Source organism: Methanohalophilus sp. RSK (assembly GCF_003722075.1).
Taxonomy (GTDB): domain Archaea; phylum Halobacteriota; class Methanosarcinia; order Methanosarcinales; family Methanosarcinaceae; genus Methanohalophilus.
On sequence record NZ_RDSK01000017.1, the window covers coordinates 57,672 to 100,349 of the forward strand.

The following is a 42,678-nucleotide window of genomic DNA, read 5'->3' on the forward strand; positions in this document are numbered from 1 at the left end:
AAAGAGACAAGACTCAAGCGACATACGAAAAAAGATTCTAAGCATTTCTTATTCAGACTGGAAAAAGCTAGGATTTTTAAAGGTACTTTGCACTATATGAAGAAAAATGCGAAAGCAGATAAGCCTTTTACGCTTAATGCTCATAACAAAGAACGTTTGGATAAGTGGGAAAAGCTTGTTGCAAATGAGTAATTATGGTGTCTTTTAGCTTTCTTTTTGTGCTGTTTTCTACATGAATTCAGGAGACAAATGCAACGACAGACTAATGACATAGGAGACAATTCCAGGAGACAGACACAACGGACAAAACGACTGACAAAAACAGAAATAACATTATATTAGATGTGTGGACTATAAAGTTAGTATCTATCACATGTTAAAATAATGGTAAACTCTCATTCTACAGTATTGTTTTTATAGGGTTTTGTTGATAAATCAATGGTACGGGAAGGTGTTGATGATACCTTTGTAAGTGACATTAAAGAAGAGGTTGAAATATTTACAGATATATTCGTACATGCAATTTTAAATCCCGCTAATAAGCAAACCGGTGATCAGTTTGAATCCAATAATTGAGGTCAGAGACCTCAGGAAAATATTCCATTCAAGGGGAAGGAAAATAATCGCAGTGGACGATGTAAGTTTCGATATAATGGAAGGGGAAATATTTGGTATGATAGGGCCAAACGGAGCCGGCAAGTCAACCATATTCTCCATGCTTACAACACTGGTAAAACCCACAAGTGGCAGCATAAAGGTTGCAGGTTTTGATGTATATAAACAAGATGGAAAAATAAGACCTGTCATAGGCATAGTTCCCCAGAAACTCAGTCTGTACCCTGATCTGACTGCAAAAGAAAACCTGGAGCTAATGGGCATGCTCTATGATGTACCTAAAAATCTCATGGAAGAACGAATAGAATATTACCTGAAACTTGTGGGTCTTTCAAGCCATGCAAATAGATATACAGGAGGATTCTCTGGTGGTATGAAACAACGCCTTTCGGTTATCTGCGCAGTATTACACGACCCACAGATCATATTCTGGGACGAACCCACGACCGGCCTTGACCCTCAGACTAGGCAATCAATATGGAAACTTGCAAAGAAGTTCAACAGTGAAGGAAAAACACTGGTCTTTACTACCCATTATATGGAAGAGGCAAACAATTTCTGTGACAGGGTTGCTATCATGAACCTGGGTAAACTTGTGGCCTTGGATGCACCGCAGAGTCTGAAAGAAAAGGCAGGGTCAGATAATCTGGAAGATGTATTTATTAGTCTTACAGGCGCTGAGGTGCGTGATTAAATGACAGTAAAGAATGAACTCAGGCATGCATGGATAATAACTGTAAAAGAGATAAGGCAGCTTTCAAGGAAGAAAGCACTTATGGTCCCTTTGTTCCTTTTTCCAATAATTATGATAATCTTTTTTGGTTATGGTATGGGCGGAACCGTAAAGAATGCACCTATTTTGATAGTTAATGATGATACAGGTACAGATTCAGCTTCCCTTATACAGGAAATAGGGGCTTACACATCCAGCTACAACGGAAATCCGATGTTTACAGTTACATACACTAGGGACATGTCGCAGGCAGAAGCTGAAAGTAAAATAGATGCCGGGATATACAAAGCCGTTTTGCTTATTCCGCATGACTATAGTGAACGACTGATTAAAAACGACGATGTGACGCTGACTCTTCTTACTGACGCATCGGACCCCACTACAAGTGGTATTATCATAAGTTTCATGCAGCAGCTTATGTCACGGCCAGGACCCGTTTCCCTTGATATTCCCAATATTTACGGAAATCTTGAGTATCTCGATTTCCTTACACCTGCCGTCATAGCTCTTACCATTTTCATGGGTTCTGTTGCAACTACAGGTTCTGCCATTGCAGGTGAAAAGGAAGATGGTACCATTGTTCGTATCCTTATGACTCCCGTAAGCAGGAGATCTGTAATTCTTGGAAAAACGATTTACCAGCTTATATTACAGCTAGCCAGAGCTGTTATCCTGATACTTGCAGCTTATTTCCTCGTGGGGTTTCATATGAATGGAAGCTGGCTCCTTGTTGCCCTGGTACTCACCATTTTCACACTGGGAGGTGTGGGTATGGGTATAGTCATGTCTACAAGGGTGGATGATATGGAGTCTTTTTTCCAGCTCAACCTGCTGTTCACCCTTCCATCTATGTTTATCACAGGAGTCTTTTTCCCCTTAAGTTCGATTCCTGACTGGATGCGCTACATCGCCTATTGTTTGCCTCTTACCTATGCAAACGATGCCATGCGAACAATAATGATAAAAGGTCAGGGACTAAGCGCTATATCAACTGATTTAATAATTCTAACTCTGTTTGCACTCATTACTTTCAGTTCAGGTGTTCACTTATTCAGGAGGGAAGCATAATATGAAAATGAAGAATGTAATGATATCCTCGATTCTATTGATCTTGATGTTCTCAGGTCTTGCAGGAGCCTATGACACGCCGGATAATTACAATTATCCCCAGAGTTTTGATCTTGGGATGAACTTCTACGATGTGTATGGCAGCCCGTATCTCAGCGCCACGATAATAGGAAGCAATGAATTTGACAGGGGTCAGACGGTGACCCTGAACATCGATCTTGTTAACAAAGGCAAACTTCTTGGCTTCAAAAGTGACAGGACTCCCAGGGACAGAGACGAGATTTTTGCCGCTCAGACAGAAATGAAGCTTGAAAGCAATGTGGTGGAAGCTACAGGAATTGTTGCTTCTCTTTCAACCGATCCGGACAGCCCCATCGAAATCAAATCCGTCAGCCAGCAGCTGGGTTCCATAAAGAGCGGACAGAATTCACTTTCACCGGCAAAATTCGATATAAAGATAGATAAGAATGCCAAAGCAGGTGAATACAATCTTTATCTGGATATTGCCTATGATTATCAGAAAAATGTGCAGGTAGAAGATGCCAATGTGACTGACCAGACCTACGATGTAAATCACTGGTATGGTACAATGGCTCAGAACCAGACTTTAAAGATCATCGTCAACAAGCAGGCAGATTTTGAAATTGTAAAGACAACAGGAAGCCTTTATCCTGGTGGAGAGGAAGTTATTGAAATAACAGTAATGAACACCGGTGAGGAAGAGGCAAGAGAAGTTAAGCTGATTGTCAATCCTTCGGATCCTTTAAGCACAACCGACGATATGGCGTATCTCTTCACAATGGATCCAGGCAGTACTGCGGTTGCAAAGATTAAAATCAAGGCAGATAGTGAAGCTGTAGCGAAGGACTATGGAATCGATACCACACTAAGATACGAAAATCTTGATGGGGATACAGAATATTCAGATGCCCTCCAGGCCAGGGTGGAAGTGAAAAAAGCAGGGCTTTTCCAGAGACTCTTCGGATGGCTCTGATTATTGGAGGGTAAGAAAATGAAGTTGCCTATAATTGAGATTGTCGGAAAAGCCCATATTCAAGAAAATTATAACATATCCATTAAATACAGTGCAACACAGCATAGCGTTTGACTTTCAGTCATTGCTTGAAATTTTCGATTTTACCACTTTTCCGACAGTCTCTTTTACAGGACCAGATTAAAATTGTTACCATTCCCTATTTTCTCGGGAGCTACTTTCAACCGAAAAGAATGGTATCGGCGACGGTTGTGCTACACACTGTTACCATTCCCTATTTTCTCGGGAGCTACTTTCAACCAATCATGCACAAACTGTATCATAATCTGTGCTGATTGAGTTGCCATTCCCTATTTTCTCGGGAGCTACTTTCAACATGAGTATGGCAGAATAAAACTAGAATCTGATCTAAAGGATCTGTTACCATTCCCTATTTTCTCGGGAGCTACTTTCAACGGTTTGATACCGAATGCGTCTTTTCTTCTATCAAGTAGTTACCATTCCCTATTTTCTCGGGAGCTACTTTCAACTGACAGATACAGAAATCAAAGAAAATAAAGAACCTGAACGTTACCATTCCCTATTTTCTCGGGAGCTACTTTCAACCCGATTTCAGCCAGATCTTTTCTCTCCAGTATTTACCGTTACCATTCCCTATTTTCTCGGGAGCTACTTTCAACAATTTAAGCCGGCAGACGGACGTGCATTGTTCCGCATGTTACCATTCCCTATTTTCTCGGGAGCTACTTTCAACATACGGTAATGGTCTCTGATAAGGATTTAGGCACTATGTTACCATTCCCTATTTTCTCGGGAGCTACTTTCAACAATAGACGCGATTATGCAATTGTGGTCAGCGCACAGGAGTTACCATTCCCTATTTTCTCGGGAGCTACTTTCAACGGGATTTCGTCGGCAGGCAGTCGACCAAAATTATTTGTGTTACCATTCCCTATTTTCTCGGGAGCTACTTTCAACAAAATATGCCAGAAATAATTGACTATAATACAGTTGTGAGTTACCATTCCCTATTTTCTCGGGAGCTACTTTCAACGGTACAATTTAGTACAGTGAAATACTATATAGATTCGTTACCATTCCCTATTTTCTCGGGAGCTACTTTCAACTGGTGCAGAAGATATGCAGCATTATAAACTGGTTGCAGTTACCATTCCCTATTTTCTCGGGAGCTACTTTCAACAAGATGAGTCTAATTAGAGGGCTCGAATCCAAAATTGGTTACCATTCCCTATTTTCTCGGGAGCTACTTTCAACGCAATCCTGAATACCGTTAGTCAAGAGGTACTGTTGGTTACCATTCCCTATTTTCTCGGGAGCTACTTTCAACATAATGCAGTTATCAAAAAAGATTGACACATTTGTTAAGTTACCATTCCCTATTTTCTCGGGAGCTACTTTCAACCTATCTGCCACGGTTTGCAGGGGGAAGGCTTTCTCTCTGTTACCATTCCCTATTTTCTCGGGAGCTACTTTCAACATCAGATCCATTTCAGGGGTTAGATCTTCGTAGTTGATAAGTTACCATTCCCTATTTTCTCGGGAGCTACTTTCAACCAATGAAACAGCAAATCAAACGTTTGAAGGAAAGTGGTTACCATTCCCTATTTTCTCGGGAGCTACTTTCAACAAGATACAGAAAGGGCTATCATTGAAATAGTATTTGCAATGTGTTACCATTCCCTATTTTCTCGGGAGCTACTTTCAACTGAAAGCAAAAAACGAGAAAAAAATCAATCATATAATAAGTTACCATTCCCTATTTTCTCGGGAGCTACTTTCAACAACTGGATGAAGGTTTTGAACTATCATTTATTTCTAATGTTACCATTCCCTATTTTCTCGGGAGCTACTTTCAACGGGAATTCCTGGCAATCAATGTATGAAATAATGAGGGTTACCATTCCCTATTTTCTCGGGAGCTACTTTCAACCTAATTATTTTAGTAGAAAATAAACTTTAAGAGGTTAGGTTACCATTCCCTATTTTCTCGGGAGCTACTTTCAACACACCAACTTGCAATGTGCTGTAGTATTTATCCTCTTGGAGTTACCATTCCCTATTTTCTCGGGAGCTACTTTCAACTGCAGGTATGGCCTTTGGTGGCAAGGCTGCACGAGCAGTTACCATTCCCTATTTTCTCGGGAGCTACTTTCAACAATTTGAACAGGAGCTGGAAAAAAACGGTTGTGCGGGTTACCATTCCCTATTTTCTCGGGAGCTACTTTCAACAATATTGGATACTGGATATTGGATATTGGATATTACGTTACCATTCCCTATTTTCTCGGGAGCTACTTTCAACTCATCCACACAAATGAGAATTGAACCAACAGAGGTAGTTACCATTCCCTATTTTCTCGGGAGCTACTTTCAACAGAAGTCACAACATCGTGGAACTCACCATGATGCTACTTCTAGCAAAGTTACCATTCCCTATTTTCTCGGGAGCTACTTTCAACTGTAATTGCTCTTGTAATTGCTGTAATTGCTCTTGTAATTGTGTTACCATTCCCTATTTTCTCGGGAGCTACTTTCAACAGATGGATCAATGAAAATGTGGGTGAACTGACCCAGAAACGTTACCATTCCCTATTTTCTCGGGAGCTACTTTCAACACCTGTATATGGGGAAGCGGTCGACAAGGAGTTCTTCATGTTACCATTCCCTATTTTCTCGGGAGCTACTTTCAACTGTGAACAGATTGAATATGGTGGAACTGAATGCCCATGTTGGTTACCATTCCCTATTTTCTCGGGAGCTACTTTCAACTCACGAATATCGCAATGTCAGGACCATCATCATCAATTAGTTACCATTCCCTATTTTCTCGGGAGCTACTTTCAACCATTGAAAAAGGCAGTGATTCGGTTTGGAAGTAATCAAAAGTTACCATTCCCTATTTTCTCGGGAGCTACTTTCAACTTTTGATGAATGTATAAATTTTCTTGCAGATATGTATCGTTACCATTCCCTATTTTCTCGGGAGCTACTTTCAACAGTGATCCACTCTCCTTCATAGAAGATCGTTGATTTGTTACCATTCCCTATTTTCTCGGGAGCTACTTTCAACATTTCTGCACAGTTCCGTTTACATCACTGTTTCTACCGGTTACCATTCCCTATTTTCTCGGGAGCTACTTTCAACAGGAAATACCCGCACAGAACATGCAGGCTGCATTCAATGTTACCATTCCCTATTTTCTCGGGAGCTACTTTCAACAACAAACAAACATCACCCCGAGCACGGTGATATAAATGTTACCATTCCCTATTTTCTCGGGAGCTACTTTCAACAACACGCAGACGTGACTATACAGACAAGGACGGAGTTTTAAAGTTACCATTCCCTATTTTCTCGGGAGCTACTTTCAACATTACTTACCATCCTCGGGGTGTTTCTGGAAAAAAGTTACCATTCCCTATTTTCTCGGGAGCTACTTTCAACACCTGAAAATGGATGCAGAAATACACGCTGATCCATACAGTTACCATTCCCTATTTTCTCGGGAGCTACTTTCAACAGGCTATAAGCGAGGGTCTCGGCGACGCCGTGCGGGGTTACCATTCCCTATTTTCTCGGGAGCTACTTTCAACACCTTAAAGCATTGAAGGCAACCTTTCACTAATCAGTTACCATTCCCTATTTTCTCGGGAGCTACTTTCAACTTACAGGTATGTGCGTTTCTCCTGTAATATTTACAGTTCTGTTACCATTCCCTATTTTCTCGGGAGCTACTTTCAACATCATCCTTGACAGCTGCTGCGGTCAATCCGGCAGAAGTTACCATTCCCTATTTTCTCGGGAGCTACTTTCAACAATAAAGCCGGGATACATGTCACTCTAAGTTCTAGGGTTACCATTCCCTATTTTCTCGGGAGCTACTTTCAACTTAATCTTATCCTTCTCAGTAACCTCGGGAATAAGTTACCATTCCCTATTTTCTCGGGAGCTACTTTCAACCCTATGTTTTTTTCCTTTAAATTACTTTTGGAGGCATTAGAACACTTCTTTTTGAGGGGGTGTTGTACAGACCTCAATTTGTCAGTACCCTTTAAAAAGGTCTGTACAATCGATAGCAGGAGATACCATAAAATGCAACACTGTTACAACAAGTAAAACACTATCTGTAGGCTTCATGATAAAAATATTGATGAATATTTAATGTCCTTTTGAGGTTAAATTGAACTTACCATTGGCTTAAAATGATAATTTGTGTGTACAGACCTCCTTTTGACCCAACCCTTTATAAAGGTCTGTACATCATAATGACAGATGTTTGATTTCCTGAGGCAATGGTTCTGATGTGATAACCTTATCCTGGCATTCCTTACATAAAGGAAATATTGTGATAGTATCTGATTCTGCTAAACTATTGCCAAAAAGTAGGGAGGACAATTCATTTATTTTATTCGAAGGAACTTCTCCTGCAAAAACACTATACTGAATCCTCATTAAACCATAATATTGAAGTATATCGGCAATCTGCAATCTTGTCCTGTCATTCTCAATATCATATGCCACAACAATATATTTTGAAGGCAGGAATAATCACCTCCTTCTGTACATGAAGGGTTCATACTCGTAACCCTCAACAATTGCCTTTTGATACTCGATGGCCTGCAGGTCAATAATGTCCTGGAAAGTCTTCTTTCCATCCCTGTAGATCGTCTCGCTTTCAAGTCGGGAAAAAATCATATTTGCAAAGATTTTCTTGAAACTATTGTCTATCCTGCAAAATCCATCTTCCTGTGAAAAATAATCAATATGCACCTGATTTCTACCAATCATGGTAAGTACAACTCTATCTACAACAGGTTGCCTGAATTCTTCAATCAGATCGTACACAAGTCCTTCCTGATCTCTGTAATTCGAATGAAGCACACCACGGTATGGGTTCAGTTTGGCTTTGTTAATGGATGCACGTATTTTTGAATACAAAATACCGTATCCATAACTTAACAACACATTTACAGGATCAGGGGAAGGATGTTTTATTCTGCGTTCGAATTCAAATCTAGCAGGAATAATCAGTTTCAGAGCCTCAAAATATGCATTTGCAGCACTGCCTTCATACCCCATCAGAGAATCTGTATGGGATACGTCATACATCTTATCTATGATATTTTCAATACTGGCAACAAACTCTCCCAATTCTATATTCCGACTGTTTTGTATCGTTTGCAGTATACTCTTTTTGTTAGTTGCTCCTGCCAGACATATATTTTTAGCAATATCGAGTTTATGAACAGAATCTATTGAAAGCTGTTTTTCCCATATGTCCATATACTGGCAGTATGCATGTGGAAACAGGTACCCGATTGGATTTCCAAAACTATCCATACAAGACAGGCTTACATTATTCTCGAAAAGCAATCTTATGGCACCAGTACTTATGGAATGCTCTCCTGAAAGTATCACATCCTCAAGTTTGGATGGGGTGAAAGATGCTTTTTCAGAATTCTCTCCCTCTTTCCATTCCACCACCAGTGAATTATTACGTTTTTTCAACTTTTTTCCATATCCAGATATATGGAGGGTAGATGGTGTCGAGGATTTCATATCAGATCAGCAGTTTGGGGATATCAGACTGTCTGGCTAATTGTTTGAAATCTTTTTTGCCAAGAGTACTGGCAATTATTTTTTCAGTCCCATTAACAAGTACATTGTAATCTTCCCTGATAATTGGATTTGTACCGTGTGCAAGCAAAGAGCGATTTCTTTTGTCTCTAAGGTTTTCTCCGTTCTCATCTGAACTATTCATACGACCATACATATGTGCAGATGGAACATTGATAACCTGCAATATTGTCATAATATCATTCAGTCCTGGAGGTGACCTTGGACTATCAAAATTAGAAATTTCTTTGAACCTGGCAAACAAATCCTCTTTCGTCATACCATGATCTGCTGCAAATTTTTCATAATCAATCTTGTTAATGTCGCAAAAGCCTTCTTTTTCTATTAAAAGAGCCGCACACATTTCAAGACAGCGATATAACCTGGCTGTTGCATCATCATACTTACCTTGAATCGCCCTGCGCTGGGCATTTTGAAAAAGATCAAACAAACGGAATTTATCCACGATATTGGCACCAGGTTTCCAGTGATTTTCTATCTCCTCAAGGAACTCAATGTTTTGTTTAAGGTCATCTTCACTGACAAGCCTGATTCCATATCTTTCACAATCTGCACAAATGGATTTTAACCTGCCTGAAAGATAGGATTCATCTTTTCTCTCCTTTGCACTGGGAGCAAAACTGCTATGCAAAAACCTATCCCAGTCACAGTACACCTGAATAAAATCCTGCAGTAAATCCAGTTTCTTACCCAGAGCAAGATCCTTGACTTTACTTCTTAATTGTTCACATACCTCTGCTGCAGCATCAAAATACCCATTATCGAAATTTGCTTTCAATATCTGCATATCCACATCCCCATAGTAGTCATAGGGATTCTCTATATCACAGATCTTACCCGTAAAAGGAACACTGATACCCATTTTTTCTTCGGCATGAAGATATATCATCGGTATTCTGAAAAAGAAGGCAAATGAACCCACTGCAGTACCCATAATCTTTCTTCCAGCGGTAGGATCAATTCTTACATTCTGCCGATTGCCGATTTGCGGAAGTACTTTATTCTTTAATACCTTATAATTATGTACAGCATCCAGATCATCAATCGTTACCTTTTCAAATTCAATATTCAACTTTTCAATATCTGGATCAGCCAAGATTTTGTCAGCCACGTGCTCTGAACCCTGGGTATGCAAAAGGATACTTTTATTGGGTTTAACAGAAATCAGGGATAAAATAATAGGAGCTTCACGCATCCCCACGGTACATATCAAAACGTCACAATTTCCTGTGTATTCTGGAAAATACTTCTTCTCATAAGGAAACATTTCCTTTGATATGGATACCAGCTGGGTCCTATCATCCGAATTTTCAAAATCCGAGATCCTGTCCAGTACATATTGGCAATCTGTACTGTCTTTTACCCTTTTTTCTATATCTCTTTGATTAACCATCATAAAGCACTTCCTTAAATCAAATAAGCAACTTGGAACTTTGTTCGAGAATGATCAGGTCCTTGAAAATAGAAGGATCATCTGTTTCAACAGAAATTCTGTAATCGTCCCAATCGTCCTCATTTTTGCCTGTCCATATTCCATATATGTCAATATGTTCCAGACGTATATGACCGAAAATTATTGCCATACAGTAAAGCAATTCAACAAGCTCTTCCCACTGACACTCGAAGTTAGTGTCATAATTGTATGGCTGTTTCATGTACACAGAACGTATCTTTTCCTCATGTGCCATTGCAGTAAAATCATTATCACCACTTATCAGAAGAAGGTCCACATTACGCTTATCTCTGAAATATTCATACGATTGAATGATATTATTATCCCCACGACCCTTCCCGTTGATCTCTTCACAATTTAGTTGGGTCATCAGATGTTTGTATTCTACTGCACCCAATCGGGCCATACGAGCAGTTTTAGGATGCTGGTTCAGAAAACGTGTAGCCTGTGGATGTAATGCACAGAGTTTGTCGATAGCTGATTTTTTATGTTTGTCATCCCATTGATTACGCAATTCTCTTTTAACAGTCTCACTCAGACAAAAACCAATGTTTGGAGAATTCGCCAAAGACAATTTGGCTAATACATTTTGAACTAAAAGGTTGCTTCTGTGACGTAAGGAATTTGTATCGTATCCAATAAAAAGAGGCTTGTCCCCCTTCAATAAGTTACGTTTGCCTTCATCCTGTAATTCTTGTTCAAGTATGGATTCATTTTCCGAATTTAACAGGGATGAGGCATACATACATATTTTAAAGTCATTATGATCAGGAATTTCCCGAGACAAGAAATTATCATTCCGATAGAGACGTAATGCATTACTTCTGCTTGTTCTGAAATCTTCTCTGGAAATAGCAGTTATTTCGCATTTTTCGCCAATCTTGATATCCAAAAGATTTCCCAGAGGAGGATAATCCACCTTCAATTGGCTGGAAGTTTCAGATAAAACATTAAGCAAACCAATCAAATATTGTTTTGGTATTATCATTCATCTTCCCCAACCGATGTATTATCATAGAATTCTTTCTTCATATCAATCAAGGCATGGCGATGTTTTGGAATTAAAGGATACGGAGAATTCTGATACCTGTTATCGGACAGATGCATGTAATATACATGATCCACCCCCATTTCCAGTCCAACTTCCATCGATATGGCTGACATATATTTTCGTCCAGGCGTGATATCCACAGCAACCTCATCATTTTCACCGATTTCAGAAAGAAGGGAACGATATTTGTTATGAATCATCTGAAAATCAGTTTCTACAATATTCTCGGTGGAGTATAGCGGGTCGATTACACCATATTTTTCAAGAAGTGTGGGAACCCAATTGCCAATAGTGTCCTTCCACTCTTCTTTAAGTTCCCTGTTTGTAAGGAACTTCACATGTTCGGGCACATAACTCTCTTCCCTGCAGGCCGCCCAGATTGTATTGATTACAGCAAATGGGCTCGATCCAATAAAAGCCAACCAGTATTTCATATTTATACCATTAATTCCAGGAACTTGTTTGCCTCAAATTTTTCTGGTAATACGGGATGAAATTTCACAACATTTCGTGAAGATTTTCCCGTTTTGTTTGGATCGGCAACACTTTTTCCAGTAATTGTACATTCTTTTTTCAGGATGTTGCTAATAAGTTCAACTTCGTGTCTTTCAATATTATCAAAAACCATCCAGAGTTTAAGTCTTGTATTTTTAGGAATTATATCATTAGAGGCAAATTGTTCTAGTGGAAATGCATCGGAGATTAAAATCCTTGAACGATGTTGGTTATTACCCACAGAGGCACCAAACAACTCGTCTATGGTATCTGCATCCTCTCCATTAGAAATCAATGTATGTCGAAGGAATCCCTTGATGGTTGAACCTGGTATTATTGGTACCCCTTGATTGGTTACGGTAGCCTCATCTGCCCCTGGCATCTGGAAATCCTTCGTTGTAACAATCTCATAAGGAACAATCACATTGCCTTCCAATTTATCGGTAGAATAAGCACGATAGTATACATCGAAATCTCTACTATCTGTATCCTCACCGTTATCTATATTTTTCAGGTACTTCTTTGCTGCATTACAGAACATAATAGGATCCATTTGTTCTGTCTTCACCTGGAACAAGGAATCATCATCATTGTCAACAATCTTTTTTGCAACCCTAACCCGATTTACATCTACAAACCCGTTTCCTCTAGATGTCCCTCCTCCAAGACAGCATCTCTTATGGTTAAATTCATTCAGGGCAAGTAATACAAAACCAACTTCCTGCTCGTTTGCATTATCAAGGTTAATAGTGACATCAAACGAATTGTTTGCTGTTATAACTTCTTCAAAACGAGTATGTATTCTTGGAACTTGGCCTTTGCCTTTCCTTTTGGTTTGCATCACGTATTCATGCTCTCTTTTGCTATAGATGGTTGCACAGTGTGGACGTTCTCCCAGAGCAAGGTTCTGATTTAGTTCATTAGAAAGATGTGCATCCTGTACCCTTATACTGGCACCTTCTGCCTGTGAACCAAATATTGAGCAGGGAATACAATCCTCTTTTCCACAAAGCAAATTGTTATCTCTTTTATTACTTACAGCAATGCAGGATTTGTTTTCATTGAAAGTACGTATTATTCTTTCAACCGTACTTCTCAATACACCTTTAAGACTGCTGCCTGGTATATACGGGTCAGGTTTTTTTGTCTGGGCATCATAGGATAACAGTACTGGACTCTGTGAGAGAGAATATGCGCCTGCATTTTGTCCACCACCGATACGCAGAGGAGTAACCAGTGTTAACCTGGCAGTTATTTGCCATCGATTTTGAAAGATGCTATAATCGGTCACTATCATCCCTCTTGACAGACATGCTTATCTTCCTTTACATATTTGGACCAGTCAGCAGCAGCATTTGATTTTAAATCCTGATATTCATCAGTTTGTGGAGAATATTCGCTTCCTTTATATTTGCCGTCAAGATAATCCTGTGCTGTAATCAGACTGAGTTTTTCGATTTCAATTTCCACTTCCCCAAATCCTCGGGATGCAGCATGGCCTATGTTTCCACTGCATGCATTGAAAAAATCGATCAGACCAAGTAATCCACCAAGTTTTGCATGGTCATAGAGATAACCATCCGATTCAATTCCTGTGTTTTCTATTGTTATTGTTCCCTTGAATATTGTACCCCTGGGAACTGCTTCTGTATCATATTTACCACCAGTGCGTGCTTTCCTTGTCTGGCGGTCAATGGCCACCCCGTCCCTGATTGATGTCTTTTTATGATCGGCAACTGCATCTTTAATGCGTATTGATGATGCCAGGTCTTTGCCTCCGAAAAGGTAGCAAACTGGACACTCATTACAGCCTCCACGCTGCTTATTATCGAATATGTCACATACCTTAATATCCAGTCCTTTTAGCAATCGCTCCACTTCGGTTCGCATTACACCTTTCAGACTGCTGCCTGGTATAATTGGATAACCTTCCGTATTTTTGATTACAGGATTATCAACCTCTGCAGGTTCAACAGCAGTGTGACCCCCGATATGTAAATCGGATTTCGTAGTGACCTTATACTGCAAAATTGCTCTGTCCACCAGTTTTCTGAACATAATTATCTTCCCCTGGGATTGTTTGATTTCCATTTCATAATTTTGTCAACGATTATGTCAACGTCTTTTTTTCTGTCAATAAGGCCAAGTTCGGCATTGACCATGGTGTGAACCCTCTCACGCACTTGCTGATCACTGGCAGAAATCCCGAATATATTACAAACCGCATCCATACTCCAGTTACTGTATCCTATAAGATAACGTATTCTTTCCCTGATTTTTTCAGGATCAGATTCTTCCCTTTGTATCTTTTGAACTTTGGAGAGCAACATTTGCAAATAGTCACTCAATTTAGCATCAGAACGTGGTAAAAAATAAGACGCACTTTTTGTGAAATGTAATATTGCAGATTGTGGGTCTTCAAACTCCCGCAGTGCTTCAGGAAGATTTTTCAGTTTGCCCCTGGAAGGAATTTCGTATTTATCTCCTTTTTTATTGGGAGATGGAATTTCCAGCATAAGTTCATACGAATCCAGAACTATACTCCCCAACTCATCTCTATTGAACTCAACAGTCATAATTATCTCCTCCTTTTATCCCTGGAATAACCTTTCCTTCTGTTATCATCTATGAATTGCTTTAAATTACCCGTAATCTTTTCTTTATTTACATATTCACAATCAAGCTCCAGAGCAATTTCATCTATAAATTTATCTCCAGCTTTCTTGTAAGAATATTCAAGAATTTTTATATTCCATAATACATATTGTAACAAACGCTGTATATATTCCACATCTCTTTCAGATATGACTTGAACCAAAAATTTCCCAAAGTCCTTATTTTTCTGGCGTTTTGCGCGGATTTCACCCTGAGCCTGGTACTCCTTCTTCCCCTGGGGAGGAGCAGGTGAATATTGATATATAATATTCTTGATATCGTTAATGTTGCCTGAGTTGCCAGCTGCTACGATTCTGCGAATCTGGTCGGTAGAATAGGCTTTAAGCTCTCTTCCAGCTTTCCACATGGCCATTGTTGCCAGTTCCCAGGCATATTGATTGATTTCGATCAAATTGCTGCTCATAGATGACCCTCCATGAAATACACGTCACCATATCCACTGTTGATCATCTCCCCGATTCCATAGACTTCCAGAGTTGCCATGACTTCTGGGTCACCTTCAACCACTGCACAGCTACCCATTCCAATACAGGGAATGATCTCGGAAACCTTGTTACCTTCTTTAATGGACCAGCCACGTGCAATACCTTCATTGAGTTTCTGTGAACCCTTATCTCCACTCACAATTTTGAAATTTCCCTGAGTGGCGCAAATGTCACAACTCTTAGAAACATATTGTTCGAAATTCTCATCAAAGCCTATAATGGAAGTTTCACCATCCCTGAGAATCATTGGAGAATTAGTAACCATCATTGCATTCTTGAATTGCAAGATATTACTGGCTTTTTCCTGAATCATATCAGATGCAGGAGTTGCATTGAAATTGGAAAATGTCACAGTTCCATATCCACGGGTACGGAAACCACCCAGTCCACCAAATATACCCGAGTTATTCAATGCTTCTTTCAAGCCATCGACATATTCATCTTCAACAATACACTGGAATTCGAATTCTGTACCCTCTACAATACTCTCTATGTTATAGGGAGCAATTTCATAATGTGGTCCAGGACTTGTATTACCATCTCGTGTAATCGGACATTTTGTAGAAATCTGTGTATTCACCGAGACGCTTTCAAGTTCCCCTTTTTCAAAAGAATCAGCAGTAATAAAGCCTCCATGTTTTTTCCCTTCATGCAAACATGGTCTGCCTTCCACTGTATTGGTACACTCTATTTTGTCAGGATCAATCATATGGCCACATTTTTTGCACCACTTAAATGATACAGGACAGGCTCGTGTGGACTTACCTTCATTTACCGGCAGAGCATTTTTGAAGAACACTCCAGTTTGACTCATATCCCCGTCTTCATTGATGCGAAGGGCATCGAATAGAGATTTGTTATTATTGTATAGATAATACCCCACCATTCCCCGTATTGTTCGGCCTGGAATATACTCAAGGGTTTTTGAAAAATTTCCAGTCTTTTTTCCTGTTCCAATATGCAGAGGTGCCAGGTTTTTCAGTGTTGCCGTTAAAACTTTCATTATAAATCTACCTCTGTGCAAAATTGCTCATATTTGATCTTTTCAATTCCAGCAACTTCAAAACTACCCAGTCCACGTGACCGTTCACCACCAAGACCATAATGACACATTGAATGCAGGGCAGCCCATAGCAATTTATTATCGTCATCACTTAAGTTTCGGATTATGAAATATCCTGAAAAAACAGTGCCTGAAGGTACTGCAATTGTTCGATATAATCCACCACCTGTATTAGAAAGCATATCTCTATCTATAGACACATGCATCCTTGCAGATGTACTCTTATTCCCTTCTGTATAGACAAAATCAGTTACTCGAATTTTACCTTCCGTGTACTTATTATCGTCATTGGGAGTGCCAAATATCCTGCAGACATCACAAGTTTCATCTGATAAATCACTACAGCTTCGAATTTTACGCTTATTTTTTTCAGATACTTCCTTTTGATCTGGGTCACCTGTAACCCAGCAATTGACATCTTTTAAAGTGCGTATTATCCGTTCTGCCTCGGTTCGCATAACCCCTTTGATATGAGTAGCGGGTATGTATGGCATATCTTCACTGTTTTTCAGATAGTCAATCGTTGACCCACTGGATTTTCCTGCTGTATGGAAATCACTGGTGGCTCTGAGTGATACTTTCCAAATATTCATTTTATTCCCCCTCCCCATGTAACAGATGAGGTATGATCATACGGGATGCCGAAAGCAGATTGTCATTACATAATGTATCGGCCATCCATTCACAATCATCAATATCTATGTCACTGCTTTTGCGCTGCACAGATGAATACATGTATTTTATCAGGTTCAAACGTTCATGTTCTGAATTACCACATGTAATCAGGTCTGAGATGAGGGTTCGAGATTTTTCCCGATAGAAAGCAATATCAAATATCCTGTTTAGCTGTTCAAGATCTTTGAGATCATTGCTTTGAGAATCATGAGGGAAAACAAATGATATTTGGTCCTTTCCAGGCATGGCAGAACTTACAGCTGTGACTGACATGGCACCTTTTGGTATTTTGATTATGTTGTAATCATCTGTGCTGGTGTTCTGCCTGAATTCTTTCTTGGCACTGGATTCCATCTCTCTTGCTGCATCCAGCAGAAAATAGATAGGAAAACTGTTATCCGCAATTGCAATTCCACAGGAAATGGTTACGGTAGGATTCTCAAATGTAGTGGTATCATAGAATTTTCTTTTAAACATGAACTCTTCAGATACATTTTCAATCAAATGACTTGCAAACTGGATTACAGCTTTTGCATTCATGAGAATAAGTACATCATCTCCACCTGCATAGAGTACATCAATTCCAAGATACTCAATACCCTCTTTTCGATGCTTTACCAGGTTGAGATTCTGTTCTTGATCAAGAAAAGTGGTTATTGAATCTTCCAGTATTTTGTCGAATTTGGTCTTGAAGGTGTGACTCTTATAGGTATATTCTGCAGGTGTGCTCGTCTGCTGGAATAATCTACCCATCATGTTACCGTCGATTACCAGTGCACCGATCGATTCACCAAGATGGGAAAGCTCTGTGGGTATGGAACAATCATGAGTATTCTTGATATATTTGTTGAAAAGACGATACTTCGCCAATTTGCCTTTTTCATCTTTCTCCTTGCATACATTACAAGAACCACCACTTGATGCTTCAGGTCTTTTGGCACAATACTGGCATGTCTTTTTTGTATTCTTTATGGGCTGTCTGGATCTTGTCTCATTCTTCCTGGTTTCAAGTTCATTCTGGGATTTTTCCAGAGTATCATTGAACTGCCCCGCAACGTTTGCAAGTTCTTCTTCAAAGGTAATTACCGCAGCCTGCAATCCATCGTTTGATATATCCTTTACTTTCTTTTCTATAGCCTCTTTTAATTCACATTCATAATCTTCAGTTGCTGGAATAAATGAGAGAAGATTGCCTCCTCCCCAGAAAAGAACTGCTTCAGGACATACTTTATGTGCAATTACTTCTTTTGCTGCTTCGAGAACTTTGTCTACAAAGTAACTTCCACCCCTCAACATATTGAGTTTATCTGCTTCACCTATGAACCCTTGAATGCCCATTACATCAAGAGAAAGAATACCGATGTTGCCCGATATAGGATATGGTTTCCCGAGATATTTTACAGGCCCTCCATAGCATACAGAATCATAGAACAGCTGCGCAGAGTTTGCTGTCGGGTCTTTGATTTCAACCTTGCAATCAATTGTGCTTCCATTACCCAGTACAGTAGTATGATTCTTTTCCAGAGATTTCAGATCCTTTGCATCACAGTTAATCTCATGCGGGAAAATTTTATCCTTGCTTTTAAGATGAAGATTTCCGTTTTCCAGATTACTGTCAATTTCATTGATCCTGTCTGCAGCCGAAGCCACTGTATCTGCTTTGCTGAGCAATCGTTCCAGTTTTGTGGATGTATCTCTTGAATGATGCTGTGCTGCAAGTTTTGGAATGATTTTATTCAATTCATACTTTTCAACAAGATTAGAACTGGTATTTTCAAGTATGTGTTCCAGAATTTCTCTTGTTTGAGTGGTATGATGATAATATGGTCCATACCTTACCTTTTTACTTGATGAGCGCGGTTTTCCAATATCATGTAACAGTGCAGCAATCCTTAAAAGAGAAACAAGATCCTTTTCTGCATAATCGGCCTGTATATCATATTCCTTCAGACATTTCTCCAAATATGACTTATCTTTTGCAATATTTTGAAACAAAATGCATGTTGCAACAGCCGATGTATTTTTCATGTGATGGAAAAGGGAACATATAGGAAAACGAGAATCAGAACTTATATTGTTGATGAATTCTGATTTTTCAAGTTTGTCATAGATACCGTCTGCAGCATCACTCAATTTTTTTGAATTATCCAGGATACCTATGATATCGTTAATGAAGACATCCAGTGATTTGTCACTCCGTTCAGGATAATCAATATCTTCCTTTATTTTTTTAGTGAACCAATCACTAACCCCAATATTCTGACTCAATTTGTATCCTCCTTATTTGTCACCATGAATCCTCCAAAGCCATAGGCAGTATGTTTTCCAATCTGCAAGGCTTCACCCATTCCCAGGATTGTGCCTATTTCAGATGGTAAAGCGGATGTGTCGTATTCCACCCAGCCTTCAACTCCGCTGAAAAACATTTTTTTGTTATTTATGTTTACATGGGAATATTCCACAGTATTTATATCAAAATCGACAATCTCGGCATCTGATTCAGTTATATCTTCACCGACATGGAATGGATAGTTGTTCGTATCGTGATATTTTGCAATACGATTGTAAGCACGAATGCTAGACCTGAGAATAGTGTTAAAGGACGGTATTATCTCCATGTCCTGATTGCTTGTGAGATGGAGGGGTGAAACAGTAGCTATTCTGACTGTATCCTTTGTATTAATCGGTTTGATATTCTGGTTGTAGGCTTTTATGAAATCGATTTTGTATTTTTGTCCACCAAAATGAGTATTCTTTTCATTCTTTTTGATAGAAGAGAGGATCTTAGGTGCAAATTTCTTTTTATCGCCATAGAGACGTATTATCCCCCTGATTTTCTGTTTATCTGCAAAAGCAAGAATTGAATATGGCCTGACACCTGTTTTTTCTTTGAACACCATAAAATACGGACACTTCTCTGTATCCTTGCAACCTTCACACTTTTTATTCGTGTCACATTTCATGCTATAGCCAAGCCAGCCTCTGAATACACTACCTATGAACTTCTTCTTGACATTTTGCTTAGTGGATATATCCACCTGTACAACCGTGGTTATCATGACATCCTAAATAATAAAAAGAGGAATCATATAAACTTATTGCATTAATTCTGTACAGGGAGTTATTTCTACATGAATTAATGCAATGAACGCAACTATATGACTTTAAATCATGAATACGTCATAGGTTTAATTCGATCAATGAACTATGTGTACAGACCTTTATAAGGGGTTGAGCAAAAAGAAGGTCTGTACACACAAATTATCATTTTAAGCCAATGGTAAGTTCAATTTAACCTCAAAAGGACATTAAATATTCATCAATATTTTTATTATGAAGCCTTCAGATAGTGTTTTACTTGTTGTAACAGTGTTACATTTTATGGTCTCTCCTGCTATCGATTGTACAGACCTTTTTAAAGGGTATTGACAAATTGAGGTCTGTACACTACCCCCTCAAAAAGAAGTGTTCTAATGCCTCCAAAAGTAATTTAAAGGAAAAAAACATAGGGTTGAAAGTAGCTCCCGAGAAAATAGGGAATGGTAACCTCAAATCAATATAGAATTTCTTGAGGGCATCTCTTGTTGAAAGTAGCTCCCGAGAAAATAGGGAATGGTAACATGATACACTTTTAACTGTTCGTCCGGTTGGACGTGTTGAAAGTAGCTCCCGAGAAAATAGGGAATGGTAACAAAATCCATCGCGTCATTTTGATCTGAAGTAAGATGTGTTGAAAGTAGCTCCCGAGAAAATAGGGAATGGTAACCTCGATATAGTCGTGGCTACTGTAACAGAATCCGATAGTTGAAAGTAGCTCCCGAGAAAATAGGGAATGGTAACGTATCTGCATGCACCGAATTGGCCTTCGAAGAACTCTTTTTGTTGAAAGTAGCTCCCGAGAAAATAGGGAATGGTAACAAACAATAGTTGGAAACTGTTGCATAAACAAATTTGGTTGAAAGTAGCTCCCGAGAAAATAGGGAATGGTAACCTTACGGTATTCTATATCTCCTGCCTCACGTTCTGTGTTAGAGTTGAAAGTAGCTCCCGAGAAAATAGGGAATGGTAACTCGTGATGCACCCAGTTTCTTCAATTCATTGAGTCTCTTGGGTTGAAAGTAGCTCCCGAGAAAATAGGGAATGGTAACGGTGATTGCTTCTATTTGGTACTTTGTTCTTATTGATGTTGAAAGTAGCTCCCGAGAAAATAGGGAATGGTAACACTGGAAAATCAACATTGGTCAGAAAACTGATTGGTGAGTTGAAAGTAGCTCCCGAGAAAATAGGGAATGGTAACTCGTGATGCACCCAGTTTCTTCAATTCATTGAGTCTCTTGGGTTGAAAGTAGCTCCCGAGAAAATAGGGAATGGTAACTAGATATGCCGTGTATTCAATTACATATTTCATTCTTGTGTGTTGAAAGTAGCTCCCGAGAAAATAGGGAATGGTAACCGATACCATGCGGGCCGAGGCCGAAAAACTGCAGAAGTTGAAAGTAGCTCCCGAGAAAATAGGGAATGGTAACCCCATGTGTCTGTTTCTCCACATAACTTACATGTAAAATCAGTTGAAAGTAGCTCCCGAGAAAATAGGGAATGGTAACACCTGCGTTAATTCCTGTTTCTTAGATTTAACCTGATCGAGTTGTTGAAAGTAGCTCCCGAGAAAATAGGGAATGGTAACCAATCATCATTTTGATAAACATCGAAATATATTCTATGTTGAAAGTAGCTCCCGAGAAAATAGGGAATGGTAACTCCTGACCAAGTACCATGTTTCCGTCAGTCATCCTGAAAGTTGAAAGTAGCTCCCGAGAAAATAGGGAATGGTAACTTGTTTCACCAGGTGGCTGGTATTTCGTTCCTGCAATGTGTTGAAAGTAGCTCCCGAGAAAATAGGGAATGGTAACCCTTGTCTACTGCTTCACCATAGATTGGTGAAAAATGTTGAAAGTAGCTCCCGAGAAAATAGGGAATGGTAACTTGTTTCACCAGGTGGCTGGTATTTCGTTCCTGCAATGTGTTGAAAGTAGCTCCCGAGAAAATAGGGAATGGTAACTTTTCAGCAGGCTGTTTGCATTGTATCCCCAGTTTGACAGTTTCTACTCTATCTTGAAGAGAATGGCTTCTCTTTCAACCCAAAATTTTCATTTTTTTGTCAGGAAAAGCTATTTGACAGTTCAAACAATTTCATGTGAAAAACTCCGATTTCATCGGTTTTCCTTTAAAATGGATGCAATTTTCAAGAAACTTGGCCTGAATTTACTCGCTGAACCCTTATGTTCATAAGAATAATGCTCATCTGTCAAATTCCATTAAGCTATTTTTGGATATTTTTTGCTTGAAAACAAAATGAAATTGATCTAAGAGGCTTATTTAGAAGATTCAACAATGCTGTCAAATTCTTTGTCCAAAAAATGGGCAAAAATCAGAAAAAACACAATCCAATGACTTATGTGATACTGTCAAATCAATGGGGCAAAAAATGGATAAAATTATAAAAACAAGCATGGAAGAAAGAAAAGATGCTAGCGAACGATTAGAAGAAAAAAGATAAACATAGAGATTAGAATAGAACCTAAAAAGAGAGACATTCAGTTGATTAAAAATAAAACTGTCAAAGTTGGGCTCAACGATAGAAAGATGGTGGAAATCTATTTTTCAGACTGATATGATAGGTTGAAAATAAGGAATATTTCCACAATAATAATTCAACATTCAACAATACCGCAGATAAAAGATGAATGTAATAAAATCAATTCTAAAAGGAGGGCTTTGTACTGCAAGCAAAAAGCCTCGGGCGGGATTCGAACCCGCGACCTCGTCCTTACCAAGGACGCACTACACCCCTAAGCCACCGAGGCACGCTTTTCTTGACTGCGACCCCTCAATAGGAGTGATCCCATAATAAGTTTTCGGTTTTCCGGATTCGGTTCAGAGCAGCCAGCGCCCATCTGCAGGGAAGCGTTCTTTGATCCACATGAGCGTGTCATTGTGGTGCACAATACGATAGGTCCTTGAGAGATATTCCCGACTGCCAAAAAGGGGATCATCGGATTCCATCTGTATGGTGTCAAAGTCCCTGCGGGTTTCCATGCCGTAATTACGCAGGATCTTACCAATCGGTATATCGGCACGCATCATGTCCCTGCGAACCTCTGCTGGCATACGGCCAATCGGAGAGAGGGAAACCGCATGAACATAAGGGACACCATCCGATACCAATCGCACGGTGCGATGATTCACTTCTTCACCCACATCCACATCCAAAAGCCCGGCCATCTCCTCATCGGCTTTTACAAGATGCTGATCCTCGGTAATCACCTCAACTTCGTGGCGTGTCATGATCTCCAGCAGGAAGGTGACAGAACCATCGGTGCCTGCACAGACACGCAGGCATGTGGGAATCTCAAAAGCCTTGAGATCCTTAAGAAAGTCGCGATTGACAAACACGTATGATCCTGTTATTTGGAAACTGCCTTCTTGGCGTTCTTAACTCTTTCCTTGGCAGTGTAACCAGTTGCCTTATAGAGAAAATCGCGGAATCTCTTGTTGGTATCAAGGATAACCTCATCAGAGACACCTTCGGCGTCAGAATTCGTGTCAACTGCAAGTTTTTTACCGTTCAGCCACACAGAAAGTTCCTTCATAACACCGTATGAAGTAACTAATTTATCTCCTTCTCTGGATATGTCGGAAGGGAAACATTCCTCAAGCGCTTCATAGATACGTTCAATATCAGGGGAATGATCACGTTTTAATTTGTATTCCTGCATGTCAATCGATTAATTACATACCGGCAGACATGGATAAATGTTTTGGTCTCAGAAATGAATTGAGTCTTAACCGTGTAAAAAACAAATATGTAAACTATAATCATTCATATATAAGAAAAATATTTAAATACCATAATACCGTAGTGCACCTAGTAATGAGCAAGGCTGAAAAGCAGCTTTCATATCGTACCACCACCATACCACCAATCTGCTTTTTTTACGATACCTTGCTCATTATCTGATTGTGAAAATTACTCCTTGCCAACTATCTTGCGCCCTTTTTCTCCCACAATTACTACACGGGGCACCTTTTCTACAACAATAGCGGCAAGGTTTTCCATATCCTCCCAGGCAGGCACAGGCGAGGTATATCCTGCAAAAGGAAGATCAAAGTCGGGATTGCTTAAGAATTGATAAAGAAGTACCTCAGAAGCTCCTTCCATAACAGGCAACATCCTCTTCACGGATTCTTCAGTAACATATCCGGGAATTACACGAACCCAGAGTCGCAACCACCTGGTTTTAGCAATATCTATCGATGTTTTGAGGTTTGCTAAATATTGTTCTACCCTTTTGGAGGAAATGCCTGTAAGTTCCTCAATTGCTGCCGTGTCTTCAAGTGGGGCCTTCAATTCCAGAACAAAACCTTTTACAAAAGGCAGAGATTGCTCCAGTACATCGGGTTTCATTCCATCCGACTTTAGAATAATCTCCATACCCATTGAATGCAACCGCTCAATCAACGGGATTAAATCCTTCTGGAGTGTGGGTTCGGCCCCTCCGATAAAAACCTTTTTTGCAGCTGAATTCTTAACAAAGTCAACAACTTCATCTATACTGTATTCCTCAAAGGGTTGCCTGATATGAATACAATAGGGACATTTCAGGTTACATCCAAAAAAGTCCAGACGTACCTGTTCCCCTTTTAATCCCATATTGATAAGTCGCATTTTATATTCCCACTCAAAACAATAAATGTTGAAGTATATCAAACTTTCTAAAATTGAATTGCACCTGTAAGCATGGACAAATTATAATACCAGAAAAACCAATTTAGCCCCAAGATATACGTTGCGGGTGAACTAATGGTAAAAAAACTGACCCTCGAAGACCTTAAACTGAGCAAGGAAAAAAAAGAAGATGAGATGGGAGCTGAAATCGAAGGCCTCTATGACCTCGTAATTCCCCCGGGTACTCCTTCATACCTGGTCTATGATCTTGTTGAAGAATTCGATCTTGAACCCCTTGAGAGAAAGATCGGTGTAAGCATTGTTGAATGTGATGAAAGAGAAGTTATAGTACTTAGGGGAGAACTTGAAGCCGTTCAGGCAGCAGAACAATACCTTTATGATGAATTAAAAGCCTACGTGGGATCCGAGTGAAATTACTCTTTGATCCCCGTTATTAAATCTTTACTGAAATCAAAAACATCTGCTGAATCTTTACCATCGGTTACTTTCACACAACAACTATCATCAATTTTCCCGATGACTGCAGCAGTAATACCCACTTCTTCGAATGCATTCAGGCATTCATCGACATTTTCCGGTTTTGCGGTAACAATGTAACCGGTTGCCGGATAAATCATCAGCCACTGGTCCAGGGCAACATCTGCAGGTTTGGGAATTTGCCCCAGATCCACCTCTGCACCCACCATACTTGTCTCACAAAGCATTCCGAGAGTACCTATGGTTCCCGGATTACTGATGTCCTTGCCGGCGGTGACAAGATGATTTTCGCCGATCTTTTGCATTATCATGAACCGGGAGCGAACGGTTCCAGAATCCTTGAAAGAAGTCGTATCCCAGCTGTAAGGGGAATTTTTGCCCACCCGGCCGTCCATATCATAGCCGACAATAACTGTATCACCCACACAGGCGGTGTCACTGCGGATGACACAATCCTTCTTTGCAATTCCTATAATGGACACTGCCAGTGAATTGTACGGTGTGTCAGGATGCAGATGACCACCGACCATAGGCACACCAAATTTTCTCATCCCATCTTTCATACCCTGCAACATACCATCGCATACATCCTTATGAGAAGAAGACATCACATTTACCATAGCAAGAGGCCGTGCTCCCATAGCAGATATATCGTTAATATTTACAACGACAGAAGTATAACCTGTCCACCAGGGACTTGCTTCTGTGATCCTGCCCCATATCCCATCAGCCGCAAACAGGATGACTTCATCGCCACCAATATCAATTATTGCAGCGTCATCACCCATATCAACAACAGTACCCCCATAACTTTCCCTCACGTCATCAAACATACGTGCAATGTCTGCGATAGGTGCCTTGCGGGATACACCCTCAAAATCGTGCAATTTTTGGGCAAGAGTATGTAGATCCAATTGAAAATCTCCAGATTTATTCTGACGCATCATCAGAAGTTTTCTTTTTGGCGGATTCAGCCTTTTTTAGAGCATCGGCTTTAACCATATTGCGACGCTGCTCACTCATTTGAGAAAGATCTTTACCCAGAAGACCATAAGCATCGGAGCGACACTGGCGACAGTGGCGCATTTGTTGAACATAGGGCTCACAGGAATCCTGTACAGCTTTGCGTTCCTGTGGAGTAGGAGCAGTCCAGTCAGCAAAATCAGCCTGACAGATAAGAGGCATAACATTCATGATATACACACCCATATCATTGAGTTTCTGTGCAATCTCGATAATATGATCCTCATTGATACCCGGAACAAGCACTGTGTTGATCTTGACAACCAGTCCTGCTTCCACGGCCTTGCGGATACCTTCAAGCTGGTTTTCAAGAAGAATGCTGGCTCCTTCGACACCCCGGTAGGTTTTACCATTATAGTTTACATGATCTACAATTTTCGCCCCTATTTCAGGGTCAATGGCATTCAAAGTAACAGTTAATGTGGAAACACCGGAATCCAGGACATCCTGTATCCTGGCAGGCAGAGCCAGACCATTGGTACTCAGGCAGAGAGTGATATCCGGGAAATGTTGTTTTATAAGTTTGAATGTCTCGAATGTTTCGTCATTAGCAAGCGGATCGCCCGGACCGGCGATACCCACGACTTTAATGAATGGATACTCTTTCAATACCTTTTGTGTTTTTTCAAGGGCCTGTTGTGGAGTTAAAACTTCACTTGTAACCCCGGGTCGACTTTCATTTACACAATCATATTTACGTTCACAGTATTTACATTTAATATTGCATTTTGGAGCCACCGACAGATGAATCCTTCCAAATTTATGTTGTGCATCCTTGTTATAACAGGGATGCTGGGCAATAAGCCTCTTTATCGAGTCCCGTTCTTCTGCCGGCAGACATTCCTCAGGATCCTTTCCGCTCTCTGTGGCCAAAATATTTCCTCCACTCTAGACAAATCTTATGTTGCTATTGAGTCACATCTAGATATAGGTTTTGGAATCCTGCTCACTCAATTCCACCTAACTGGCACCACTTACCGTGTCCTTCCCAGACCTTCACAGAGAGAGGGAAATCCAGCTGCTGAGATAAGCGGTTATAGATATGCTCACAGAGATTTTCCGAACTGGGATACTCCAGGATATCATTGAGCATGCAATGATCGTATTCTTTCAAAGTAGACCGGACAGTCTGTTTTACGTCATAAAAATCAATGACCATCCCCGATGGCTTTTTTTCTCCTTCAAGGACAACTTCCACCTTATAGGTATGACCATGAACTATACCACAACTTTCATGCCCGGGCAGATAGTGGGCACTGTCAATATATTCCTCTACTCCAAGTTTCATTTTTGTCATTATAGGCACCCCCACATTTTGTGAGTCTGTGGGATAATAAGAGTGTTTTTGATATTGAGTAACTTTTCCTGCAGGGAAAGTATTGTCTGTATATCTGTAGCCCTTGTGTGCTGTGTGACCGGCTGCAGTACTACACAGCTTATGTAATCGGATATCTGCTCTACAACATCCATCACATCAGCCGGCTTAGTTGAAGAAGTTACTACAATTTTACAGAAACAATCCCTGTGTTGATTGCTGCGAAGTGTGCGGAAACACCGGTATGTGTGTTCGATGTGTTCATCAAAGTTATTCCCTTCAAATTCTTCGGGTGATTTAACATCTCCGGCCACATAATCTACCGAGTCTTTCACAACCTTCGCTTTTTCCGGCAGGGTCATGTTAGTTTCAAGATAAACAGGAGCAGGCAGGTCCAGACCCCTTATGAATTCTGCATGCAAAAGAGGTTCCCCTCCTGTCAGGGATACCGAATGCAGATTATCAAATGACCTGATTTTTTCTTCAATGTCTGAAGCGCAAAGCAGGGGTGAGAGTTTCTCAAATTCACCGCTTCCAGGCACTTTTTCAAAAAGACAATGATCCGGTTCATCGAGAGGAGTATCGCAGTAGGAGCAATCCAGATTACACCCAACAAACCTGACAAAGGCCTGCCGCGCCCCTACATAAGGACCCTCTCCCTGTACCGCACAGAATATCTCGGATACCGGCTTCCTTTCCACTTAAACCACATCCAGGGGTCGGGATTTTCGAAGATCTCCTTCGATATCCTCCATCTCTTTAATGTATCTCCCTGTGATAGCTTCCAGCAATTGCCAGGCTTTTTCTGCAGCAATACCACATTCTTCCAGGTTACCATAAAAATCATGGGATATATTGATGCCAAAATGTATCTTCTGTGAGACCGCAGAGGTGCTTGCAATGGATACCGTCAGTTTTTTCCCATTGACAAAAAGATCATCCCCCTCCCTGTCAGTCATGATTCCCATAGAAAAAAGTGTTTCAGCAACAAGAGTTGTGAAAAGCCGCTGCCTGCTGTAGATCAATTTCAGGTCGGTGGAATCGAAGTGCTCAATGATAAAATGAAGCATGTCGGCAGATACAATGGATTCGTTTTGCCTCTTGTCCTCAAGGTCAATCATGTGTGCGATTTGCACATCACATTGTCCCCGGAATGCCACCACGGAATCGGCCTGTATGCCGAACATCTGGTAGGCCCAGAGAGAGGATATCTGGCTGCCGTCATAATCATAATTCCCATCCATTATATGCGCTTCAATTCCCATTATATATCCTCCACTGCCGGATCCTTGATGCCTGCTTCCCGGAAAGCCCGTGCCCGCCTGACACAGCTTTCACAAACTCCACAGGGTTTTTCTTCGCCCTGATAGCAGCTCCAGCTTAAAGCTAACGGAGCCTGCGCCCGAAATGCTTCCTTTACAATGGCCACCTTATCCATTTCAAGCACAGGAGATATAAGCCGTACTCCATTAAGAGTGGAGTAAGAAAAGGCCCGATTGATACTGTCTACAAATTCCGGGGAATTGTCCGGGAAAGTGGCGGCTTCCTCTGCATTGAAACCGGCAATAATATAGCCACAATCCATGGCTTCGGCAAAAGCGGCAGCAACGTTTGCCATTAATCCGTTCCTGTTAGGAACCCAGACGTTTGCTGCAGATTCAGAAGTCACGTCCTCGTTCCCGAGGTCTGCCTCGGACATATCCGGTACGTGTCCCTGACGGTTTACCAGGGATGTTGTAGTAATATCTTTCATCCAGTCCAATGAAATTACACGATGTGGGATGCCATAATGAGCACATATCTGCCGGGTACGCACAATCTCTGCATCCGCAGCAAGCTGCCCATAATCAAAAGTCAGGCCAAGCTGTACATCGTATTTTGCAGACGCTATCGCAAGGGATACGACAGAATCCAATCCACTGCTGATCAAACAAACCGCTTTCATTAATATACACCGGTATTCCTCCAGTACTCCCTGAGTATTATTTATAGATATCCCGTCGAAACTGGCAAATATAATATCTACAATATATTAATAAAAAGGTGAAATTTATGGCCGGTATTAAAGATAAAGAAACTCTGAAATCCCAGTTACAGAAAATGTACTGGATAGAAACAGAAATGGAACAACTTGTCATATGGGAGTCACGCATCGAACTCATGGGAGAAGATGTGGATGCCCTTGAAAGACTTGCAAATGATTCAGACAATCATGGCCTGCAACTCAAAAAATGGATGGAAAAAGCCAGTATCCCACTTCCAGATAAGATACCAAGAGGGCTTCCTCAGAAAGTATTTGATTTTGAGGATATGGACAGTCCCGAATTGTTCAAAGCCATAATGAAATATGAAATCCTTGCACGAGATGTTTACAAGAATATCACTGAGACCGACCCCTATGTAATTGAAGAATTGTTCCCTGATGAAAGTGACCAGGAGAATTTCCTCAAGGATATGGAACATATCTCTAAAGAGGAAGAAGGCCACAGGCAGATATGTGAAGAAAGGGTCGGCGGATTTAAGACCATAAGGGGCAAAAGGTGAGTGGTCACCTGCCATTCCAAACAATCAGAACAATTTTGCCTGCGAACCTACACCTTTATTTTTTGCTTTCTTGTAAACCAGATTGGCAGTCACAATGTCCTGTATTGCCAATCCCGTTGAATCGAAAACCGTGATCTGAGAAACTGATTCACGGCCCACATGCAGACCGGCAACTACCTGACCCAGCTGGGCGAAGATATCTTCCTGTCGGATGTGACCCTCAGAAAGGGGAACATTCACTTCCCCGGAATGGGTGGCCTGTGCAATATCGTCGACCACAACCCTTGCTTTCTGGAGGATAGCAGGTTCCAGCTCTTCCTTCCCCCTGGCGTCAGCCCCGATGGCATTGATGTGGATTCCCTCAGGCAACCATTGTGCTTTGATGATCGGTTTTCTTGAAGGAGTGGTAGTTACCAGAATATCCGCATCACATGCTTTCTGGATACTATCAACTACTGTTATGTCACAGCATGCAACTGATTCCATTCCTTCTTTGAAGTCCTCCGCTCTTGAAGTATCCAGATCAAATATACATACCTGTTCAAGCTCGAAAACGTTCGATAAAGCCTCTAGCTGTGTCCTGGCCTGGTTACCGGTTCCCACCATCCCCACTACACTGCTGTTTTCACGCGCAAGATAGCGGGCTGCAACACCTCCTGCTGCGCCAGTGCGTATATCCGTAAGATATGTACCATCCATAATAGCCAGGGGTGCACCGGAGGATGTGGAATTGAGTATAACCGTCGCCATCACAGTAGGCAAACCCACCTTGCGGTTTTCAGGATGGACATTTACGACCTTGACACCTGCAACATCCTCTTCCTCCAGAAAAGCGGGCATTGTGCGTAGATCCCCATTATGTTCGGTAAAATAAAGATAGGACTTAGGTGGCATCTGTACCTTATTCCTGCCATGCTGGGCAAAAGCCATTTCCACTGCCTCCAGAGCTGAAGGCATATCCAGCAGGGATTTCACATCATCCTGATCAAGCCAGAGTATTTCCAAAAAATCACCATTAAAGGGTGGTTGCCGACATGTATAAAACTTATCGGAAGAGATTTTCAGGTATGGAATCTATCGCAGGTAGCACATCAGTTGAAAAACTCAAAAATAAACTAAGAGAACCTGCAGCCGACATAAGGTACCTTCTCTACAGGGAATACAGGAGAAAAGGTGCAATCAGGTTTGTCAGTAACCATTACCGTCTGGCAGAAGAAGAAAGGCACATTCTCACAAGGCTTGTATTTGACCCGGAAACCGCAGTCAAGCGCAGCAATAAAAGGCTTGCATGCTCCCAACTTAAAGGATGTGATATCTTCATAGACGGCTACAATGTACTGATAACCATGGAAAGCGTGCTTCAGAATGAGACAGTATGGTTTGCAGATGATGGATTCCTGCGTGACACCCGGGGAATTTTCAAGAACCACACCAATACAGCTACAACCTATCAGGCTGTTGATGAGATGCTGACCACACTTTCGGCCCTGGCAGTAAATTCTGCAACAATCCTTCTTGACACTCAGATGAGCAACAGTGGCAAACTTGCACAATTCATCCGTAAGAGAGCGACTAAATGCCCTTTCAAAACAGCCGTCACGACATCAAAAAATGTGGATTTCGACCTCAAACAAGTCGGACCCAGGGGTGTAATAGCAACTGCTGACAGCGTAATAGTGGATGCTGTGGAAAGGGCGGCCGACCTAACCGCCTGCTGGATGGACCTGAAAGGTATTGTGGGAGAGAGTATAGGTAATGGAGAAAAATCAGACGTCAATCAAAGATATTGATCGGATGAACAGAATCTGCCAATGAAATTGATTATTGTGTCCCCATTCTGCATAAACATTCAGAGGCAACAGTTAGATACATAAAAGACATGGATCATACATTCTATTAATATAAAATATAATATAGGGAGTGAAATGGATGGCAGAAGAAATGAGTCCTGAGGAAATGGAACAAAAGAAAGAAATGGTAATGTCTATGTGCATATGTCCTAGCTGTCCCTCCTGGGTCGAATGCGGGGAAAGGGGCGGATATTGCTTCCCAACAATCGGCAAGAGCGACTGTATTAAAGATGAAAGTGGCTGTATCTGCGGAGGCTGTCCGGTAACAGAGGAAATGGGACTTACTAACGGCTATTACTGTACCAGGGGATCCGAGAAGGAACAACTTGGGAAGTAATCCTTCCATAATATCTTTTTTTTAAACATACATATTCCATGCAGTACGTCAGGGAAATATATTGTCTTGTGTCCCCATTGCGTCTGAATATCCCCGAAAATCCCTTCTGGAAAACAAAAGTACTATACCAAACTGTGATACAATGTCCAAATACCGATGTGAAATCTGTAATGTTTTTGAGTACGATGACGATAGAGGAAATTCACTTACGGATATCAAGCCGGATACAAAACCGGAGGATTTTCCTGATGACTGGGAATGTCCTATCTGTAAAGCGAATAAGACCCACTTAAAACCCGTAAAAGAGGAGAAGGCTGAGACCCATGTAGAGGAAGTTGTAACCTGTCCCTACTGTGGTACAAGAAGCAGGATGTCAATAACCACCCTCGATAAGGAGCTGGGCGGATATTTGGGGAAGTGGAGAAGGGAATCAGATGAACTGGAAAGCTATATGTCAGATATTCATCAGATATCAGTCACAGGCGAATCCATAATTGAACCCATGAGGACGAAAATGGATGTGGTTTCCTGGGAGGATGTACTTATAAAGGGGGCCCAACTTGCAAAATTTCCATTAAACCATGATGAAGCAGTGAATACTGGTACAACAATCGGTCCAAAAGCAAAACAGCCCCTTATGATAGATACACCTCTTTACATTACCCATATGTCATACGGAGCACTCTCCCGGGAGATTAAGATCTCCCTGGCAGCCGGAAGTGCTGCTGTGGGAACCGCCATGTGCTCGGGAGAAGGCGGAATCCTGCAGGATTCCTTTGAAAAAGCACACAAATACATATTCGAATACGTGCCCAACAGGTACAGTGTCACTGATGAGAACCTGCAAAAAGTAGATGCCATCGAGATAAAGATCGGCCAGTCAGTAAAACCCGGCATGGGAGGACAGTTGCCAGCCGAGAAAGTAACTCCTGAGATTGCAAAGGCAAGGGGATTTCCCGAAGGAGTGGATGTAATATCCCCATCCCGGTATGAGGATATAAAGAACAAAGATGACCTCAAGAACAAGGTTTCCTGGCTCAGGGAAAAATCCGGGGGAAAACCAATCGGCATCAAGATCGCAGCAGGCAATATTAAAGCAGATCTTGAGGTTGCAATCCATGCAGAACCTGATTTTATTACAATCGACGGGAGACCGGGAGCAACCGCTGCTGCAAAAAAGTTCGTCAAACAGGCAACCTCGATGCCTACGCTGTTCGCCCTGTACAGGGCCAGGAAATTTCTGGATGACAGGAACAAAAAGGGTATCTCACTGGTAATCACAGGTGGCCTGAGAGTTTCCTCTGATTTTGCAAAGGCCCTTGCAATGGGAGCCGATGCCATAGCAATAGGCACTGCAGCCCTGATGGCATGTGCATGCCAGCAATACCGTTTGTGTGATACAGGACAGTGTCCGGTGGGGGTTACCACCCAGGATCCGGAACTTCGAAAGAGGCTGAAGATCCAATATTCCGCCAAAAAACTGGAACATTTCCTGAGGGTTTCAACGGAGGAAATGAAGGATTTTGCCCGGCTGACAGGCAACGATGATGTCCATAAATTAAGCACAGAGGACCTGTGCACCACAAATACGGAAATTTCAGGAAATACTGATATAGAGCATGTCTGATCGAAGACATGTCCCTTTTTACTAATTTTTCTATTTGCTGGACAAAAACATAATTATCCGATTAGCATTACATTAAATCCAGATGAAAAACATAGGAATACTCATAACCGATCCTGAAGACTGGACCACAAAATCCCTAATCGAAACCGCATCTCACAACAATATTAACCCCATCCCGATTAACCTTGCCTATGCAGAAGTGACTATCGGGACAAACATAACCTACCACGCAGGGGACATAAACCTGCAGGATCTGGATGCCATCATTGTGAGGGATGTGGGAGGAGGCAATGGGGATGGAGTCATTTTCAGGTTTGATATTTTACGCCAGTTGGAATCCTATGGGATACCTGTTATTAACCCACCGGCATCAATCCAGAATGCTGCAAACAAATATCATGCTACATACCTTCTGGCAGAAGCAAATATACCGGTACCTCCCACAAAAGGTGTCCAGAGTATAGAAAGTGCCATGAATGCCCTGGAATCATTCGAAGACGCCATCATCAAGCCCGTATTCGGGTATAAAGGCATGGGAATATCCAGAATCAAGAACGCACAGCTAATCAATCCTGATGGAAATTTGGATGATACACCGGCAAGGGAATTTGTAAGCAGGATGATGAATGAAAGGAAAATGTTATACATCCAGAAATATATAGCAAATCCCGGCAGGGATATACGTGCCTTTGTTGTTGGTGATGAAGTGATCGGGGCCATCTACAGGAAAGCAGAAAAAGGATGGTTAAACAATCTCAGCCAGGGTGGAAATACTGAGAAATGTATGCTGGGAAAAGAACAGGAAGAACTTTGCGTCCGTGCATGTGAAAAAATAGGGGCCGAATATGCAGGAGTCGACCTGATCGAAGGAAAAGGCGGTGACATGGTGCTGGAAGTCAATGCAACTCCTTCCGGGGCAGGTATTTATAGAACATGGGGGATAAATCCGGCAGAGAAGATAATAGACCACCTTATGGAAAGACTCTGACCTGATTTCCTAAAGAGGACGTTAAAATGTTTACCTGCAAACAATGTATTGTGATCCGACAGGACCTGAAATTATCAAAGGGCAAACTTGCAGTACAGGTGGCCCATGCTGCAGTATCAGCATCTGAGAAGGCAGATTCCAGAATATATTCAAAATGGAAAGCCGAAGGACAGAAAAAAGTAGTACTTAAAGTACCTGCCGAAAGGGACCTTTATGAGTTGAGGGAAATCGCCCGGGCACAGAACCTTCCCACCGCCCTGATACAGGATGCCGGTCTGACCGAGATTAAGCCAGGCACTGTTACCGCTCTTGGCATCGGGCCCGCAACAAATGAAGACATAGAACGTATTACCGGTTCCCTGAAATTGCTTTAAAGGATGGTACAATGGGGAAAAAAGGGTTCATGTTACTGGTAGCCCTGATTGGCATACTGATCTATATCGGCGGCCAGAATCCGGAAATTCTGCAGGAAAGCATTCCCATCCCCGATGACAGGAGTATGGAAACTGCCTATGAACTCGATACACAAACCCTGACATACCCACAGGTACAGATTCTTGATCCCGAATATGACTATAAGCCCAGCCAAAGTAATATACTGTCCCCCGGATACAGCATATCAAGTGCTTACAGTTATGGAGAACCTTTCCGGAAAAATACCGGTATGCTCACAATGACCATAACAAATACGGGTAATAATGAAATTTACGTATATGGATACGGCATCCGGCCGGCAAGTGGAAGCGGCATATACGATTTTGAAAGCGGATACCTGATACCCCCGGAAGAACAAAAAGAACTTGGATATGCCTGTTTTGACGTACCCGACAAATCGACAATAAAACTAGAGCCTTTTGTAAAGATAATGGCAACTTCCGAATCCGGGAAATGGCACGATTACGGGATGCAGTATTTTGACGCAATTGAAATCGAAACCCAGGCTGCTGCTACAGAAGTAAATCCACAATATACGTACAACCCGGCCTATCTTTTCGATAAGATTAACTCCCTTGTCAATTCATCCGACCCACAGGTCAGAAGCAAAGCTGCAAAAGCAGCAAAAGAGTACCCCGGCAAATACAATATTTATCAGGTATGTGCCCTGTATGATAATTTGATAGAAGATGTGGATTATATCAGTGATCCCCGGGGATCGGATTACTGGGTTGATCCGGGTGAGACCCTAGAAATCGGGGCAGGGGATTGTGATGATTATGCCATCACAATGGCTTCCCTGGTAGAAGCAATCGGGGGCACATCCCGGATATATCTGACCGATACACACGCCTATGCGGCAGTTTACATAGGAACAAATGAAGATATCGATCGTATCTCAGGGGCCATAGAGCAATACTACGGATGTGTACCCGTATACTATGCAACCGACAAATACGGTTGCTGGTTACTTCTTGATCCGGCCGCAGACATGTATGCAGGGAGCCTGCCGGTGGAAACCGCTCCCACAGAAAATGGCTGGACATACACCAGACAGACAAATGTAACAGTAATAGATATTGCCGCAAGATGAGGATTATCCATGCAAGTGCCTGATATAGAAAAACAAACCGGTATCGACCTTTATGTAACTGAAACAGAGGGTATCGGCGGAAAGTTGAAACAAATTAGTGAAGATTTTGTTGTTGAGGAAGTCACGGGTAGGGAGGAAGGAGAGGAAGGAAAATACCTGATCCTCGAACTTACGAAAAAAAACTGGGAAACCCACCACCTGATAAGAGATATGTCCCGAATTCTGGGAATAAGTTCCAAAAGGTTTGGTTTTGCAGGGACCAAGGACAAGAGAGCACTTACCACCCAGCGTATAAGTATATACGACCTTGAGGCAGAAGATATTGAAAGGATAAAACTCAGGGATGTGGATCTGAAAGTTCTGGGTCGTTCCAACAAAGATGTAGGTTTGGGAGACCTTGTGGGGAATAAATTCAAAATAATTGTCCGGGATATCGATCTGCCCCAGCAGGAACTTGATAACAGACTCATGAATATCACTTCCACAATAAATAACCTTGGTGGAGTCCCCAACTTTTTTGGGATTCAGAGATTTGGCTCCCGTCGTCCCATCACCCACCTTGTGGGCGAATCAATAGTCAGGGGAGATATTGAAAAAGCTGCAATCGATTATATCGGTTTGAGTTTTCCAGACGAACACGAAAAAACAAGGCTTGTGCGTGACCGTTTCTATAAGGAGCGCAACTATATCGAAAGCCTGAAAGAATATCCTGTCCAGTTGCGGTATGAAAGAGCAATGATGCACTATCTTGTGAATAATCCGGATGACTTTGCCGCAGCATTCGGAGAATTGAGTTCCAATATGCGGAACATGTTTGTCCATGCCTACCAATCATATATCTACAATCGGATTATCTGCAGGCGAATCCGGGAAAAACTGCCCCTCAATGAAGCGGTTGAAGGTGATATTGTGTGCTTCAAGAATAAACAGGGGCTGCCGGATACTTCCCGGCTTGAAACTGTAACATCCTCCAAGGTAAAAGGAATTAATAACCTGATCCGCAGGGGCAGAGCTTTTGTGACGGCCCCGCTGGTCGGCACATCCACCGAATTTACGGACAGCTCCCCGGGCAATATCGAAAAAGAAATGCTCCAGGAGACCGGTGTTGAACAGAAAGATTTCCGCATTCCTGAAATTCCCGGTATAACCTCAAAGGGCAGGCGCAGGGAAATACTGTTGAATGTCAAACCTGCTTACGCAATTGCCGATGACGAATTAAATGAAGGAAAGAAAAAAGTTACACTGGAGTTCTGCCTGCCCAAGGGAAGTTATGCGACAACCGTCCTCAGGGAATACATGAAAGCAGAACCCGCAGATATGAGTTAATAATTCCTCTTAAACATTGCTTCTACAAAAGCCCTGAAAGGAGGAGATGGCCTGCCGGGTCTTGAGCGAAATTCAGGATGGAACTGGGAAGCAAAAAAGAAACTATGAGAAGGTATCTCGGCTATTTCCATACGATTACGATTTTTGCCCGAAAATACCATTCCCTTCTCTTCCAGCCTATCTACAAAGTTGGGATTTACCTCATACCGGTGACGATGGCGCTCGACTATGGTATCGGTTCCATAGATTTTTTCTGCCAGTGAACCCTTTTTGAGAACGGCTTCATAATCCCCGAGTCTCATTGTGGCACCCATATTTACTATATTTTCCTGTTCCGGTAAAAGGTCTATTACCGGATAAGGGGTGTTTTCATCGAATTCGGCACTGTTGGCATTTTCCATATTCGCTACATTACGTGCAAACTCAATTACACTCAGTTGCATACCAAGACACAATCCCAGGAAAGGAATGTCATTTTCCCGGGCAAACTTTACAGCCTGTATCTTGCCTTCTACACCACGTTCCCCGAAACCCCCAGGAACAAGCACACCATCATACTGCTGAAGAGTATTGATTGCTGCCGGGTCTTCATCAAAGGATTCCGAACTTACCCAATCGGTCCTTACCTTGCATCCAACTTCTATTGCTGCATGTTTCAGGGATTCCCTTATGCTTAGGTAGGAATCTTCAAGATTGGTATATTTCCCAACAATTGCAAGCCTGACATCCCCGGTAGCAGCATTCATTCTTCTGACCATATCTTCCCAGGCATGGTCTTGCTGTTTGGTGACCAGATCGAGTCTTTGCATCATGTACCCTGTAAGTCCCTGTTCTTCCAGCAGGAGAGGAACATCATAAATATCATTTGAATCATGTGCACTTACTACAGCTTCCTTTGGAACATCACAGAAGAGGGACACTTTAGCACGGGTACTTTCATGCAGAGGATTTTTACATCGTGCGACAATAACATCCGGGGATAGTCCAAGCTGGCGCAGATCTTTGACCGAGTGTTGTGTGGGTTTTGTTTTCTGGTCGCCCTGGGCATCAATGGGAACCAGGGTTACATGAAGGAAAATAATGTCCTCCTCGGATTCCTCCCTGTGCATCTGCCTGACCGCTTCAAGGAACGGCATACTCTCAATGTCACCCACCGTCCCGCCGACTTCAATCAGACAGATATCAGCACCACTTTTGGCTGCAACCCTGCGGATACGGGCCTTTATTTCATTGGTAATATGAGGAATGATCTGCACTGTCTTACCAAGATATTCGCCCCTTCTTTCCTTTTCAATAACAGACTTGTATATCTTACCGGTAGTCAGGTTATGATCCCATGTCAGTTCAGTGTCAAGATACCTTTCGTAGTTGCCCAGATCGAGGTCTACTTCACCACCGTCTTTCAGGACATAAACTTCACCGTGCTGGAAAGGACTCATGGTACCCGCATCAATATTGATATAAGGATCTATCTTGATGGCGGTTACCTTTTGTCCCTTGTTTTTCAGGTTCCGTCCTACAGAAGCAGCAGTAATCCCCTTACCGAGACCACTCATAACACCGCCTGTGATTATAATATATTTCATTCTAAGTACCTCGTTATTTCCTGAAAACAGGTAGTTTGGTTAACATATAAGCAAATAATAAAGTCAGAAGGATAGCTATTGCCAGAGAAGTATAAAAGCTGGTTGAAAAACCAGCAGGATTCAGGTTGACAGATGATATTACATAATAGGCACCAAAAAGGAAACCAATTAACATAAACAAAAAGATGACTAGTTTCATATCATTTGGTTTGATTGATTTCTCAAGGAACTTCCCAAAATCCATGCTCCATTTAGCCTTTGATGCAGAAGAAGGGGTTGAAGGAATATGGGCAGGTTCAATTTTTGGTTCTTCCTCTACCGGAATTCGTACATTGTCCTTCTGTCCTATGTTTATACTAAATGATTCGGTTTTGGAGCCATATCCCATGGTAACAAAAATAGTACCACTACTGAATACCCTGCCGTCATGTGGAATCCTGACAACAACGGGCACATATTCTTCATGGGTCACATAAGGATTGTCATCAAGGAAAGTTACATAACCATCCAGATTTTCTGAAATGGAAAAATTGACATGCGTTGGTGAACCATAGTTGATAATCACAATCTCAAAACTCTGTTCTCCACCGGGAGAGAGGGAGACCTCAACAGAAAGAGTGTCAAATTCAATGGAATTTACGCCAAGCCTGTTGATATGTATCTGTTGCAATGCGGATTCACCTGTTTAGTCTCTCATTTCTGGAGGAAGCATATTGGGAATGCCTTCCTCGATGGGATAATATTCGTCACATGCAGCACAATAAAGGGTACCACTAATAACCTCTTCCCCTTCGTCACTGCTTATATTTAGAACTAGCTCCCCCTTGCACAGGGGGCAGGCAAGGATGTCCATCATTTCTTTTTTCATGACATTCACATCTCCAGATATAATTACTAATAATATCAAACTTCTGCTATTAATAAAAACGGGATAAATAGATTAATTTACAGGGATTCCTATCTAAAATGATATGATCGACTTGCTATTAAGGGTTCTTGATTTTGCAGTTCCCATACTTATAATGATTTTTATCGGATTATGGGGTGCCGGACTCCTTATAGAACTGGGGCTGATGAAAAAATTATCCCGACTCACAAGACCCCTGCTCAAGCACACCAATCTGCCCGAGTCCTGCGGAAGTGCTTTTTTAGTTGCTATCGGATCAACGGCTGCTGCAAACAGCATGGTAGTCCAGGCAAAGGATAAGGGGTGTGTTAATGACAGGGAAGCAATACTATGTGCTCTCCTCAACAGTACGCCTGCTTATGTAAGGGGGATCATAACATATCAGATTCCCATAATATTACCTGCACTGGGCCCTGTAGTCGGTGGATTCTATGTGATGGTATTCATTATATCAGCCGTTGTGAAGTTTTCAGTTGTTATAATGCTGAGCAAATTCTGGATAAAGGAACAAAAAAACTGTACACTGGATGATGGGCACAACGGGGATAGACCTCCACTAAAGGAAGCCATGAAAGCAAGTTTCAAAAAAGAAAAGAAACTTTTCTTCAAGATCGCCACCATATACCTGGGCATGACCACCCTTGTTTTTGCACTGAGGGAGCAAGGCTTTTTTGAGATATTCAGTGTGCTGCCCCTGGCAGACCTTTTTGGGATTCCTTCAGAAAGCATCATCCCCCTGACAACTTATATTGCCAGCCCCATATTGGGAGTATCATTGCTTGGCCCCATGATCGGAGAGGGAAGTATATCCTACCTGCAGGCCATGATCGTCATAATGCTTGGAAGTATGTTCATGTTGCCCATATTCAGTATAAGGACTCTGTTGCCAAGATATATTTCTATATTCGGTCCCAAACTGGGCGTGAAAATAGTAACAATATCAACCGGAATGAGTATACTGATACGATTTACGATACTGGTGATATTACTTATAATTGTGCATAATATTTAAGACAGTCTAAAGTATAGACAGAAGAGTAGCACATGGCGTCTGAAAGAATAGTAGTTGAGTGATTACACTTTTTTATTTATTTTTATGAGAAATGTTTTTGATAACATATTCAGTAAACTTCAATCTGCTTTTGGCTTCAATGTAGATAGGAGTGTAATATATTTGTTATTTGTATAGTTTCCGCATCTAAACACAAAACAGATGTATCTATTTTTAAAAGAAATGTCAATAATAAGATCACTATTAATATTTATTCATTTAGAACGGGAACAACAGGATATTGGATAACTCCAATCGTTTGCTATTTCTGAATAAAGTGGACATCAACCCTATAGATATGCTTCTCCTGTAAACGCAACAAAATATTCCTGCAAAAAAGTAAAAAAGAACTCTGGCAAATCACCAGAGTTTTTAGTCTTCTCTCTGCCTTTTCCTAAAGACAATCACAAGTATTGTAAGCAACACCAATACTCCCATTCCAATGAACAGGTTTTGAATATTGTCACCCTCATCTGATTTTGGAACATCGTCAGTCATCTGTCCGGCTGAATCAGATGTAGTGTCCTCCTCACTTTCGGATTCAGGAGTTACAATCTCTTCATCCAGGTCTTCTTCTGTACTCTGAGACCTGTTTTGAAGCATCTGTAACTTTAGATAGGCAGGCAGCCCGTCATCAGATCCGGAACCTGAATCATACTTGTAATCTGCAGTCACTGCAAAGGGTGAGAAACCTGGGATATCCCTTACAATGAAGTAGGAATAAGTCCCATCATTTCTGAGAAGTTCAGGTTCGTACGATTGCCATCCAGAAGTACCCCTGTGTTTCAGATAGACAGTATCAATTAGCAGAGAACCGCCACCAACATTATTCAGAACCTTGAACTCGATACTTCTGTTCTCGCTTCCATTATTTACAAGGGTTTCATTATTGAAACTGATATCCATGTACTGATACACTGAATCCTTCTCAAAATTAAGCTCTGATTCATTGAGTGCAGAAGCATTCAGTACTTCTACCTTTATCTGAATACCTTCGGTTTCATTGCTGGTATTGAATGACACGAAATCTATGCTACATTCAATTCCAGTCTTCTCGGAGGTCTTGTTGCTGGTATTGAAACGTACATAAGATTCACCACCAGATTCATTTACTTCCGGAGTTGTGTTGATTACCTGATCGATATCATCTGCATCTTCTGCGGATGAATTTGTTACAGTCCATTCCCAGAAGAACACGTCAGTTCTACCAATACTCTCATTGCTGACGTGTGCGGAGATATTGTACACATCCATGAAGAAGTCATCCTGATCAATGTACTGGCTGGTATTCACATTGCAATAAGACAGATGAGCAGAATCATCGGTATTGTTGTTGTACAGCGTTACTCCTGAACCATTCAGTGGTGTACCATCAATGAACCATTCATAACTGGAATACAGTGTA

The 42,678-nt window shown here is 41.4% G+C and carries 42 protein-coding genes, 1 tRNA gene and 2 CRISPR repeat arrays (1 of these 45 cut by a window edge); of the genes, 14 read left to right on the forward strand and 29 right to left on the reverse strand.

All coding sequences use genetic code 11. The annotated features are described in order from the left end of the window. A protein-coding gene (cas1, locus tag EFE42_RS09755; protein WP_233564812.1) for a CRISPR-associated endonuclease Cas1 crosses the window boundary here: on the reverse strand, positions 1–10 show its beginning. The gene continues 449 nt to the left of window position 1, outside the view; only the first 10 of its 459 coding nucleotides appear in the window; its start codon is at positions 8–10; the stop codon falls past the left edge of the window. Between the two features lie 428 nt (positions 11–438). Between cas1 (EFE42_RS09755) and EFE42_RS10575 the strand changes: the two genes are divergently transcribed. The 4 genes from EFE42_RS10575 to EFE42_RS09775 are packed head-to-tail and all read left to right on the forward strand — an operon-like array spanning position 439 to position 3,410. Then, positions 439–576 (forward strand): hypothetical protein, encoded by a 138-nt coding sequence (locus tag EFE42_RS10575; RefSeq protein WP_158599229.1) that lies wholly within the window; start codon positions 439–441, stop codon positions 574–576. Further along, positions 560–1,309: an ABC transporter ATP-binding protein gene (locus EFE42_RS09765; protein ID WP_199724127.1), complete on the forward strand. Its 750-nt coding sequence runs from the start codon at positions 560–562 to the stop codon at positions 1,307–1,309. The genes EFE42_RS10575 and EFE42_RS09765 overlap by 17 nt, the downstream gene beginning before the upstream one ends. Continuing rightward, positions 1,310–2,416: an ABC transporter permease gene (locus EFE42_RS09770; protein ID WP_123137053.1), complete on the forward strand. Its 1,107-nt coding sequence runs from the start codon at positions 1,310–1,312 to the stop codon at positions 2,414–2,416. It abuts the gene before it with no gap. 1 nt (position 2,417) lies between these two features. Then, positions 2,418–3,410: a COG1361 S-layer family protein gene (locus EFE42_RS09775; RefSeq protein ID WP_123137054.1), complete on the forward strand. Its 993-nt coding sequence runs from the start codon at positions 2,418–2,420 to the stop codon at positions 3,408–3,410. Positions 3,411–3,598: 188 nt separating this feature from the next. Continuing rightward, positions 3,599–7,392: direct repeats of the CRISPR family, unit length 37 nt; unit sequence GTTACCATTCCCTATTTTCTCGGGAGCTACTTTCAAC. Positions 7,393–7,692: 300 nt separating this feature from the next. Here EFE42_RS09775 and cas2 read toward each other — a convergent pair. From cas2 to EFE42_RS09860, 17 genes are all read right to left on the reverse strand, one after another. Next, positions 7,693–7,953, reverse strand: a complete 261-nt coding sequence (gene cas2 / locus EFE42_RS09780; protein ID WP_158599230.1) for a CRISPR-associated endonuclease Cas2 — start codon at positions 7,951–7,953, stop codon at positions 7,693–7,695. Positions 7,954–7,980: 27 nt separating this feature from the next. Continuing rightward, positions 7,981–8,991, reverse strand: coding sequence for a CRISPR-associated endonuclease Cas1 (gene cas1, locus EFE42_RS09785; RefSeq protein ID WP_123137056.1), 1,011 nt, complete (start codon positions 8,989–8,991; stop codon positions 7,981–7,983). Between the two features lies 1 nt (position 8,992). After that, on the reverse strand, positions 8,993–10,465 hold the full coding sequence (locus EFE42_RS09790; RefSeq protein ID WP_123137057.1) for a TIGR02710 family CRISPR-associated CARF protein: 1,473 nt from the start codon (positions 10,463–10,465) through the stop codon (positions 8,993–8,995). 16 nt (positions 10,466–10,481) lie between these two features. After that, on the reverse strand, positions 10,482–11,510 hold the full coding sequence (locus EFE42_RS09795; protein ID WP_123137058.1) for a hypothetical protein: 1,029 nt from the start codon (positions 11,508–11,510) through the stop codon (positions 10,482–10,484). Beyond that, positions 11,507–12,007, reverse strand: coding sequence for a hypothetical protein (locus EFE42_RS09800; protein ID WP_123137059.1), 501 nt, complete (start codon positions 12,005–12,007; stop codon positions 11,507–11,509). The genes EFE42_RS09795 and EFE42_RS09800 overlap by 4 nt, the downstream gene beginning before the upstream one ends. Before the next feature lie 2 nt (positions 12,008–12,009). Then, positions 12,010–13,359 (reverse strand): RAMP superfamily CRISPR-associated protein, encoded by a 1,350-nt coding sequence (locus EFE42_RS09805; protein WP_158599231.1) that lies wholly within the window; start codon positions 13,357–13,359, stop codon positions 12,010–12,012. A 2-nt stretch (positions 13,360–13,361) separates the two neighbouring features. Continuing rightward, complete coding sequence (csx7, locus tag EFE42_RS09810) at positions 13,362–14,126, reverse strand: CRISPR-associated RAMP protein Csx7 (protein WP_158599232.1); 765 nt, start codon at positions 14,124–14,126, stop codon at positions 13,362–13,364. A gap of 2 nt (positions 14,127–14,128) precedes the next feature. Continuing rightward, complete coding sequence (locus tag EFE42_RS09815) at positions 14,129–14,644, reverse strand: hypothetical protein (protein WP_123137062.1); 516 nt, start codon at positions 14,642–14,644, stop codon at positions 14,129–14,131. Between the two features lie 2 nt (positions 14,645–14,646). Next, positions 14,647–15,147 carry a hypothetical protein gene (locus tag EFE42_RS09820; RefSeq protein WP_123137063.1) on the reverse strand — a complete coding sequence of 167 codons (501 nt, stop codon included), beginning with the start codon at positions 15,145–15,147 and terminating at the stop codon, positions 14,647–14,649. Further along, positions 15,144–16,232, reverse strand: coding sequence for an RAMP superfamily CRISPR-associated protein (locus EFE42_RS09825; protein WP_123137064.1), 1,089 nt, complete (start codon positions 16,230–16,232; stop codon positions 15,144–15,146). Before EFE42_RS09825 ends, EFE42_RS09820 begins: the two co-directional genes overlap by 4 nt. Continuing rightward, positions 16,232–16,885, reverse strand: a complete 654-nt coding sequence (locus tag EFE42_RS09830) for an RAMP superfamily CRISPR-associated protein (RefSeq protein ID WP_158599233.1) — start codon at positions 16,883–16,885, stop codon at positions 16,232–16,234. Before EFE42_RS09830 ends, EFE42_RS09825 begins: the two co-directional genes overlap by 1 nt. Before the next feature lies 1 nt (position 16,886). Continuing rightward, a complete protein-coding gene (locus EFE42_RS09835; RefSeq protein ID WP_123137066.1) occupies positions 16,887–19,235 on the reverse strand; it encodes an HD domain-containing protein in 2,349 nt (782 codons plus the stop codon). Next, a complete protein-coding gene (gene cas6 / locus EFE42_RS09840) occupies positions 19,232–20,026 on the reverse strand; it encodes a CRISPR system precrRNA processing endoribonuclease RAMP protein Cas6 (RefSeq protein ID WP_123137067.1) in 795 nt (264 codons plus the stop codon). Before cas6 ends, EFE42_RS09835 begins: the two co-directional genes overlap by 4 nt. Positions 20,027–20,477: 451 nt before the next feature. Further along, positions 20,478–22,026: direct repeats of the CRISPR family, unit length 37 nt; unit sequence GTTGAAAGTAGCTCCCGAGAAAATAGGGAATGGTAAC. Positions 22,027–22,759: 733 nt separating this feature from the next. Then, positions 22,760–22,831, reverse strand: a tRNA-Thr gene (locus tag EFE42_RS09845). A 70-nt stretch (positions 22,832–22,901) separates the two neighbouring features. Then, positions 22,902–23,420 carry a chorismate pyruvate-lyase family protein gene (locus EFE42_RS09850; protein ID WP_123137068.1) on the reverse strand — a complete coding sequence of 173 codons (519 nt, stop codon included), beginning with the start codon at positions 23,418–23,420 and terminating at the stop codon, positions 22,902–22,904. 11 nt (positions 23,421–23,431) lie between these two features. Then, positions 23,432–23,743 (reverse strand): DUF5611 family protein, encoded by a 312-nt coding sequence (locus EFE42_RS09855; protein ID WP_123137069.1) that lies wholly within the window; start codon positions 23,741–23,743, stop codon positions 23,432–23,434. 251 nt (positions 23,744–23,994) lie between these two features. Further along, a complete protein-coding gene (locus EFE42_RS09860; protein ID WP_123137070.1) occupies positions 23,995–24,693 on the reverse strand; it encodes a radical SAM protein in 699 nt (232 codons plus the stop codon). A 135-nt stretch (positions 24,694–24,828) separates the two neighbouring features. Between EFE42_RS09860 and EFE42_RS09865 the strand changes: the two genes are divergently transcribed. Beyond that, positions 24,829–25,125 carry a hypothetical protein gene (locus EFE42_RS09865; protein WP_123137071.1) on the forward strand — a complete coding sequence of 99 codons (297 nt, stop codon included), beginning with the start codon at positions 24,829–24,831 and terminating at the stop codon, positions 25,123–25,125. A 2-nt stretch (positions 25,126–25,127) separates the two neighbouring features. Here EFE42_RS09865 and EFE42_RS09870 read toward each other — a convergent pair whose 3' ends face one another. The 6 genes from EFE42_RS09870 to queC all read right to left on the reverse strand — a co-directional run bounded on the left by EFE42_RS09870 (position 25,128) and on the right by queC (position 29,474). After that, the gene (locus tag EFE42_RS09870) at positions 25,128–26,105 is read right to left on the reverse strand and encodes a methanogenesis marker 2 protein (protein ID WP_123137093.1); all 978 of its coding nucleotides are present in this window, start codon (positions 26,103–26,105) and stop codon (positions 25,128–25,130) included. Positions 26,106–26,121: 16 nt separating this feature from the next. Next, positions 26,122–27,087, reverse strand: coding sequence for a nitrogenase cofactor biosynthesis protein NifB (gene nifB / locus EFE42_RS09875; RefSeq protein WP_123137072.1), 966 nt, complete (start codon positions 27,085–27,087; stop codon positions 26,122–26,124). Positions 27,088–27,160: 73 nt separating this feature from the next. Further along, a complete protein-coding gene (queD, locus tag EFE42_RS09880) occupies positions 27,161–27,511 on the reverse strand; it encodes a 6-carboxytetrahydropterin synthase QueD (protein ID WP_123137073.1) in 351 nt (116 codons plus the stop codon). Continuing rightward, the gene (locus EFE42_RS09885) at positions 27,511–28,230 is read right to left on the reverse strand and encodes a 7-carboxy-7-deazaguanine synthase QueE (RefSeq protein ID WP_123137074.1); all 720 of its coding nucleotides are present in this window, start codon (positions 28,228–28,230) and stop codon (positions 27,511–27,513) included. Before EFE42_RS09885 ends, queD begins: the two co-directional genes overlap by 1 nt. Continuing rightward, complete coding sequence (locus EFE42_RS09890; protein ID WP_123137075.1) at positions 28,231–28,794, reverse strand: DUF366 family protein; 564 nt, start codon at positions 28,792–28,794, stop codon at positions 28,231–28,233. It lies immediately after the preceding gene. Beyond that, positions 28,794–29,474 carry a 7-cyano-7-deazaguanine synthase QueC gene (gene queC, locus EFE42_RS09895; RefSeq protein WP_123137076.1) on the reverse strand — a complete coding sequence of 227 codons (681 nt, stop codon included), beginning with the start codon at positions 29,472–29,474 and terminating at the stop codon, positions 28,794–28,796. The genes EFE42_RS09890 and queC overlap by 1 nt, the downstream gene beginning before the upstream one ends. Before the next feature lie 107 nt (positions 29,475–29,581). Between queC and EFE42_RS09900 the strand changes: the two genes are divergently transcribed. Continuing rightward, positions 29,582–30,073: a hypothetical protein gene (locus EFE42_RS09900; RefSeq protein ID WP_233564813.1), complete on the forward strand. Its 492-nt coding sequence runs from the start codon at positions 29,582–29,584 to the stop codon at positions 30,071–30,073. A gap of 24 nt (positions 30,074–30,097) precedes the next feature. Here the strand turns inward: EFE42_RS09900 and ala are convergent, their stop codons facing one another. After that, positions 30,098–31,078 carry an alanine dehydrogenase gene (gene ala / locus EFE42_RS09905; protein WP_123137077.1) on the reverse strand — a complete coding sequence of 327 codons (981 nt, stop codon included), beginning with the start codon at positions 31,076–31,078 and terminating at the stop codon, positions 30,098–30,100. A 62-nt stretch (positions 31,079–31,140) separates the two neighbouring features. Here ala and EFE42_RS09910 point away from each other — a divergent pair, with 62 nt between their 5' ends. The 7 genes from EFE42_RS09910 to truD all read left to right on the forward strand — a co-directional run bounded on the left by EFE42_RS09910 (position 31,141) and on the right by truD (position 37,729). Further along, entirely contained in the window at positions 31,141–31,863 is a 723-nt protein-coding gene (locus tag EFE42_RS09910) for a DUF434 domain-containing protein (protein ID WP_123137095.1), read from the forward strand. A gap of 139 nt (positions 31,864–32,002) precedes the next feature. Continuing rightward, entirely contained in the window at positions 32,003–32,260 is a 258-nt protein-coding gene (locus EFE42_RS09915; RefSeq protein WP_123137078.1) for a DUF2769 domain-containing protein, read from the forward strand. Positions 32,261–32,402: 142 nt separating this feature from the next. Further along, positions 32,403–33,887, forward strand: coding sequence for a glutamate synthase-related protein (locus EFE42_RS09920; RefSeq protein ID WP_123137096.1), 1,485 nt, complete (start codon positions 32,403–32,405; stop codon positions 33,885–33,887). A gap of 82 nt (positions 33,888–33,969) precedes the next feature. Then, positions 33,970–34,875: a tetrahydromethanopterin:alpha-L-glutamate ligase gene (gene mptN / locus EFE42_RS09925; protein WP_123137079.1), complete on the forward strand. Its 906-nt coding sequence runs from the start codon at positions 33,970–33,972 to the stop codon at positions 34,873–34,875. Positions 34,876–34,901: 26 nt separating this feature from the next. Next, positions 34,902–35,249, forward strand: a complete 348-nt coding sequence (gene pth2 / locus EFE42_RS09930) for a peptidyl-tRNA hydrolase Pth2 (protein WP_072360357.1) — start codon at positions 34,902–34,904, stop codon at positions 35,247–35,249. A gap of 11 nt (positions 35,250–35,260) precedes the next feature. Continuing rightward, entirely contained in the window at positions 35,261–36,403 is a 1,143-nt protein-coding gene (locus EFE42_RS09935; RefSeq protein WP_123137080.1) for a transglutaminase family protein, read from the forward strand. A gap of 9 nt (positions 36,404–36,412) precedes the next feature. After that, positions 36,413–37,729 carry a tRNA pseudouridine(13) synthase TruD gene (gene truD, locus EFE42_RS09940; RefSeq protein WP_123137081.1) on the forward strand — a complete coding sequence of 439 codons (1,317 nt, stop codon included), beginning with the start codon at positions 36,413–36,415 and terminating at the stop codon, positions 37,727–37,729. Here truD and pyrG read toward each other — a convergent pair. Genes pyrG through EFE42_RS09955 form a run of 3 tightly spaced genes read right to left on the reverse strand, consistent with a single transcriptional unit; the run spans position 37,726 to position 40,183 of the window. Next, positions 37,726–39,315: a glutamine hydrolyzing CTP synthase gene (pyrG, locus tag EFE42_RS09945; protein WP_123137082.1), complete on the reverse strand. Its 1,590-nt coding sequence runs from the start codon at positions 39,313–39,315 to the stop codon at positions 37,726–37,728. The two genes, truD and pyrG, sit on opposite strands and share 4 nt — an antisense overlap. Positions 39,316–39,328: 13 nt before the next feature. Beyond that, the gene (locus EFE42_RS09950) at positions 39,329–39,985 is read right to left on the reverse strand and encodes a hypothetical protein (RefSeq protein ID WP_123137083.1); all 657 of its coding nucleotides are present in this window, start codon (positions 39,983–39,985) and stop codon (positions 39,329–39,331) included. 15 nt (positions 39,986–40,000) lie between these two features. After that, positions 40,001–40,183 (reverse strand): methytransferase partner Trm112, encoded by a 183-nt coding sequence (locus tag EFE42_RS09955; RefSeq protein ID WP_123137084.1) that lies wholly within the window; start codon positions 40,181–40,183, stop codon positions 40,001–40,003. Between the two features lie 103 nt (positions 40,184–40,286). On the opposite strand from EFE42_RS09955, the gene EFE42_RS09960 reads away from it, so the two are divergent. Continuing rightward, a complete protein-coding gene (locus tag EFE42_RS09960; protein WP_123137085.1) occupies positions 40,287–41,234 on the forward strand; it encodes a nucleoside recognition domain-containing protein in 948 nt (315 codons plus the stop codon). Between the two features lie 411 nt (positions 41,235–41,645). On the opposite strand, the gene EFE42_RS10580 is transcribed toward EFE42_RS09960, so the two are convergent. Beyond that, on the reverse strand, positions 41,646–42,678 hold a 1,033-nt coding region (locus EFE42_RS10580), incomplete at its 5' end, for a hypothetical protein (RefSeq protein ID WP_158599234.1).

Bases quoted from the DNA above. Each gene is read 5' to 3' on its own strand.
- EFE42_RS10575 (WP_158599229.1), top strand. From the start codon at position 439: ATGGTACGGGAAGGTGTTGATGATACCTTTGTAAGTGACATTAAAGAA.
- EFE42_RS09770 (WP_123137053.1), top strand. From the start codon at position 1,310: ATGACAGTAAAGAATGAACTCAGGCATGCATGGATAATAACTGTAAAA.
- EFE42_RS09775 (WP_123137054.1), top strand. From the start codon at position 2,418: ATGAAAATGAAGAATGTAATGATATCCTCGATTCTATTGATCTTGATG.
- cas1 (WP_123137056.1), bottom strand. From the start codon at position 8,991: ATGAAATCCTCGACACCATCTACCCTCCATATATCTGGATATGGAAAA.
- EFE42_RS09790 (WP_123137057.1), bottom strand. From the start codon at position 10,465: ATGATGGTTAATCAAAGAGATATAGAAAAAAGGGTAAAAGACAGTACA.
- EFE42_RS09795 (WP_123137058.1), bottom strand. From the start codon at position 11,510: ATGATAATACCAAAACAATATTTGATTGGTTTGCTTAATGTTTTATCT.
- EFE42_RS09800 (WP_123137059.1), bottom strand. From the start codon at position 12,007: ATGAAATACTGGTTGGCTTTTATTGGATCGAGCCCATTTGCTGTAATC.
- csx7 (WP_158599232.1), bottom strand. From the start codon at position 14,126: ATGTTCAGAAAACTGGTGGACAGAGCAATTTTGCAGTATAAGGTCACT.
- EFE42_RS09815 (WP_123137062.1), bottom strand. From the start codon at position 14,644: ATGACTGTTGAGTTCAATAGAGATGAGTTGGGGAGTATAGTTCTGGAT.
- EFE42_RS09820 (WP_123137063.1), bottom strand. From the start codon at position 15,147: ATGAGCAGCAATTTGATCGAAATCAATCAATATGCCTGGGAACTGGCA.
- EFE42_RS09825 (WP_123137064.1), bottom strand. From the start codon at position 16,232: ATGAAAGTTTTAACGGCAACACTGAAAAACCTGGCACCTCTGCATATT.
- EFE42_RS09830 (WP_158599233.1), bottom strand. From the start codon at position 16,885: ATGAATATTTGGAAAGTATCACTCAGAGCCACCAGTGATTTCCATACA.
- cas6 (WP_123137067.1), bottom strand. From the start codon at position 20,026: ATGATAACCACGGTTGTACAGGTGGATATATCCACTAAGCAAAATGTC.
- EFE42_RS09855 (WP_123137069.1), bottom strand. From the start codon at position 23,743: ATGCAGGAATACAAATTAAAACGTGATCATTCCCCTGATATTGAACGT.
- EFE42_RS09860 (WP_123137070.1), bottom strand. From the start codon at position 24,693: ATGCGACTTATCAATATGGGATTAAAAGGGGAACAGGTACGTCTGGAC.
- EFE42_RS09865 (WP_123137071.1), top strand. From the start codon at position 24,829: ATGGTAAAAAAACTGACCCTCGAAGACCTTAAACTGAGCAAGGAAAAA.
- queD (WP_123137073.1), bottom strand. From the start codon at position 27,511: ATGACAAAAATGAAACTTGGAGTAGAGGAATATATTGACAGTGCCCAC.
- EFE42_RS09890 (WP_123137075.1), bottom strand. From the start codon at position 28,794: ATGGGAATTGAAGCGCATATAATGGATGGGAATTATGATTATGACGGC.
- queC (WP_123137076.1), bottom strand. From the start codon at position 29,474: ATGAAAGCGGTTTGTTTGATCAGCAGTGGATTGGATTCTGTCGTATCC.
- EFE42_RS09900 (WP_233564813.1), top strand. From the start codon at position 29,582: ATGGCCGGTATTAAAGATAAAGAAACTCTGAAATCCCAGTTACAGAAA.
- EFE42_RS09910 (WP_123137095.1), top strand. From the start codon at position 31,141: ATGGAATCTATCGCAGGTAGCACATCAGTTGAAAAACTCAAAAATAAA.
- EFE42_RS09915 (WP_123137078.1), top strand. From the start codon at position 32,003: ATGGCAGAAGAAATGAGTCCTGAGGAAATGGAACAAAAGAAAGAAATG.
- EFE42_RS09920 (WP_123137096.1), top strand. From the start codon at position 32,403: ATGTCCAAATACCGATGTGAAATCTGTAATGTTTTTGAGTACGATGAC.
- mptN (WP_123137079.1), top strand. From the start codon at position 33,970: ATGAAAAACATAGGAATACTCATAACCGATCCTGAAGACTGGACCACA.
- pth2 (WP_072360357.1), top strand. From the start codon at position 34,902: ATGTTTACCTGCAAACAATGTATTGTGATCCGACAGGACCTGAAATTA.
- EFE42_RS09935 (WP_123137080.1), top strand. From the start codon at position 35,261: ATGGGGAAAAAAGGGTTCATGTTACTGGTAGCCCTGATTGGCATACTG.
- truD (WP_123137081.1), top strand. From the start codon at position 36,413: ATGCAAGTGCCTGATATAGAAAAACAAACCGGTATCGACCTTTATGTA.
- pyrG (WP_123137082.1), bottom strand. From the start codon at position 39,315: ATGAAATATATTATAATCACAGGCGGTGTTATGAGTGGTCTCGGTAAG.
- EFE42_RS09955 (WP_123137084.1), bottom strand. From the start codon at position 40,183: ATGAAAAAAGAAATGATGGACATCCTTGCCTGCCCCCTGTGCAAGGGG.
- EFE42_RS09960 (WP_123137085.1), top strand. From the start codon at position 40,287: ATGATCGACTTGCTATTAAGGGTTCTTGATTTTGCAGTTCCCATACTT.